Genomic DNA, 57,671 nt, shown 5'->3' with positions numbered 1-57,671 from the left:
GTAAAAAGGGTTTGAATTATGACATAAAAAATACCATTTGGCATAATTTATTATCTAGTATTGTATCGCATTTCCAGGACAATGATTTCTGCCTTCTGATGCAAATTAAGGTATTGCTATAAACTAAAATATACCGATTGGTATAAAAATATGAGCGAATTTAAAAAGAAATTATTAATAGTTACCGTAATTGCCGCTGCGATTATGGAGCTGATAGACACCTCGATAGTGAATGTTGCCCTTAATTACATGAGCGGCAACTTAGGGTCGACACTCGAGGATACGGCATGGGTGATTACCTCTTACGCCATAGCCAACGTGATCATTATCCCGATGACCAGCTTTTTGACCAATGTACTTGGGCGACGCATCTATTACATTGGGTCAATTATCCTGTTTGTATTCTGTTCCTTTATGTGCGGGCAGGCAAGCAATATCTGGGTACTGGTATTTTTCCGTTTCCTGCAGGGATTGGGCGGTGGTGCTTTACTTTCTGTATCGGCAGCAGTTGTTTACGAAATGTTCCCTAAAGAAAAAATTGCTACAGCCAGTGCATTATTCGGCCTGGGCGTATTTATCGGTCCAACTATAGGCCCTACGCTGGGTGGCTTTATCACTGAAAACTACTCATGGCCATGGATATTTTATATCAACATACCAATCGGTATAGCTGCTGTTATTTCTTGTTATTTCCTGTTGCCCGAAGCTCCTAATAAAGTTGCTAATGGCAACGGCAATGGAAAACCTAAGATCGACTGGCTGGGTATTATTCTTTTAACTATCGGCATCGGCAGCCTGCAAACTGTTCTGGAACGCGGTCAAACCGACGATTGGTTCTCGGCTACTTACATCCTGGTACTTTCAATAACAGCCGCCATCGCCCTTACTGCTTTTGTATTGTGGGAGCTTAATGTATCCAATCCTGTCGTTAACCTTAGAGTGTTAAAGAGCAAACAACTTCTTATTGCCGCTATATTAACATTTGTTACAGGCCTGGGCTTGTATACCACTATCTATCTGACACCAGTGTTTTCACAGCGCCTATTAGGTTTCACGCCTACACAAACCGGTTTGTTGTTGTTGCCAGGTTCCATTGCAGCGCTGGTAGCCCTGATGCTGACAGGTAAGTTATTGCAAAAAGGAGTGTCACCGACAATAATAGTGGCCGTTGGATACTTGTTGTTTATTTACTTTAACTGGGGAATGGGGCACATGAGCCTGGATACCTCAGCACAGAACATCAGTTTAATGCTGATCACCCGCGCATTAGGCATCGCCTTGCTTACTGTACCCTTAAGTTCGCTGGCAGTATCATCGCTGAAAGCAGCCGACGTCCCGCAGGGAACGGCTCTCAACAATATGATGCGCCAGCTGGGAGGCTCATTCGGTATCAGTGTTGTCAATACTTATTCAGCGCGACGCACAGAACTGCATAGAACAGATATGCTGGCCAATATTAACGACATCAACCCACAGGTACATGAGAGGGTGGTACATTATACCAGTTATTTCCTGGATAGAGGAAAAACCCTTTTCGACGCTCAGCATTTAGCTGTGAAAGCGATCGACGTTGCCGTAGTAAAACAATCTACTTTGCTCAGTTACCTCGATTCTTACTTATTGATAGGATTATTGTTCGCCGTAACGCTGCCTTTGTTATTATTCGTAATCGGCCGCAAAAAAGGTAAAACCGCTAATGTGATCGTATCGGATCATTGATGGGGAGTTGATTAAGTTAAGTGGTTGATTATGTTGAATAGTTGATTAGTTATCCTATCCAAATTAAACCACTTAACCAACTACTTAACTACTTAACCATTTAACCACTTAACTCAAAAATAAAATGAAAACAACAAACAACACTATACTGATAACCGGAGGAAGTGCCGGTATCGGGTTCGAAATGGCTAAACTATTTTCGGAAGCAGGCAACCAGGTGATCATCACCGGTCGCAATAAGGAACGTATGGATAAAGCCATCGCCAAACTAAAAAACACAACTGATATTGTAAGCGACGTAACTAATGCTGAAGATGTAGACAGGCTGGTTGCCCAGCTACAAAAAGATTATCCTAGTCTGAATGTGGTGATCAACAACGCAGGCAACGCCTATATTTACAACATGGTTGAGCCGGGCATCAAAGCATTCGAAAAAGCAAGTGAAGAAATGCTGACCAACTACCTGTCTGTCATTCGTTTGAACGAGAAGCTGCTTCCATTGCTTCAACAACAGTCGGAAGCTGCTATCGTAAATGTTTCTTCAATAGTAGCCTTTGCCGGCCGGGCCAGTACCCTGCCAACATATGCTGCAAGTAAAGCTGCCCTGCACTCTTACACCAATAGCCTCCGCATATTGCTTGAAGATGGTTCGGTAAAAGTATTTGAATTGATGCCTCCGCTGGTAGCCACAGATTTTTCGGCATCAATTGGCGGTTTGCAGAATGGTATTCCGGCAAAACAAGTTGCCGACGATCTGTTTACGGCTATGCAGAACGATGAATTTGAAATACATGTAGGTCAAACTGCCGACATTCATGATAATTTCTTCCCTTTAGCTGCCAAAGCAGTTTTAGCGATGAATGGTAAGTTGTAATTAGTGATTGACAATTCGCTCAGAATGAGCTATATCTGCCGGAGAGAGTTTGAAGACGGAGTAGGATAGTTTACAGTTATTAGTTTGCAGTGTGCGGTCAAAAAAACAATATGTCATCCTGAACTTGTTTCAGGAACCCACAAGATAGGTCGGCAGTATGCTGGCTACTTTTCTGATGGGTTGCCGAACTAAATTCGGCATGACGATTTAGAGGTTGCTAACTGCCAACTCATAACTGTAAACTGATTACTTCCCGATCGTAAAAAACATCGCCACAGCGGCTGCTCCCATGGCAATAAAAGTGATCCAAAGTAATGAGTTAGATAATGCACGACTTTTATGCTCGCCCATGATCTTATCATTTTTAGCGATTCGAAGAATAAGGTAAAGTAAAGGCACCGCAGCTACGCCATTCAATACTGCAGCATAAACCAACGCTTTCACCGGGTCGATTCCGACAAAGTTGATAAGAAGTCCGATGATAGTTGCTACGGTGATGACCCCATAAAAACCACGTGCCTGTTTGGGTTTATAATCCAGACTGGCTCTCCAGTTAAATGCTTCGGATACAGCGTAGGCGGCCGAGCCAGACAATATGGGTACGGCAAGAAAGCCTAAGCCAATGATACCTATAGAAAAAATAAGCTTTGACAGGAATCCCGCGTTAGGAAAGGAGTGAACCAGCGGCTCCAACGCTTTTGCGGCGTCGGCTGCGGTTTTTACATCCTTTACACCGCTTTGGTGCAATACCGTAGCGCCCACAAGCAGGATACACCATGTGGTGATTTCGGATATGATCATGCCGGCGTTATTATCCAGCCTCATGCGATGCAGGATTGACCGGGTAACCACAGGCGCACCGTCATGATTGGGATGTTTTTCGTTATGCTCTTCCACTTCCTGCGATGCTTCCCAAAAAAACATATAAGGCGAAATTGTGGTACCCAAAACACCAGTAATGATAAACAGGAATCCAAAACTAAACTCAATATGTGGCACAACAGTAGCCTTAAGTACTGTGCCCCACGGCTGATGAACGATAAATGCGGTAATGGGATAAGCGAGCAGCGCCAGCGCAAGCCACTTAAGTATTTTGGAGTAGGTTCTATATTTAGTGAATATCTCAAGAATAAGAATGATAGCCGTCATCGCCAGTGTAAGGATCACAAAATGAACGTGTATCAATAATCCTGCGGCTTCAGCCATGGCGCCAATATCCGCACCGATATTGATCGTGTTGGCTATCACAACCAGGCTTACCACAATATACAACACCGGTTTGCTGTAATTCTCTTTTACCACGGCGGCAATGCCTTTGCCGGTTACAAGGCCAATCCTGGCGCAGGCTTCCTGCACGGCCATCATGAAAGGCAACATGTATAGTGCCGTCCATAGCTGGCCATAACCAAATTGTGCCCCGGTTTGGGAGTAAGTAGCAATTCCTGACGGATCATCATCGGCGGCACCGGTGGTGAGCCCTGGTCCCAGGAGTGTTAAAAATCTTAAAAATCTGTTTTTTCTGAGTTTGGTAAAGGTGTTTGATGGCATGTTGAGGGCTAATAAATAAATGCTATTATCCGGATCAGAATCTATATAAAAATACGATGTTTTTTGCTTCGGCAGGTAATTATGTTATTCTACAGGCAACCCGCAGCTTTGTTTCAAGGTAATGATAAAAGAGCATCACGCATGTTACCCCAAATTATAGAAGCTGAGCAAAAGCTGAACGACCTATTGCCTGAAAAAAGACTTGAAAGCAGTCCGCCCATTGCCTTAATAAATGCTGCAAAATTATGGTCGGATCAAGTCTGGGAATATGCACTGCATTTAGGGCCGATGCCTTTAACAGATGATCACCTTATACAGGCAAAGCTACTTGCACAAAACCCAGTGTACATTTGCGGGGTGCATCGCAGCGGGACCACGCTGGTGAAAGATATATTGGAAGGACATCCTGATCTGGTAGTATTACCATCGGAAGGTACATGGTACACTAACCTGGAATATAAGCTGAGTTTATTATCTAAAGACGCACAGATTGATTTTTTAGGGAAAGAATGGCTGCGCAGGCTGGCGAATCCTATTAATCAACCTCCTTACTGGTTAGCCGGACGAAGTTCTGCTGATGGCTCACCCTATGTCGATTTTGCCCGGTACCTGATGAACTGGTGGGTGAAAGTGAAAAGAGATAACGACCAATGGCCGCATATCGCCATAGTACTTGCCTGGGCTTCGTGTACTGACAAATTGGGCGCAAGATACTGGGTTGATAAAACACCGGTGAATGAGCGCTATCTTTCACGGATATGGAATTCGATACCACAAGCTAAAGTTATTCATGTTGTCCGTCATCCAATAGCTACGCTTAATTCCCGAAAAAAAATGGAGCCTTCGATAAGTTTCAGGCATGCGCTCCGCGATCTTAAGGTTTCTTTTAGCGTTGCTGCCAAACAATCTGCTTTAAGCCATTCGCATTATATGCGGATTCATTATGAGGAACTTTGTGAGAACCCGGAATTGATTGCAAGAGAAATGGCATCATTCCTCGGCATCCCAATGTCGGTAGCATTAAATCAACCTACTGTAGCAGGGATACCTGCACAGGCTAATAGCTCCTTTATTAAAGAACCGGAAGCAGGAAAAGTTATCAGCGCTGCGGAACACCATCAGGCGGATGTATTAAGCAAAGCCGAAAAGGATGCAATAGCTGCTTATATTGGCAGGTTATCAGCTAAATTGAAATATCCTTTGCACCGCATCGGCTTTCTGCGTGGATTTTATTTAAGAATCCGATACAGGTTATTTTGAGCCTTAATCACCATTGAAAATATTGGCATATGTAAGATTAAGAATTCTGAAAATTCATTAATTCTGAAAACGGCAAGGCCTTCTTGAACACCTTTGAAAATAAACAATATGTGAAAAATTCTGGTTCAGACTATTATTCAAACTTCTTGTCGTCAGTCAATCCTTTCCAATTATCCGAACGGAATGCAGCAACCGGGAAACCTTCTCTGCTGAACAGGTTTGCATCGATAGGAGAGTCGGTCCAGGCATAGCGTACGGCAATAGGCTGTTTCACCTGATCGCACCATACTTTTACTTTGTTGCCGTCAACAATTGTAGCCTGGGCATAGTAAAACTTATGATCGGCACCTGCCAATTCAAAGCCTTTTACATAGCCATATTTATCTTTTACAATTAATCCATCATTAGCATAATTGAACTTAACTTCAGCATAACCATCTTTGAAATCAGCAGAGTTGTACTGCGGACTTTCATAAAAGCCCATTTTACCATAAGTGAGCGTTAATGCTTTTGCTGCTAACCTAAAACCTACATCTGCTTTATCCTTTGGGTGTACATCATAAGGATTGCCGATATCAGTAGTGATCGCCATGCCTGTTTTGGGAAGTTTGAGGGTCATAGTTTGAGCTTCCCGTAATTCGGCCCATTCGCTGCCTTTGTCGCTTCCCTGGAAACCACCAAAGGAAGATAATTGTACAAAATAAAATGGAAATTCCCGCTTCCACTCATCGCGCCAGTTTGTAATCATCAGCGGGAACGAAGTTCGATATTGAAAAGCACGTCCCACGTTGGCTTCACCCTGGTACCATAAGGCTCCCGCAATGGCATAAGGTATCAATGGGTGGATCATCGCATTGTACAGCACATAGCCGGTATTATTAGGCAAATAGTTGAAATGGTACGGCTTGTTCAGATCAGGCATATTATGCCAGTTGTTATCGGCCAGATTTACTGTGGTATCCGAAAAACTAACATAAATGTCATTACCCTGCCCCATAAGCCCTATACCAAACCAGGATGGATTTTTTTGTGGTGATTTCAGGTTAATGAGCAGCACGTTGTCGCCGCCTTTCCATGTCCCGGCAGGGAGATCAAGTTGAAAATTAGAGGGTAGCGGGCCATTATTGATCAGTTTGCCATTGATGTAAATGTTCATGTCTGCATCCGACTGACCTAAGCGCAAGGTAGATTTGCGGTTGGCATACATGTCTTCCAGTTTGATATCCCGTTCCATATACCCCTGTCCTCGATAAGAGTAAAGCTTGGTTTGCCATTCCCATGCGCCAGGAACATATCCTTTTAACCATGAATCAAAGAATGTGGGCGGTTCAGCAGCTAATTGTTCGGCTGTTAAATTGGCAACATCGGGTTTGTAATAGGCATCCCGAAGTTGTTTGTCAAGTCTTTTATTCAGGCCATCCCAATCAGTTGGTAAATTCTTTGTTGCATCGGCCATTTCAAGGGACTTCAGCAATGCCTCTTTATTTATCCAGCTTTCTACCTGTGTTCCGCCCCAACTGCTATTGATCAGTCCAACAGTCACATGCAACTCCTGTGAAATCTTTTTAGCGAAGAAGTAACCTACTGCGGTAAAATCGCCAATGGTATTGGTATCTGCTTTCATCCATTGTCCGCCGGAAATATCCTTTTCAGGCTCGAGGCTCATTTTGTTAGGCACTTTAAAATGACGGATGTTCTGTTGAGCAGCAGTCTTCAGTTCAGACCGATAGCCAAGTGCATTTCTCAATGCAAATTCCATATTGGATTGCCCTGAGCATAGCCATACCTCACCGATCATTACATCGCTATAAGTTACCTTTGATTTGCCCGAGGTGATCGTCATCACATAAGGGCCGCCTGCTTCCATCGGTTTAAAAGCGACCTTCCAGTTTCCCTGGGCGTCAGCTTTCGTGCTTGCTTTTTGTCCATTCAGGCTCACGCTTACTTTGGCATCTTTGCCAGACCAGCCCCAAACCGGTATATCCTGGTTGCGCTGCAAAACCATGTGATCGCCAAAAATGTGGGCGATACTTAACTGGGCCTGACTTTGTAAAAAGAGAAAAGAAAGAATTAAAGCAATACAAAAAGTTCTCATATGATTTATTGGATAGTAATGCCAATATAGGACTCAATGCTTTAAATGTAAAGAGGCATGATATTTTTGAACAAGTATGTTACATAATAGGAGGAATACTCTCAGTGAACTTTGTGACTTTCTCAGCGTTCTCAGTGGTTTAATATTTTACCACAGAGGGCACAAAGAAAAAGCCAGTCAGAGATTGTCGATCTTTTTCTGAATAGTTTGCTTGTCTGTTTGAGTGCGGGATAAAGCCAAGGCATTTTGAAAATGTTGCCGGGCTATATCGTTATCGATTTCAGTATAAAGCTCGCCCAGTAGGGTGTAGTAAAAATGATTATTGGTAAGCTTTAACTTTTCAGCCTCAATGATAGCCGCTTCTTTTCCGGCAGTTTTTGAAAGTGCGTAAGTTCTATTAAGTGCAGCTATGGATGAGTATTCTATTTGAAGCAATTGGTTATAAAGTTGCAATACGCTTTCCCATTTCTCGGGCGTATCGGCTTTTTGTGTACCCCAGTAGGCAATAGCTGCCTGTATGTGGTACTTAGATAAAGTATTACCAGTAGTAGCACAGTTAAGGAAGTACGCCCCTTTGCTGATCAGTTCTGAATCCCAAAGATTAGTATCCTGGTCATCATAAAGCACCAACTCGCCGTTTTGATCGATACGTGCATCAAAGCGCGACGCCTGGAAACACATCAGGGCCAATAATGCATTCACCTCCGGTTTGCCGGTTAGCTTGTTTTCAACCAGCATGGTACAGAGACGCATGGCCTCATCACATAGGTCTTTGCGAATGATGGTATCCTGGCTGCTTGAATAATAGCCTTCATTAAAAAGCAGGTATAGGGTAGTAAGCACTGTAGCGAGCCGCTCGTCTATTTCAGCCGGTCCGGGAAATTCGATCTTTACATTTTCTTCCCGCAACTTTTCTTTGGCCCGAAACAGGCGTTTATTGATGGTCTCTTTGTTGGATAAAAATGCATCGGCAATTTCCTCGATACCGAAGCCGCAAAGTATACGGAGCGATAAACCAATCTGCGCCTCTGGTGGAATAGAGGGCTGACAAATAGCAAACATCATCTGCAACTGGCTGTCGTTTATGTTTTGTGGCGACAGGTCGATTTCGGTTTCATAAGCTTCGTCAGAAGACCTTTTCAGTTCATTGCTTACCTTGCTTTCGAATACCAAATCCCGCTGTAAATAATTTTTAGCTTTGTTTTTAGCTACAAAGTATAACCATGCAACCGGGTTATAAGGGATGCCTTTATAGGGCCAGGTTTGCGAAGCAGCGAGAAAAGTATCAGCAGTAATATCCTCGGCAGTTTCTATCTGGTCGAAGCCAAAGCGCTTACACAGAACGGAGACAATCTTCCTGTACTCCGTTCTGAATAAGTGCGGTATCAATTCCTGCTGTTTCATGGCAAAAGCGATTAACGACCGCCTTCGTTTTTATGTATCCTGCGTACCTCCATCGTATTACCTTCGCCTTGTAAAACAGGGCAGCCTTTGGCAAATTCCGCAGCCTCTTCGGCAGATTCAGCTCTAACCGTAATAAATCCCCCAATCGTTTCTTTTATCTCTCCAAAAGGGCCGTCTGTTACCATTTTGTTGTGATGAACTACTTTGGCGTCAGCGAATAATAAGCCTGTCCCGCCTACGAATTTGTTTTGCGCAGCAATACCGCCGATCCAGTCCATAGTTTGTTTCATCCAGATCTGCATTTGTTCAGGAGAAGCTATTTTGCTGCCATCCTCGTGTCTCATAATTAATGCGTACTCGTCCATTTTTTTAAAATTAAAGGGTTAATGAATATATGAATTATACACCCATAACAAGTCGTGTTTTACAAATTGGACAAGGCGGGAGAAAAACTTTTTAAAAAAATATTAATAGGTAAGCGGTGATTTGCTGGTGTGCCGGAAGCGTACAATCCGTATTTGATCTTTTAAGATGCGATAAGAAATCCGGTAATGATATTTCTCAAAAGCCCGCCAGCTGCCGTCATTATTTTTCTTGAATTTATCTAATGGATGTTTTTCCAGGTTTTTGGCGAAATCGATAGTCAGATCGATTAAAGTATCTCTGACCATTTGTGCATTTTCTAACGAATCCAAAGCTATATAGGTGAATGCTATCTTTAGCTCAGCTTTGGCGCTCTTACTACATACAACTACCATTTATTTGCTTCAGCTTTCAAATCTTTTGCTGTGGTAAATTCGCCAGCTTCAATTTCAGCATTACTTTTTTCAAGGTCTTTATTATATTGAGCAATGGTTTGTGGCTTTTCTGTCGTATGAAACCCAATCTGCATCAATCTTAGCGAATTAAGTAACCACTCCCGTTTAGAAGGGTCTTTAATCTTATCAAAATCAATTATAAGTTCCATAGCATCACTTTTTATTAATACGAATTTACAAATTTATTTCGGCTTATTTGCCATCGCGTAATCCATTGCTTGCTGAAAGGTGGTAATCCAAATATCCTTTTGGTTTGCTTTCAGATAAGCCAGCAATTCCCGGTGTGCCTCGGCCGAAGTAGTAATATAATCCCCTCCGACACCATGGAACATAATAACACCCATTCCGCCACTTTCCTCTACTTTTTTTACAAAAGCGATGAGTTTATCGGCAGTGGTGTGGTCTTCCAATCCATACGATGGCACCAGTAAGGGATCAAGGTGTTTAAGATCGGTGATCACAGCATTTGCATCGCCGCCAATACGTGCGTATTTGATGATGCCGTGTTTACGTAGCGAGTCGACATAGTCTTTTCCACCAACATGCGTTTCTGTGCAGGGATAAGCATACGTGCGAGGCCCTTTTCCATCAACAGCAAATAAATAGTTGTTCATCACTTCAATTTCATGAAGAATACGATATATAGTGTAATGTTCTGAAGCCATCGGGTTGTCATCAGTACTGAGACAGGGATGAAACACGGTATGGTTAGCCAGTTCGTGACCTTTTTTACTAGCCTTTCGCCATTGAGGTATCGTTTCACTATTTAAATCACCGGTAAGAAAAAAGGTGCCTTTTAAATGAACCGAATCCAATTGCGGTATAGCAACATTTAATTGCGAATGAAGCGCATCATCATAGGTAAGTACAATCACAGCTTTTTTATGATCGGGCCAGGTGATTTTGTCCTGTGCGTTGACGGTAAAATAGCTTAGTAAAAGAAGTAACAGGGTCAGTTTTTTCATAAGATGAAGTATAATTGGTAGCTAAATCTAAAAAAGAAAATTTATAAACTACCACCTGTCCCTTGTAGAATGTGCGGGTTAACCTGATGCGGGTTAAATATTGTTATGTATCTCGATATTGGCGAATACCGATGTGCCTTTGAGGGTGAGCACTTTTTCAGAATTTCTCAGGCCGTATTTATTCTCGCGGTAATCATCTATAGTAGCGAAGAGTTGTGATATATCTACCTCGACATGCCAGTCTGACGGTACGGTCAACGTAATTTCTCCAAAAAGCTGTGAGATATTTAAAACGGCCATTCCGGTCAGGTCTGCGTTGCTAAGGTCAAGTTCCGTGCTTGCAAACATGTTATTGATCTTGCCGCCTTTAAAATCTTTCGAGATCATCGGTTTATCTATACTGCTGAAAACAGAGTTGATATTGATCTGATTATCAGTGTCGGGGAGGATGGTTGATTGCAAGTTCATGGCCGTAAGAATTAAATGTAGATCAAAACTAAGGTGCGATGTATCCTGACAAAAGTTAAATCTTGTTAAATGTTCGGTGAAGTCGGTGAACAGCGGGTTTTAATCGGTGAAAAATCATCTGCTAACGCTTTTACCGGTATAAAATCCAATGTTAATTATTAAAACTAGTAGTTAAATAATTTGTTAAAAAGTTAACAATCAATCTTGAAAAACATATTATGAAAACGCGGAATTACATTTGGGCATTTGCACTTGGCGCACTTTCACTGGGTGCATGCAAAAGCAAAGACAGCAAAGGCGCAGCTGATAGCGCCAACCAGGCAAAGGACACTACACAAACAAGTGTGAGCGACTCGGGTAAGGCAGCTACGCCTGCAATTAAGGTGGATGAGAACGATGCTAAATTCGCTACAGAGGCAGCAAACGGCGGTATGGCAGAAGTGGTGCTCGGCAAACTGGCGGCAGATAAGGCCGCAAACAAAAAAGTAAAGGATTTTGGAACCATGATGGTGACAGACCATTCTAAGGCTAACGATGAGTTAAAGGCACTGGCTCAGAAATTGAATATTACTCTCCCTGATTCAATAAGCTCCGACGAAAGCAAGACGAGGGATGACCTGGCAAAAAAATCGGGCGCCGACTTTGACAAGGATTATGTAAAAGACATGGTGGATGATCACAAAAAGGACGTAAAAGCTTTTGAAGACGCTACCAAAAACCTGAAGGATGCCGATCTGAAAGCATTTGCGGAAAAAACTCTGCCAACGCTAAGAATGCACCTCGAAGCGATAGAAAAAATCAAAAAAGAAATGAAATAATTTGGTTATGCTGCTTATATAAGACGATGCCTTCGGAGGATTCCTTTGAAGGCATTTTTTTATAAAAACTTGTGTGCCGAGCAAAGTTAAAAAGTGTTAAAAAAAAAGGGTTTCATCGACACTTAATGCTTTTTCATCTATTCTCCAGAATTGGAATGTAATATTGTTGTTATTATTAAGTTAATAGATTTTGTTATTAGTTAACTGGTTGGCAATATGGCAGTAAGTTCCGCTTTTAAGAAAAGTTGTAAGCTGATGGGTAACCATTTTGAGCTGACTGTAGTTGCCAATGATGAAAAGTGGGCGCATGAAAGAATTGATACCGGCGTGAGCGAAATACAGCGTATAGAACGCCTGCTTACCACTTTTAGCGACGACAGCGAAACCAATCTTATTAATCAGAATGCAGGGATTAGCCCGGTAGTGGTAAGTGCTGAAACTTTTAACTTGATTGAACGCTCACTGCGGATTTCCCAGGTTACCCAGGGTGCTTTTGATATTACATACGGATCAATTGATAAACGGCTGTGGAATTTTGATCAGCATATGACTTCCCTGCCCGACAAAGAGACGGCAAAAAATATGGTGCGCCTGATCAATTACCGAAATGTGACCCTCGATCGTGAAAAAAGTACTGTGTTTTTGAAAGAAAAGGGAATGCGAATAGGTTTTGGTGGGATTGGAAAGGGCTATGCTGCCGAGCGTGCAAAACTGGTAATGAAACAACAGGGCGTTGAAAGTGGCGTGGTCAATGCCTCGGGCGACTTGACAGCCTGGGGATTGCAACCAAACGGCAAACCCTGGACTGTTGGTATAGCAAACCCTGACGCAAAACACGAGGTGTTTTCTTATATGTCCATCACCGATATGGCAGTGGCCACATCAGGTAATTATGAAAAGTATGTGATGATAGATGGTAAGAAATATTCGCATACGATCAACCCGCGCACGGGTTTGCCTGTAACGGGTATTAAGAGTGTTACCATCATTACTACCAATGCCGAAATAGCCGATGCAATGGCTACCCCGGTAATGATCATGGGCATCAGGACCGGGCTGGACATGATAGATCAGATAAAAAATATAGAAGCAGTGATCATTGATGATCAGGATAGAATGTATACGTCAAAGAATATCAATATAAAATAATACCCCTAAAAGCTATGATTAAAAAAACGCTGAAGATTGTAGGTGGGCTGGTCGCCGTGGTGAGTATATCATCATGTGTTCACCTCAAGGAGTACCAAAAAAGCCGGATTAACGATGCCGAGATGGCATTAGGTAACCGGAAGGTAGAGAAAAATGAACTGAATTTTCAATCGTATAGGGAAGCTGCATCAGGTGCCAATGCCGGTAAAACCGGTGGCGGTTGCGGATGCAATTGATAAGCCTTTCTTAAAAAAGCGTAATTTGTAATGAGAAAGGTATATTTATCAATAGTAGGTTTTTCCCTGCTTTGCAGGTTAAATGTTTCTGCACAAACTAAACAGGATAGTTTGCCGAAGTCAACCAATATCAGCTTATTCAAACCGATTGGACAACCGGAGCCTTCGGAATATAAACCGCGTGGATTGCATATAGATGAGATCAACCTGGTTTCGAGCTATTATTGGCAAAATGGTGACCATAGCGCTGTAACCGGTGGTATAGGTACCGAAAAAGTAACGGACATCTCAAACGGCATCGACCTGAAAATGGTATGGGGCGATCCTAACGGTAGGCAAAATTCAATAACCGCAGGGTTTGGTATCGATCATCATACATCGGCCTCGGCGGCATATGTAAACCTTAGCGGCGCATCGAGAACAGGTGGCACAAGGATTTATCCTTCGCTTGACTGGACAACCGAAAATGTAAAAAAAGGCAGCAGCTTTGGCATCGGAGCTTATTATTCTGGTGAGTATAACTATCAGTCATTAGGTGCAGATATCCATTTCTCACAAAAAACTGCTGATAAAAATGGTGAGTTCACGGCCAAATTCCAGGGGTATTTTGACCAGGTGAAAATGATCTACCCGTCAGAGTTTATCCCGCAGTCGACCACAACAAATTCAGGAGGAACGACGATTATTACCACAGCCAGCGGAACACAGACGGTATTGAGTAATGGTGAAGTGATTTCAGATAGGAAAAAGAACATTCCTAGTAGTCCGCGAAATACGTATTCAGCATCCTTCGGCTATTCACAGATCATTAATTCACGCATGCAGGTGATGTTTTTGGTAGATGGGGTTGCGCAGAACGGTTACCTGGGACTACCGTTCCACAGGGTATATTTTAATACAGGAAAGGATACGATAGAACACTTACCGTTGAACCGGTTTAAGCTGCCTGTGGGAGTGAGGTTGAATTATTTCCTTGGCGATAACATCATTTTGCGCTCATATTATAGGTATTATATGGATAGCTGGGGCGTCAAATCGAACACAGCAGGATTGGAGACGGCAATTAAAATCACACCTTTTTTCTCCATCTCACCGTTTTACAGGTATTATGACCAAACAGCAGCAAAATATTTTGCACCCTATGGTGTGCATAGCCCAACGGATGAGTATTATACCAGTAATTATGAGTATGCCCAATTCCATGCTAATTTTTATGGGGTAGGATTCAGGGTTGCGCCACCTAAAGGTTTATTTGGCTGGCAAAACCTGCATGACCTGGAATTGCGGTACGGGCATTATTCGCAAAGTACCGATCTGGTGTCAAATGTGGTATCGCTTAGCCTTAGTTTTAAATAAAGTGAGTACAATAATTTTCTAATAAAAAGAGTTAATAGAATTGAATATGAAGTTGTTAGTAATATACCTCGGGATGCTGCTCTTGCCGGGAGTGACCTGGACGGGTGATTTTAATGCAGCAAAAACAGAAGCTGCCCAAAAGCATAAACTGATATTGATCAATTTTTCAGGCTCCGATTGGTGCGGCCCATGCATCCGCTTGCGTAAAGAAATACTGGAATCGGGAACTTTTGAAAATTACGCCTCGGATCACCTGGTTTTAGTAAGGGCTGATTTCCCACGCCAGAAAAAGAACCAGTTGAGCAAAGAGCAGACTAAATTGAACGAAGCCCTTGCCGATAAATACAATGCTGATGGCAAATTCCCATTCACCTTATTGGTAGATGAAAATGGTAAGGTGCTAAAAAGCTGGGACGGTTTTCCGAATGAAAGCCCGGATCAGTTTGTATCGGATATAAATTCGGTAAACGGTAAATAAAAATCAAAAGCCCTCTGTAATTTATACAGAGGGCTTTTTGTTAGAGATGGGTTAGAATGATTGAGGTGATTAATCATTGATTAGCGCCGCCATTTACTAGCAGGTGCTGGCCATTAACGAATGAAGAAAGATCGCTGGCGAAGAATTCAGCTACATTGGCTACATCTTCTACTTCTGCCAGGCGGCCCATCGGACTGCTTGCCAATAATGATTTTCTTAAATCGGGATATGCATCAGGATCAGCAAATATACCGGAGTGGTCAACTGCAAATGGAATGATAGAGTTTACAGTTACGCCGCGGTGGCCAATTTCCTGCGAAAGTATGTTTACCAAATATCGCGGAGTGGTTTTGCTGCCACCATATACTGCCATTCCGGGTACAGGGAAGGAGGTGGTGCTTGATGCGATATAAATGATCCTGCCATTATCCTGAACATGTTTTGCAGCCTGCTGCATGGTGAAGTAAGTGCCTTTAGTGTTGATGGTGAACACACGGTCGAATTGCTCTTCAGTGAATGCAGTAACCGGAGTTTCAACCATTTCGATACCGGCATTGGCTACCACGATATCGATTTTGCCGAATGCTGCCAACCCTTCGTTAAACAGGCGTTCAATTTCAGCTACTTTGCTTACGTCAGCTTGTACCAGGATGGCTTTTACGCCCATGGCAGTTACATTTGACAATACTTCTTCGGCAGATGCTTTGTCTCTTGAATAGTTCAAAACCAGGTTTGCACCTAATGCGGCATATCTTTCGGCAATTGCTTTACCTAATCCGCGACCTGAACCAGTGATTAATGCTACTTTATTTTCTAACGTTTTCATGATTTTTTTTTTGATTACACAGATTTTATTGATGATTACACAGATTTATTTTTACACTTCCGACTTCCGACTTCCGACTTCCGACTTCCGACTTCGCCTTAGGCGACAGCGCCGTTCAAGCCAACGTTCTGACCAGAGATCCATTTAGCAGCATCGCTTGCCAGGAATACAACTACATTGGCAATGTCCTGTGGTTCGCCAAGTCTGTTGAAGGCAGATAATGAAGCCAGGCGGTCTATTACTTCCTGTGGTTTGCCGGTGGTGAAAAGTTCAGTATTGGTTGGGCCCGGAGAGATAGAGTTTACATTGATCCCTTTAGCGCCAACTTCTTTTGCGAAAACGCGGGTCAGTTGTTCAACCGCTCCTTTGGTTGCCACATAAGTAGCATAAGTAGGAAACATCAGACGAGTGGTAGTTGATGACAGGTTGATCACGCTGCCACCGTTGGCCAGTTTGGTTGCTGCTTCGCGGAGAGTATTGAATGTGCCCTTTACGTTGATGTCGAACTGGTGGGTGAAGTCTTCATCAGTAGTGTCTTTGATCAGCTTGGTGATCATGATACCGGCATTGTTCACCAGGATATCTACTTTTCCAAATGCTGCGATGGCTTCGTCGAACAGATGTGCAACATCTTCTGATTTGCTCACATCGCCCTGAACGGCTATGGCTTTACCGCCTGCTGCAACAATGGCTGCTACAGTTTCATCGGCAGCAGCTTTGCCGCCTGCATAATTTACAACTACGGCAGCGCCGTTTTTTGCTAATTCAGAAGCTATTGCTGCTCCTATTCCTCTTGAGGCACCGGTTACCAGTGCAACTTTGTTTTCTAATGTTTTCATTTTTTGTTTATGTTTATTGACAAGACAAAGTTGTGGAGAAAACGACCCCTGGAATTGCGAAATCCTAAGCATGACTTGCATAATCCTAAGAACCGCCGGATAAAGAATGAAAGAAGGTAACATTAAGATATTCAATACCCTGTATGACCAGTACCGCAACCTGGGTTTACCCACCGATCTGATTGATGAGAAAACCGACTTTACCGTTTTTAATCTGAAAGATGTAGGCGATGGAAGACCATTCGGCTCATCGGCAGCGCGTCTGAATTTCTTTGTATTTATCTTTTGCAAAGATGGAAACGCCCAGTATACCATCGATGATCAGACCTTTGAAACCACACCAGGTACCATTTATTTTACCAATCCGGGGCATATCCGCTCGTATCAATGGACAAACATCAATGAGGTGTACCTGATCACCCTAAATGAATCCTTCCTGAAAACGAATGTTCACGCTGATATTTTTGATGAGTTCCCTTTTTTGCTAGCAGAAACATTCCCGGCAAGGGTGGTAAGCCCCGAAATATTTGCTGAGTTTGAACGCATCTACCTGCAGATATATAAAGAATATACCGGCCATTCGCCTTACCGAAGCAGGCTGATCGCTAATCTTTTCGTGGTGTTATTATTAAAGATCAAGGAATATTTCTGGCTGGATTATAACCCGATCTATGAAGGTAACCGCAGCTCACAGATTGTCAAGAAGTTTAAGCAACTGCTGGAAAGGCACTACCGCGATATCAGTTCCGGCAAAGCCGACCAGGTATACCGCATTCAGGAATATGCCGACGCGCAAAGTCTCCACCCCAACTACCTGAGCAATGTGATCAAAACCAAAACCGGCAAGGCCATCGGCACCTGGATAGCTGAGAAAACTATAGCCGAAGCAAAATCTTTACTACAGCATTCCGATCTGTCGATTAAAGAAATTGCCTATCGCTTAGGCTTTACTGAAATGGCGCATTTCAGCAATTATTTTAAAAAACATACGGGGGTATCACCGGCGGTGTTTAAGAAAGAATATGTGTAAGGGTTTTTATAATTTTAGCCTGTGGTCGGATACCTGTTCGGAAGATGAATTCTTTACCACAAACATCGCGTGGGGTGTCATGCTGAGGCACTCGAAGTATGGTGGATAAGGCCTTTGCACCATGCATAAACGCTAATGCATAGTTCAAGATGCCCCACGCACATGCTTCGAGTGCCTCAGCATGACACCCTCTTGATCCTCAGAATACCTGTGTAAGGCGGGAGGCTACTTACCGGTTTTCTTAGGCTGATAAAGCTGGTTCTTAAAGATGATCAATCCAAACTTAGCACGCTTTAATTTTTGATCGAGATCTTTCGGCTCCGGTCCGGGGCTTTGAGCGAAGTTTCCTGCTATGATATCCATATCGCCATCGCCATCAATGTCAGCTTTCTCAAGCGCCAGTGATTTTACAGGTATATCGCTTTTCAGGATGTATGACTTGAATTTGAAATTGTTCTGGTCGATATTCTCGAGGTAAATAAAGGATTCATCGGTAAGTTTATCAAAATCCGGGAAAAAGGAGGTTGCCACAAAATCAATATCGCCGTCTTTATCAAAGTCCTCAGCCAAAACTTTTGTAACACCATAAATAGGGTAGAAGAACTTCTCCTTAAACACACCATTGCCCTGGTTGATGTTCAGCCGGATGCCATGGTATGGTTTTAGAATATCCGAGTAATCGGCATTATCGCCATGTACAGTTACGATATCGGTCAGCCCGTCGTGGTTGTAATCAACCAGCACCATGTCGGTGGTTCCGTAGTTTGGCGGGAAACGTAAAACCCTTTTCTCTTTGAATTTAAATTTATCCTTTTGATAGAAGATATATACGCTTTCGTCGCCCTGGGCAAACATGGCCACGATGTCTTTTTTACCATCGCCATCCATGTCTTTTATATAACATTTAAGCGAGCCGGGCTGGTTCAATAAAATCTGCTCCTTGTATTTGCCGGATTTGTCTTTTTTGAACAGGGACAGCGTGCCAATCTTATTTCCGAAATTGCACATCACTATTTCCGGAACACCATCGCCATCCAGGTCTTCAATTTGGGCATTTACAGGGCGGTGAAGTGAAGTCAATACAGCCGATACCGATGTATCATTGTACTTACTGTATGATCCCAGGCTAAGTTCGGTAGGATATAGTTTTCCGATTTCGGTAAAGTAGGTTGCTCCTTTGTAGAAATTGAAATCAACCACCGGGCTTGCCGATTTGATAGTTTTGGTAACTCCTGTTGGATATTTCCAGTTATATACACTATTGTAATAATCACCTATCCATAGCGTATTGGTGTTATTGTCATAGCCCAAACCGGTAATAAGGGACGGGCGCCCCGAAGCATCAATCTGAACATCTTCCCGTACGAACTGCGTCAGGGGGCTGTTTCGCGTCAGGCGTTTTTCATCCAATGGAATGCTGTCGGGGGCATTCTCCAGAATATATTTAACGATCTTGCTCCAGTCCTCATCACTCATGTAGGGTTTATCAGGGATGATGTGATTTTTGTTTACGATCTCTCTTTCTTCAGGTGATAATCCCCTTAGCGGGTCATAGCCGGGATAGATGATGCCCATCCGGCTGGCCATCACGGGTAAAACATGGTCCCGCCATACTACTTTGGTAAGGCTGGCCGGGTCCGGCTTCATGTGGCAAATGGAACAATAAGCTCCGAATAAGGTTTTGCCATCCTCATCTTTGGTTTTCTTAGTTGCAGGTGCTTTTGTTGTGAACGAGTTAAGGCTTACCGCTATAGTCAATGCAGCAACAAATACCAGGCTTAAATACCTGTATTTCATATAAAAATATCTTAATTATTGATGTCTCAATAAATAGACTTCGGCCTGTCAGCAGGTGCAGTACCAAAGTCACTTGGCTTATTCGTCATCGTGATCACTAATTCCCCGCCTTTTGCCAGCTGCGCATGTAACAGGTAATTGTAGGTATATGTTGTGTTATTTAGTGTAACATTGTTGATATACTTATTGGTGCTGCTGTTGTTCTTCACAATAATATGGAAATTCTTACCTCCGGGCAGCTTTATCACAGCATCATTTATAACAGGACTGCCAAAAACATACATGCCGTTAGCCGGGTTAACCTGGTAAATCCCTAATGCTGATAATACATACCACGCCGACATCTGGCCCACATCCTCGTTCCCAATAATACCATCAGGTTTGGTAGTATAAAAATCAGTTAATATTTGGCGTACTTTCTCTTGTGTTTTCCATGGTTGACCGGCGAAGGTGTATAAGTAAGCGATATGATGGCTTGGTTCGTTGCCATGTGCGTACTGACCTATCAGTCCTGAAATATCCGGCGAAGCTTCTTTACCAAGATCGCCTTTAACGATAAATAATGAGTCCAGCTTTTTGATAAAACCCGCTTCTCCGCCTTGCAACTTTATCAGTCCCTCCACATCTTCAGGTACCAGCCAGGTATATTGCCATGCGTTGCCTTCGGTATAATCATCCTTTTCATGGCGCGATACAAACGGGCTGAACGGCGTGCGCCATTCCGTTGCTGATACCTTTCCGCGCATAAAGCCGGTTTGTTTATCAAAATAATTCTGATAGTATTTTGCCCTTTTGCTGAAGTAGGTGTAATCTTCCTGTTTGCCCATTTTTAAAGCCATGCGGGCAATGCACCAATCATTAATGGCGTACTCCAGCCCCATAGCTACCGATTCAACAGTACTGTCAGCAGGGATAAAGCCTTGCCTTTTTACATATTTCAATCCCCTGATGTCTTGCATCTGGGTAATCTTCACAGCCTCGTAAGCCAGGTTGGCATCAAAGCCTTTAAACCCTTTGAGGTAAGCATCAACTATTACAGGTACAGCGCTGTTGCCCACCATGGTATTGGTTTCATTAGCCATCAGGTGCCATACCGGCAAACGACCCTGCTGTTTATAGATGGTCAGCATGGTATTGATGATATTCTTTTCGCGCTCAGGCTGAATAATAGTATACAGGGGGTTAGCAGCGCGATAAGTATCCCATAAGGAAAATGTAGTAAGATTAGTAAACGACTTATCATTATGCACTTTCTTATCGGTGCCCCAATAATCGCCGTTCACATCGTTAAATGTTGAAGGGGCGATCATGGTATGATACATGGCCGTATAGAACTTTTTGTATTGGGAAAGCGAGTCAGCTTTGATCTGTATTTTGGATAGCTCAGCGTTCCAGGCGTTATGCGCGGCAGAAACTACTTTGGCAAAGTTCCAGTCAGGTATTTCTGTGTTGATGTTGAGTAATGCATTTGCAGAACTTACCGGTGATATGCCCACTTTTACAAATACTTTTTCTCCGGCTTTAGTGGCAAAGGTGATAATGCCTTTTACGTTTTTACCTTTCAGCATTACTCCATTCTTTAGTTCGGTAGTATCGTAAACAGCAAATTGCTCAATCGGCTTGGATATTACAGCGGCGAAGTAAATACGCTGATCCCTTGCCCATCCTCTTGAAAAGCGGTAACCTTCAATAGTATATTTATTTACCTGCTTAATGTAGGTCTCCGTTGCAATATCTGCTATACCTTCCTGCAGATCGATCATAATGTGCGATTCTTTGGAAGCAGGGTAGGTGTATTCATGAAAGCCAACACGGTTAGACGCTGTAAGCTTGACGTTGATGCCGTAGCGTTTGAGTTTTACTGCGTAATAACCCGGTTTTACTACTTCATCCTTGCGGTCAAATAAAGAGAAATATCCATCCTGCGGATCTTTTAATGAACCTTTCATGGAATGGATAGTGCCGGTTGTCGGCATAAATAAAAAGTCGCCCAGGTCGCCAATGCCTGTTCCGCTTAAGTGCGTATGCTGAAAACCGATGATGGTTGAATCCGAAATATGATAACCTGAGCACCAATCCCAACCTTTTGACAAGTTGGTCGGTCCCAATTGAACGGCTCCAAACGGAACATTAGCGCCAACAAACACATGGCCGTGAAAGCCTGTGCCAATATATGGGTCAACATAACGGGTATAATCGGTTGAAGTTTTTGATGCAGTATGTTTGGCCTGGGCAAAAACCTGGCATGAAAAAATTACGCAGAAAGCAGTAGCGAAGTATTTAAGCATTGGTAATGAATATTGCCGGGATTGATCCCGGCTTGTTATTTAGTGTATATATATTATATTAATATTGAATTTTAAACGCAGCAGCGTGATTTAACCCGCTATTGGTTTGTAAGTTTTGCGGGATAATTACATTAATGCTGTCACCGTACTGCGCCCATTTTAACTTTTTATCAACGCCAAGCAGGCTGATCTTTTTTACCTTGCCATCAACCTTTAAATGAAAATTAGCTTTTGCAGGCAATGTCACTGAGCCCTTATCAGCCAGGACGAAAGCATAAATTGTATTTGAGTTCTTCAGCTTGGTATAAAAAGTGTTGCCTTCAGAATAAGGGGCTACCGAGGTAGTATTATATATGCCCTCGCCGTTTATTTTCATCCAGGCGCCAATTTGCTCCAATCTTTCATAAGCTACCGGATCCCAGTCACCGTCAGGGCCTGGGCCGATGTTCATTAATAAATTACCACCACGGGAAACGATCTTTACTAATAGGGATACTATCTGGTCGGCGGATTTATAATGATCGCCCGGAACATAGCTCCAGGAGTTGCCCATGGTGATGCAGCTTTCCCATGGATGGTCCAAAGGTTCATTAGGTACCTGCTGTTCAGGCGTGGTATAGTTTTCATATTTACCTGCAACTGTGCGGTCAACCACAATCAAACCCGGTTGCTTTTCGCGGGCCATGGCTGCGATTTTCGGCATATCGATGTCCTGGTCATAAGTGATGCCCCGTTGCCAGTCAACGCTTTTATCAATGGTACTTTTTGGCCTTACCCAGCCGCCATCCAGCCATAAAATATCCATTCGGCCGTAATCACTCATTAATTCACCGATCTGGTTATAGGTAAAGTCTTTGAATTTCTGCCAGCGTTCAGGATATTTCGCCGGATCGTAGTTTACATTGCGGTCCTTTGGCGGAAAGTATGGCCACCAGTAATATTCAGTATGCCAGTCCGGCTTAGAAAAGTAAGCGCCAATCATAAAGTTCTCTTTCCTGAAAGCATTGAATATCTCTTTAGCAACATTGGCTCTTGGGTTGGAAGAGAAAGGTGTTTTTGTGCTGGTTATTTTATAATCGGTCTGTTTGGTATCAAACATGCAAAAGCCGTCGTGATGTTTTGTGGTAAATATCACATATTTCATCCCTGCGTTTTTTGCAGCCTGCACCCATTTTTCAGGATTGAATTTGGTTGGGTTGAAAGTGGTCTGCAAATTTTCATAAGCTGTTTTATAGGTATTGTAGCTTGCGCTGTAAGGTCCGCGACGCTGTGTCCAGCCTTCATCTTCCGGGCATATGCTCCAGCTTTCAACTACGCCCCACTGGCTGTAAGTACCCCAGTGCATAAATAGGCCAAATTTTAAATCCTGCCAATTGGCCAGTTTATCTTTCACCAGCGGATCATCAGGAGGTATATAGCTTTTTGACATCTGATGTTCCTGCGCAAAAAGGCGACTTAGTGTAATAAACAGGGTGACCAATAGGGTAGGATATCTTTTCATTTTTTGGTAATTTAGTATTTGAAATTAGCTTAAATCAGTGAACTTCTGATAGCAATGACAATAAACATTAATAATTTGCTCACATTGTTTAATTTTTTAAGAAGTTTACCTACTTATTAAAAAAATATTAATTTTTACTATGAATTTCTAAGTTTAATCGTATTATTGTGATAGTAACTTAACTGTAAGACCAATTTGAAACAAAGAACCGATACTACAGGTTTATGGCAGCAAATATGTTTCAACGATGACCTAAGGTCATTCGAAGCACTCTTCTATGGTCTAAACAACCGGCTGATAAAGTTCTGTATTTTATATGTACATCAGAAGGAAGCCGCAGAGGAGATAGTGTCTGACGTCTTCGTAAAGTGCTGGGAAGGAAGGAAGGGTTTAACCGAAATTGTTAACCCCGAAACTTATTTATTCGTCTGTGTTAAGAATCAATCTTTAAACTACGTTAAAAAGTATTCGAACATTCACCTGGTTCAGATCGAATCATCTGATAAGGTTGAGTTCGTAAATACATACGATCCTGAAAAGGAGATGGAGCGTAAAGAATTGCATTTTCTGCTCGACCAGGCCATCGCAAAATTACCTCAACAAGCCTGCATCGTATTTAAGCTGATAAAAGAAGACGGGATGAAATATAAAGAAGTAGCAGAGATATTAAATATTTCACCGCGTACTGTACAAACCCAATTGTTCAGGGCCATCAAAAAGCTGAGCACAATTTTATCAGAACACCAGTTATCATCTAAATCTATTGCTAACCCTTCGGCAACCACGCCATTAATGGGTTTGTTATAGTCTTTTCTTTGCTGTCACTCATTTACCTCATGATGCTGTAATTTTTGTACATTTAGTTATCTTAGATATACAGTGGCCACCAACGCTGCAACTTTGAAAAGTATAACTTATGGATTTCAAACAACTTTACCAACAACTGATAGATCGCATCCTAACCGGAACAGGTAAAAGTACCTTACAGCAGCGGCAACAGGCATTTAACAATTCAGGATTGCCGCAACCATTGAATTCCTTAATTGAAAAGGTAGCACATGAGGCATACAAAATCACAGATCGCGATATCGCTGCTGCAAAGGAAGCAGGTGTAACAGAAGATCAGTTATTTGAATTGATCATCTGCGGGGCGGTTGGGCAGGCGTCCCGGCAATATGAAAGTGGGTTGTCGGCACTGGCTGAAGTTGTAAGGGAGGGAGGTCGGCATGCGTCTTGAAATTTTAAATACCGGCTATAAATTTGGCACTAAGCTACTATTTGGCGTCATTAAATTGTTTTCAGGCTATCCCTTGCCTGATGCAGCCAAACTAGTCTTTTATCGTCCCGATTTTTATGGTAATCCAGCCAAGCAATTTACACAGCGCGCAATGCGGGGCCCATCTTCATGGTCCGTCGGCGACAGGGAGCTGATGGCTGCTTACGTGTCCCGCATTAATGAATGTAGTTTTTGTATAAAAGCGCATTCAGCGGTATCTGCCGGTGCTTATCATGATCGTGCAAAAGTAGACGATGTATTAAATGATATAGAAAATGCGCAAATAGTGCCTGGGCTGCGTGCAACACTCGTCATGCTGGGTAAACTTACTCGTGAGCATAAAATAAATGCTGATGATATCCGGACAGTTATTGCCGCTGGTGTTAATGCCGAACAGATAGAGGATGCGCTGGCTATTTGCTTTGCATTTAATATTACAAACCGCCTGGCTGATGCCTTTGGGTTCAATGTGCCATCTGATGATGCTTTTGAAGCCGGTGCCAAATATCTTTTAAAAAGAGGTTATGCATGATTGATTAGGTTGATTTGGGCTTTAGTGCTATTAAATTCGCTCTTTCCACAAATCCATCCCCGCTCCACCCATTATCCACCCGGCAAAATTCGTTTCCTGTTCATTGTATTTCAAAACTTTACCGGAAATTTAGGAAACATGAAAAAGTTATTATTTCTTTTACTGGCTTTCGGGGCGATGCAGGCGAGGGCCCAGGTAGTTAAAGGTTCAATCGATCTGAAGGATAGCACCTTTACCCGGAGTATCCCTTTTGAAGTGGCAGCCGGAACCCAATCGGTTAAGTATTTTGTAAAAGTGTACGTGTCCGTAGGTGCGGTTACGGTATCCTTAACTGATCCTAACGACAAAAAGGTCACAGGATTTACAATAGGTACCAGTAAACCAGGCGGTGGTCATGAGGCATCCAAGGGCGAAATGGGCGACGATGTAAAGCCCAAAGTATTTGGCACCTGGAAGTTCAACATTAAGGCCGAGAATGCTACAGGAAAAATCAGTTATCAAGTTGAAGAGATAAAACCTTGAGACGCTACAAACTATTTCTGGTATTGTTGCTGATTGTTCCGGCGTACGGTTATTGCCAGCAAGCAAGGCTATCCGGCAGGGTAAGCCTCGATACCAACTGGGCACGTAAGTTTTATATAAGCCGCATGCCCGGTTTCGACTGTATGTTCACGGCTTCAAGAGCCCTGATCATAGCAGAAGGCGATATAGATATAGCCGGGAACTTTTCAGTCAATTTCCCTGCAATTAAGGATGAGGCCTTATATCGCCTGCATTTTATCCGGAAAGGTGACCCCGCCTCAACACTCATCATCGGCAGCCGGGATGTAAACCATGTGTTCTTTATTGCAAAGCAGGGTGATCAAATCAATTTTGAGAAGAAATCAGGCTTGCCCATCCATCAATCGGATATTAGCGGGAGTATGGCTAATTCTGAACTAAATGCTTTGCTTAAGCTGGCAGATGACGATACAGCAGGCAATAATTCGTTTATTTCCATAGCTGACAGATCAACTTCGCAACTGGTGGGTTTGCTGGCTATTAGTCACGCTTCAGGACTTAATGACGGGCAAAAAGAGAAAGTGCGCAATATCCTTGCCCGTTATGATCAGCATAATGCTTACGGTACCCATATTTTTCAGGAATACAAGACGGCAGATTATTGGAAGCTATACCTGATGGGTGGGATTTTGCTTGTTGCACTATTGTCTCTATACGGATACCGTTTTTATAAAAGACAAGCCATCTTAAAACTTTGGCGTGAATTGAGTCAGCGGGAAATGGATATAGTCGGTCTTATTTTATCAGGCAAATCCAACAAAGAAGTAGCATTGGCACTCAGCATCGAATTGAGTACTGTTAAAACGCATGTGAATAACATTTACGCAAAGCTCGGGGTAAACAACCGGAAGGATCTTGATCGGTATAAAGACATAATTGATAAGCCTGAAAAAAATTGACAGTTTCAATCAATTTGGTACGCGCCTGACACTGATGCCGGGCGCGTTACTTTTATTTCTTTGATTGAATTAAACCAAATGTGAAGTTTAATTCTGTATCGGCGCCCTTTAAAAGATCATCAATTTTAGGAGTTACCTCATAGTCGGGAAAAACGCCACGCCCTTTAGTAAAAGAAACGGCTCTCGTTGTTTTTAATAGACCTACTCCGACCCTTATTTTGGTATTGGGTAAAACTAAGTTGGCTCCATAAAATGCAGTGGCGCCCTCCATTGCTCCGCCGCTTTCCTCGCCAATAAATACACCCCGTCCATTTCCTTTCAAAAAGCTTGCAACTACTGATGCCATAGAGCCTGATGCGCCATTAATCAGCACATACAGATTCCACTGGTAATGATTGCTATCCGGTTGCTGTTCTCCGCCAGGCAGCGGCATATATGCTTTTTTAAACTGGTACAGCCCGGTATTTGTCCGATTGACCAGTGAATCAGCAAAAAACAAATCTTGTTTGTCGTCTTCCAGATAATCCATGACGGGAGGATATCTTACAAATTTGAGTTCGGCAGATTCATAAAGTTTATAGGGCTTTATTAACAGATAAGTCAGCAGTTTTTCGCCCGTTCCATCTCCGCCTTCGTTATTTCTCAGATCCAGGATCAAGTTTTTAGTATGTTTTACATTTAATTCTCTAAAAATGCTATCGTATAATTTATAAAAGTCTTGTTTAAAACGCTTTCGGTGCCACCCTAGAAAGGATGAGATGCGCAAATAAGCAATATCCTTTTTAATGTATTTAAATTCTAATGGCGCCACCAATTTATTTCTGCTATAGAAAAAGTTCTTGTACGATCTAAAATCAAGACCAGCAACCGTTGCTATTTTCTTTGTCGATTTATCGTCTTTATCTATAAATTCTATCCTATAAGAAGCTGTATCTTCTATAAAAATCGGGTAATTCAAATCGAAAAGATTGTCTTCTTCGGTCATACTATAATCTTCCAAATGACGAATATTAAAGGTTTGCTGGTATCCATCAGAAGGGATGGTGGGCAATAGAAGGTTTAAAATCTCTTCAACCGATCTCCCATTTATAGAAAGGATCTCCGACCCGATAGGAATAGGACCATTTGTTTGCGCGGTTTTGAGCACATAAAATCTCCGGTCAATAATTTTTAACGAAAAGGGGAGATAATGATGCGTGTTTTGGAGTGAATGATAATAGGCTTTCGATGGCTGCGGGATCAGGTGCTCATCGTTAATTCTTGCACAAGTTAAGTCGATGAGTTTGTAAAATTCAATTTCAGACTCAGGATGATCTAATGATTTGAAATTATCATCCAAATATTTGGTCATAATCAAGCTGTCGGTAAATCGATAAAGACTTGGGTAAATTGTCTCCAAAGTTTTTCTGAAGATGGAATAATCTTCCTGTAATTGTTTCGGGGTGTATTTTAATGGTTCAGGATGCCCGGTTTCGTTTTGGCAATTGCCGCAAAAAGCCTTTTGCAGCAGGAGGAGCGTCAGCGTAATTTTTTTGAGTGTATTCATGATGTGTGGTTGTTTTTAAGCAAAAGAGTTGCATGCCAGACTTGTGGTGATAATTGAGGCTTGTTAAAATTTAAAGCGTTTTAGGGTTTATTCCCTTTTATAGATATGGACGTTGCCGGTAGTGATTTTGATCAACATCTCCGGCCCGCCGCCCCCGGCTTTGCCATAAAGCCAGTCTGCCGGATCACCCGTCACGGGAAAAGCACTGTACACCTTTCCATGATCAGACTTAATCTTCAAATTGGCTTTCAAGTTTGCCGGGAATGTGATATCAATAGCACCGCTTATGGTACTAAAGGCCATCGGTACTCCCGGATCAATCTTATTAAAAGATACGGTGATCCGCCCACTAAGTGTACCGGCAATGATTGAACCGGAGATATTCAAAGCGCTGATACCACCGCTTTTGTTCTGCAACTCCAGGTTACCGGTTACATCGTCGACTATAATGGTACCGCCGTTGACTGAGCTCAGTTTGAAAATGCCCGCTGTTTTTGGCACTTTGATGTCTAATTTAATTGCTTTCCTGTTTGGCCCTTCTACGGTTACTTCGTTATTTTTTTCATGAGTGGTGACATCAAGGCTTTCTTTGCCATTACTTTCGTCTTTTCCTACATTAACAACGACATCTTTACCCTCATAACCGGTTACTTTAATCGCGGCCCTGCTGATGTTGACATTCAGTGTAAACGGTTTGCCGGACTCGCTTAAATGTACAACAAGCTGCCTGCCGTCCTGCGCCATAAGCCGGAAACAACTCAAAATTGAGATCAGTGCTAAAAGCGCTACCTTCATATTGATCAAATCAGTTTAGTTATCGTTTCTTTAACCTTGTCACGTACATTTTCGTCCAACCCCTTTTGTTTCAACAATTGCTTAAAGGCGCTGATGGAACCCTTTACCTGCAATTTCAGCATCACATCTGCGATAGCTAACTGGATGATCGGTGAATCCTGCTTAGTGATGCTTTGTATCAGTCCTGTTCTCACCTCTGGATTATTGGCCAGACGGGCCAATGCTTCCAATGTGCTGAGCCGGACATTATCATTCGGGTCATTGTTCAGGGTAGCCAGCAAAGCGACGATCACGTTATGATCTACCCGTTTCATTTCGCCTGTATAATTGACCGCCTTAAGTCTTTCCGAAGCTAAGGGGTTGTCCAGCATGGCCAGCATCATTGTTTGCTTCAACTCATGCACCTGGGCATGCAGTTCCTGCACCTCTTTTTCCTGCTCACTGTTCCGGCTGAACCAGTAAACCATGCAATCGAAGATTAGCAGGATCATCAAGCAATAAGCCAGCGGAAAACGTGGCTGTGAAGCCCAGGATCGCTTCAACCGGCTCCAAAAATCATTGGTTGCAGCGGGTTGTTTTTCTGCTGCTTTAAAATCATCCAGCATTCCACGAAAGTTTACTGCCATCTGAGCGGACGGTGTCGGATCGGGCAGGCCGCTGATGTTATCCAAAACCAGTGCGGTTGCTGCCAATGCCTCCCTGCAAATGTCACAACTGTTCAAGTGTTGTTCCAGTTCCTCTTTTTCGGCATTACCCAATCGGCCCATGTGCCAATCCGGTAACCATTGCTTATAGTCTTCGCATTTCATTACTCATTCCCGCTTTTGATCCCTTTTTTAATAAATATCTTTTTTAGTTCCTCTACCGCCCGGAATACCCTGATCCTGGCCGCACCCTCCGTGATGCCCATGATCATACTGATCTCCGAATATTTTAATTCCTTCATACGGTTTAGTATCAGGATTTCCCGATCATCCGAGCTCAATAACTCCATTGCTTTATATAATTGCTGGTGCGATTGCGTTTTTTCCAACTCTTCATCTGCCAAAGCACCGCCCGAAATCCTTTCTTCGTGCGCACTGATCGGATCATACTTGCCGTCCGAGCCAAATTTCTGATCCTTTAGCACATTCCGTGCTATATGATACATCCACCCGCTAAAATTGCTTCCTTCTGCAAATGAGTTCCTGTATTTCAGCATCCGGTAAAACACTGTCTGTACCATATCCTCGCTGGCCTCGCGCCGCTGCGTCAGGTGAAATAAAAATGCAAACAAAGCTCTGTGGTGCCGCTCGAAGAGCAAACCCATCCTTTCCACATCGCCGGCTTTTACCAGCAGCATTAATACCTCATCCGAAAGTATATCCAAGCAGGTTATTTATTTGTTTTTTGCTTTACAGCACTGAAGACCGGGAACAAAAAATTCTGTTACAGGAAATTTAAAAATTTTTAAAAGTGGAATGATGCGTCATCAAAGAGATATCTCAAAAAAAATTAAAATATTTTTTTCGGGCTTGTAGGCAATTTGTGAAAAAACGTTGTCCTTGCTTTTAACCGACAATTTCACAAGCCTGATGGTCAACGATAGATTTATTCAGTTACTTACTAAAAAGCTTTCAGATGAGATAGATGAAAGCGAATTAGCTGAATTGAATTATATGCTGATCAATGATGAGGAATGTCTTCAGCAATATAATTTCTTCAAAACTTACTGGGCACAGGACGAGGAAAAGTCATCCAATGAAGAACAGTTGTTTCAGCGCATAAAAAACAGAATTACAATTCCTGAAGATTTTGATGACACGGATTCAAGGAAAAGCTGGATCAGGAGATTCCCATTTTTCTGGCGTAGTCTTGCCGCAGTGCTGATATTAGGGATATCCGTATTTGCCTATTATGGTTATGCGCATCATCCGTCCGGAATAAATAATGAGGGTAATATTGCCATCACTAAAACCCCAAGCCGTACAAAGTCAAAAATCTACCTGAGCGACGGTTCGGTTGTCACTTTAAATTCTGAAACTGTATTACGCTACCCTGCTTCTTTTTCTGGTCCCACCAGGGAAGTTTATCTTAATGGCGAGGCATTTTTTAATGTGACCAAAGACCACACGCACCCTTTCATAGTGCATGCGGGTAAAATGAACATCAAAGTACTCGGTACTTCTTTTAATGTGAAGTCGTATGCAAATGATAAGAATATGGAAACAACCCTGATAAGGGGTGCCATCGAAGTAACACTGTCTGACCGCCCATCCGACAGGATCATACTGAAACCAAATGAGAAATTAGTTTTGAATAATAAAACTTTTGATAAACCTCGCGCTAATACTCTGCCCGCTGCCGAGGAAAACAGTACCAATTACGCACTTACAAACCTAACACACCTCCGATCAAACGACACAACAATAGTTGAAACTTCATGGGTAAACAACGAGCTTGTTTTCAAGGATGAAGCTTTCAGCGACCTGGCCAACCAAATGGAAAGATGGTATGGCATAAAAATTAAATTTAAGAATTCAGACACAAAAGCTTACCATTTTACGGGAGTCTTCGTGAAAGAAAATATCATCGAGGCACTAAATGCGCTGAAGATGATAGAACCATTTAATTACAAGTATAATAACGAAACGGTATCCATTTATTAACCCTAATTAACAACTAAAAATGCTTATGGATTGAAAAAAACTTACTCACCAACCAAAAAAAACGGGAATCACCGCTAAAAGTAACTCCCGAAAAAAGATGAACATCCGTTAATTAATTCAATGCTACTTTCTCTGGAACAGAATTTAGCAATTGTATCATTCACCTTTAATAAGTAAAAATATGAAATATTTTAGACACCTTCGGGGTGTAAGAAATAGATATCGGCTAATCAAGTCCATATTGATAATGAAGTTAATCATACTATTTTTGGCAATTTTCAATCTGCAGGCATTAGCTAATGTTTATTCGCAGCAAAAAGTTAGCATCAATTTAAAATCGGCTGACTTTAAGAAAGTTATTACGGCCATTCAAAAGCAAACCAATTACCACTTTGTATTTAGTGAACGTAAAATCCCGGCAAAAAACGTTTCAATCAACGTTCAAAACGAAAATGTTACAACAGTGCTGGATCAGTTACTGGCTAACACCGATTTTACCTACACTCAATTAGATAACAACCTGATCGTAATTACAGGTAAAAACGACGTTGTCGTAAACAAGGTAGTTACCGGTAAGGTAGTGGATGAAAAAGGTCTGCCTTTGCCTGGTGTATCTATCAAGGTAAAAGGTGCGGGCACAGGTACTGTTTCTGACATGAATGGTGGTTTCTCCATCAATGTGGCGGATGATGCTGTGCTGGTAGTTTCATTTATCGGATATGAAACACAGGAAATACCTGTAGCTGGTAAATCGTCTATCAACATTACTATGCAAAGCTCAAGCAAAAGCCTAAACGAGGTTGTTGTTACCGCTTTGGGTATCAAAAAAGACGAAAGGAAACTGGGTTATTCAGTGACTACTGTAGGTGGCGATGATTTTAGCAAAGTAAAGGAAACAAACGTAGCCTCTTCATTAGAAGGACGCGTAGCCGGTTTGCAGATAAGCAATACCAGCGGTGGTCCAGGATCATCTGTACGTATCCAATTACGTGGTGTTACCTCACAAGGCAGCCAATCTAGCTCTCCTTTGTTCGTTATTAATGGTGTGCCTATGGACAACTCACAAAGAGGTGCTTCCAGCGAATGGGGCGGTGCAGATTATGGTGACGGTATTTCAAACCTTAACCCGGATGATATCGAATCGATGACTGTACTAAAAGGTCAGTCAGCATCGGCGCTATACGGTTCCCGTGCAGCAAACGGTGTTATCCTGATCACAACCAAAGCAGGAAAAAAGAACTCTGCTTTTGGTGTTGAGTACACTACCAACTATCAGATGGACCACGTTCAAGATAATCTTGATTTTCAACAGGTATATGGACAAGGTATAAACGGTGCTAAACCTGTGAATGCAAATGATGCAATGAACTCAGGTAGTTTAGCCTGGGGCGCTAAGTTAGACGGATCGCAGGTTATACAGTTTGATGGCAAAATGTATCCGTACTCTGCCGTCCCTAATAATATTTTGTCATTCTATAATACAGGCCATACTTATACTAATACAGTAGCATTTACCGGCGGTAACGAAACAGGTTCATACCGTTTGTCATTGTCTGATATCAACAATGCTTCCATTGTTCCTAATAGTGGTCTGGACAGGAAGAGCTTTAATTTGACCGCAAATGAGCAGGTTACCAAGAAGCTGGAAATTAATATAGCTGCACAATACATTATTGATGCGGAAAAGAATAAACCAAGCTTAAGTGACGGTCCTGGTGACCCTAACAACGTATTATTCCTGGCTCCAAACGAAGATCAGAAGATTTTGGCTCCTGGCTACGGTGCAAATGGATTGGAAACACAGTTTACCAATGATAACTATGTAACCAACCCTTATTTTGCTGCATATAAATTTGTAAGTAATACAGATCGTAACAGGTTAATTACTTCGTTATCAGCTAAGTATAATTTCACCGATTGGTTGTATGCCCAGGCCCGTTTAGGTTATGATTATATAAATGATCAAAGAATAGACATTACACCTACCGGAACGGGATATAATGCAGCCGGTACAATGGATCAAATCAATGACCAGAGAAAAGAACAAAATACTGACGTATTGATTGGCGCAAAACACAGCCTGATAAAAGATTTACTGGGTTTGGATTTATCAGTGGGTGGTAACATCCGCAAAAGCGACTATGAAGGTACCCGTATTGATGGTAATGGCAGTAATTTTATCGTTCCTTATTTTTATAGTTTAACAAACTTATCGTCGATGCATGGCCGTCCATTAACCGGCAACTCAGACGGTGCAGGACCATTGCAAACAAATTCTGCATACTATACTGCTGATTTTTCTATCAAGGATTTTCTTGTGCTGAGTACAACCGGCCGCTACGATACCTATAGCACTTTACCAAGCAATAACCGCGGTATATTCTCTCCTTCGGTTTCAGGTAGTTTCATCTTTACTGATCTTTACCATATGAATGGTGTTGATTTTGGTAAGATCCGCCTGTCTTATGCGCAAACAAGTGGTGATGCAGGTGGTGTTTATCGCGACGCGGTTTACTATAGCATTAATAGTCCTATTAATGGAGTTCCTGCAGCTGGTTTCAGTTCTACATTACCTAACTTGTTTCTAAAACCTTATACTTTAGATGAATTCGAAGCAGGTGCTGAGATGAAATTCTGGGGTGACAGGTTTGGGTTCGACGCTGCATTCTTCTCTCGCAGAACACATAACGAGATTGCGCTGGGAACACTGGACTGGTCAACTGGTTATAACGGCCGTTATGTGCCTACCGGTTCAACTCAAAACAGAGGTATTGAAATTGAACTGCACGGCACTCCGGTTAAGACCAGTGATTTTAGCTGGACCCCATCATTTAACTTTACTTATGTAAAGAATAAGATAATCTCTACAGATGCTAATAACACCAATACAGTATTAGGAACAGACCGACCACTGAATGGTGCTAACCTGGCATTTGTTGTAGGTTTACCGGGCCCTCAGATCATGGCGAGCGACTACCTGCGCAATTCAGCTGGTCAGATCATATACGATGCAAGTGGCTTGCCGCAACAAGGTCCTCAAAAACCAATGGGTAGCACAGTGCCAAAAGTATATGGCGGTTTTAATAACAGCTTCAACTTTAAAGGATTCAACCTGTCATTCCTCATCGACTACCGTTATGGTAATAAGATATTGTCATCAACAGCTTATTACAGCATATTCCGTGGCGAAAACATGATGACACTTGCTGGCCGCGAAACCGGGGTAACCGGACAAGGCGTAACTGCTTCTGGAGCACCTAATACTGCAGTAGTTCCGGCTCAGACTTACTATCAGGCGCTCGCTAAAAATGTATCAGCTCTGGATGTGTTAGATGGAAGTTTCATCAAATTGCGCCAGGTAAGCTTCGGATACAATATACCTAGAACGCTTTTGTCGGGCACACCATTCAGCGGTATCAATGTTTCGCTGATCGGCCGTAACCTTTGGACAATTATGAAACGCAGTGATAACATTGACCCTGAATCCGGTTTTTCACCAAACGTAGGTTACGCTGGGATCGAAGGAACCAGTTTGCCTGCAACCAGGACTTATGGGTTTAGTGTAAACTTTAAATTTAAAAATTAACAGACATGAAAAAAAGACTTATATATAGCTCCCTGTTAGTTGGTGCTCTTTTTGCGGGCTGTACCAAGAATTTTGATAAAATAAATACAGACCCGAATCAGACTACCGGACCGTTACTAAACCCCAACTTTTTGGTATCGCAGGCCCAGGTGCAGTTCGGTAATTCTGGTTATGATCAGCTTTTATTCCAAAGCTGCTGGGTACAGGGATTAGCAAGTACCGAAGGCTATTACTCCAACGGCGATAAATATGTAATTGGCGGTAGCTTTGGTAGTTATTTACCAGAAACCTGGAACCAATGCTACCAGGCCGGTACTTTGATTTATGAAATGAAAAACCTGATCAAAGGCAATGATGCTTACAAAAACCTGGATAATTGCGGCACTATTTTGCTGGTAATGTTTCAGCAGCGTGTAACCGATGCGTATGGCGATTGTCCATATTCTCAGGCATATCAGGCGAAGACAGGTGTATTTGCACCTCAGTTTGATAAAACGCAAGCAATTTATAGCAGTATGCTGAGCCAGTTGGAAACAGCTGTAACTAACCTTGATTTAACAAAAGGTGGGCCAACGTCAGACCTTTTCTACGGCGGCAATGTAGCCCAATGGAAAAAATTAGGGTACTCTTTAATGTTAAGGTGTGCAATGCGTTTAACTAAAGCCGACCCAGCTACCGCTCAGAAATATGCTGAGATGGCTTATGCCGGTGGCGCCATGTCAAGCGTAGATGACGATGCTAAAGCAACTACTGACGCTACTAATGGTAATCCTAATTCTGATGCACAAACGCTGAAAAACAACGTTCCTGACTGGCAACAAGTACGTTGGTCTAATACGTTGATCAGCTTTATGCAGTCAAACAACGACCCTAGAATTCCCGCTGTTGCAGAAATTTCATCAGGAACCGGTTTAACTGCCAATGGTGTTTACGCCCCTGGTAACAATACTGCTTCTTTGCAAGTTGGTATGCCAAATGGCTACGATTTAGATGGCGGCGCGACCGACATATCACATGCACCCGGTTACCCTGGCGCTACGCCTGCTGATCCGGCAACAAGTGGTGACGCGCCAGCTGCGCTGGGTAAATATTCAAGGCCAAGATTTGCTGTTTACGTAGATCTTAACCGTAACAACATGCTGATAACTTATGGTGAGACCGAATTGCTATTTGCTGAGGCCGCTGCAAGGGGATGGAACACAGGTACAGCTGCTACACATTATGCCAATGCATTAGCAGCCGACATGCAAGAGCTTGCCCAGTTGAACGCCACTCCGCAGGCAGTGGTTGATCCGGCAGCAATTGCAACCTATGTGGCCGCACACCCGCTTTCAGCAACACAGGCTACAGCTTTGCAGCAGATCAATATGGAGTATTTTGTTGAAACTTGTACCAGCTTTAATTTTAACGAAGCATGGAACAACTGGAAACGTTCGGGCTATCCCGCTCTCGCTCCGGTAGTTTATCCAGGTCAGTTTACTAATGGAAGTATTCCAAGAAGAATTGAATATCCGCAATCTTTGGTTGGTACAAATTCTGCAGGCTATGCTGCAGCAATTGCCGACCAGGGTCCGGACAAATTTGAAACCCGCGTTTGGTGGGATAAATAAAACTCATTTTTATAACGAACAAAGAGACAGTAAATGTCTCTTTGTTCGTTTATTAGTATTGTAAAAACTAAATTCAAAAAGTTTTTTACAGTCTCCATATTACCCTTTTTTGATTCAGGAATGCGCGGATTCGAAACTTTTACCCCCGGTTACTTTAAAATAATTTTAACCGTTTTTGTCATCAGTATTACTTCCTATACTGCATTTGCCCAGCAACCATTATTTAAGCTCTTATCATCCAAAGAAACCAACGTCAAGTTCAGGAATGATATTAATGAATCGGAGTCGCAGAATGTGCTGGCTTACGAATATTTCTATAATGGCGGCGGTGTTGCAGTAGGGGATATCAACAATGATGGTTTGCCCGATCTGTTTTTCACCAGTAACATGGGCGAAAACAAGCTGTACCTGAACCTGGGTCACATGAAGTTTAAGGATATCACCAAAGAAGCTTCTCCGGAATTGGCCGGACGGCCAAATGGCTGGAAAACCGGTGTGACCATGGCTGACGTTAATGGCGACGGTTTGATTGATATCTATATCTGCTATTCCGGTAAAATTGACGGGGATATCCGCAGAAACCAATTATTTATCAACCAGGGAAATAACAAGTTTAAAGAAGAGGCTAAAGAATACGGATTAGATGATCCGGGATATAGCACACAAGCGGTTTTCTTTGATTATGACAATGACGGCGATCTGGACATGTTCCTGCTGAATCATAGTGTCAAGAAAATCGATAACATGGAATTTGCCAAATATCAGAACGTAACTGATGAATTGGCAAGCAATAAACTTTTCCGTAATGACAACGGGCATTTTACGGATGTTTCAAAAACAGCAGGCATTATTCAAAATCCGCTGACTTTTGGATTAGGTGTGGCCATTGCCGATATCAATAAAGACGGCTGGCCCGATATTTACGTTACTAACGATTACAACGAGCCCGATTATGTTTATATCAATAATCATAACGGCACATTTACCGAAAAATCGGAACAATTATTCAGGCATCTTTCCCACTTTTCGATGGGGGTAGATATTGCCGACTTTAATAATGACGGCCTGCCGGATGTAATGACTTTAGACATGCTCCCGGAAGATAATCACCGTCAGAAATCACTACAACTAGAAGAAAACTACGAATCCTTTGAGCTGATGCAAAATCAAGGGTTGTATAAACAATATATGCGCAATATGCTGCAGGTCAATAATGGCGACGGTACTTTTAGCGAGATTGCGCAACTCGCAGGAGTATCCAATACCGACTGGAGCTGGTGCCCATTAATGGCCGACTTTGATAACGATGGGTATAAGGACATTTTTGTAAGTAACGGTTATTTGAGGGATTACACCAACAAAGACTTTATGCGTTACTGGGGCGATTATAAAATTAAAAAAGCCATGGCCCGTGAACCATTTTTGTTGATGGACCTGATAAAGGCCATGCCGTCAACCAAGGTTCCTAATTATATCTTCCGCAATAACCATGACCTGACTTTCGCGAACAAACAAAAGGAATGGGGATTAGATGAGGCGACAGTATCAAGCGGCGCGGTGTATGTCGACCTGGATAATGATGGTGATTTGGACCTGGTTATTAATAACATCAATGAACCAGCTTTCATCTATCAAAACATGAGCCGCGAGAATGATAATACCAATTATCTCGCTGTCAAAGTAAAAGGTACAGGCAAGAATACTCAGGCTATTGGATCGAAAGTATTTGTATATGCTGCAGGCCATGTGCAGTATCAGGAGGTTTACCCAACACGTGGTTATTTGTCATGCATGTCTACAACTTTAAATTTCGGTTTGGGTGATAATAAGACCGTGGATTCAGTACGTGTGATTTGGCCTGATCAGACATCCAAGGTATTAACTTCAGTTAAGGGCAACCAATTATTGACTGTTGATTATCCGGGCACATCAAAACCTTATGCTGAAGTTGCTAAACCGGTTAATCCGATATTTAAACACAGTGATCCGATCATCGATTACAAACCAGAGGTAGTAACCCTGAATGATTTCAAGCGCCAGTTGCTGATGATGTTTATGTATTCGAAAACAGCGCCGGTTATAGCTAAGGCTGATGTAAATCATGATGGTTTGGAGGATCTGTTCATCAGCGGAGATCAGGATAATGTGGGTAAGGTATACTTGCAACAACCGGGTGGCAAATACATCATTTCAAAGCTTGATAGAGGAAGCGATGCCAACATGGGCACAACCGCTGCTGCGGTTTTCTTTGATGCCAATGGCGATGGCTTCCCTGATCTGTATGTTGCCAAAGGTGGATACGCCCTTTACGAACCTCATACACTTGACCTGCAGGATGAATTGTATTTAAATAATGGCAAAGGCAACTTTGTGCTAGCGCCTGGTGCTTTGCACATCCTTAATGCAAACAGTAAATCAGTTGTTCGACCATGCGATTTTGATGGTGATGGCGATATCGATCTTTTTGTAGGAGGTAGGGTAATACCTGGTCAATATCCGGCCACTCCAGAAAGTTTTCTGTTGATAAATGATGGTAAAGGTAAGTTCACCGAAACCAAAATACCTTTTGACAAAATAGGCATGGTAACTGACGCGCAATGGATCGATCTGAATAAAGACGGCCGCAAAGACCTGGTGATATGCGGTGAATTTATGCCGATTTCGGTATGGATCAATACTCCTGAAGGGTTTAAAGATAAAACGTCAGACTACTTTGATGCGCCTCAAAATGGATTTTGGTTCTCATTGACATTTGCCGATGTAAACGGAGATGGCGAGCCTGATCTGATAGCGGGTAATCTTGGCCTGAATTCACAAATTCACACATCAGTAAAAGAACCGGCCGAAATGTATGCGCTTGACGTTGATAATAATGGTTCCATCGACCCATTCCTGAATTTCTATGTACAAGGAAAGAGCTACTCATTTGTAAGCCGTGATGAATTGAATGAACAGATATACCCGATGCGCCGGAAATTCAGCTCTTATGCTGCTTATGCAGATGCAACGATGGCCGATATTTTAAGTCCGGCAGACCTGGCAAAAGCTCAGCATTTGACTGTTAATGAAACCAAGACCATGCTTTACATCAACCAGCATGGAAAGTTTAAAGCTGCGCCGTTGCCAATTCAAGCACAATTTTCAGTCGTGAGCCAGATATTGACAGGCGATTTTGATCATGATGGAGCTACAGATATCTTGCTGCTAGGCAACCACTCAGACAACAGGCTCAAGCTGGGCAGCTTTGATGCTAATTATGGCTGCTTGCTGAAAGGCGACGGAAAAGGCGGCTTTAAATATGTCGATCAGTCTGCATCAGGCCTTTCAATTATCGGTGACGTAAAGTCAGCTATTGAAACAAAAATTAATAATATTCCCTATTTGATTATCGGTTTAAGCGACAGCCCCCTACAATTTTACAAAGAATGAAAATCTGCTACAAATACTTACTGATTTTATTGTGCACTTTAATAACCTTACCAGGTTCCGCTCAAAAGAACACGGATGCTTACCCTGATTATTTACAACCAGATCATGCGATATTTGCAGTAACGATGGTAATGATACACGATGTTACCAGTCCACCGGTGGCAGCACGTTATTATGCTTACTGCATGCTCGGAGCGTACAACATAGTTAAAGCTCACAATAAGAACATACCGGCATTGCGAAGTTTGATAAATAACTACACACCAGACAGGGGATTGGACACGGCAAACTTAAAATATGATTACCGGATAGCTGCCTATTACAGCATAATGGAGACCGCCAGGCAATTGCTTCCTTCAGGATTTATGCTTAAAGACGACGAAGACAATTTTGTAGAACTTTTAAAAAAAACCGGGATTAAAAAAGATGTGATCGATAATTCAATAACAGCAGCAAAGTTAGCAACAGTTGACATTGTTAATTTTTCAAAGACGGATCACTATAATAAACTCAGTACACTTAGAAGATACACGCCACTAAAGGGTGATGCCTATTGGTACCCAACGCCTCCGGGGTACTTTGAAGCTGTTGAACCGAATTGGAAAACTATAAAAACTGTTTTAATTGACTCATCATCCCAATTCAAACCGGCAACACTTACACCATTTAGTAAGGATACAGCGTCAGCATTTTACAAACATGCAAAGGATGTTTATGAGGCATCCAAACATTTAACAACTGAGCAGATTAACAACGCACTTTTTTGGGACTGTAATCCATTTGCTATTACCACATCGGGCCATATGGCAATAGGCTTTAAAAAGATCAGTCCGGGAGGACACTGGATGAATATAGCCGGATTAGTGTGTAAACAAGCACATGTTAGCTTTGACCAAACCGTAGTTGTGTTGACACTTGAAGGCTGTACGCTGATGGACGCTTTTATCAGCAGTTGGGACGAGAAGTATCGCAGCAATCGTATTCGTCCGGAAACATACATTAACAGGTATATAGATATAAAATGGCAGCCTATTTTGCAAACGCCGCCTTTCCCGGAATATACCAGTGCGCACTCTGTTATCTCAACAGCATCTGCTCAATTATTAACTTATTTAATAGGTGATAATTTTGCTTACACAGATGTTACAGAAATCCCTTTTGGAAGCAGTGAAAGGTCATTCAAATCTTTTGCTGATGCGTCGGCCCAGGCAGCACTGTCACGATTTTATGGTGGTATACATTATATGGAGAGTGTAAATAGTGGTGTTACAGAAGGGGATAAGCTCGGAGAGTATGTAGTAGCTAAAATTAAAAAGGCAGGTATTTTGCCGGTTCAGCATAATTAAGAAATAGCTCAATAAATCGTAAGATATATCTAAACCTAAAAGGCGCATTTATTCACCGTATTGAGCATATTTTTACTTGGTATTATTTCAATGATGCCAAAATAGCTTAAGAAATGGCAGTTTTTGGAAAATAATTGACGGCCATTGATGAGTATAATTGTGAGATTGCTTTATTTTATTTAACGTATTGTCAATCAGTTAGATGATTAGAAAATATATATCTGCCTTATCGATTCTGCTGGTAAGTTTATCGTTCACTACCTCTTATACTTTTGCGCAGGAAAATTATGCGTTAATACCCTATCCAAAATCTTTGGAACCGGGGAAAGGCGACTTCTATATTACCAAGCAAACAGTTATCAGTTCTGCTTCACAGGAGAGGTTCAGCAGCGAAATAGGTCAGTTGAATGAACTGCTTGCCAAGTCATTAAAAAGCGACTTAAAGGTTTTAAAAACTACGCGTCAAACCAATGTTATCGATATCGTTTATGATCCTGATATAAAATCAACCGGCGAATACCGGTTAAAGATCGCGCCATCAAAAGTGACTATTGTGTCTGGAAGCAACACAGGTGTATTTTATGCCATTGAAACAATCAGGCAGTTATTGCCTGTGTCTATAGAGGAAGGAAGGGCGGCATCAAAATTGCAATTACCGGCATTAATGATCAGCGATCAGCCTGATTACTCATGGCGTGGGATGCATTTGGATGTATCCCGGCATTTCTTTTCGATAACTTACCTGAGGAAGTTTATCGACAGGATGGCGTTGTACAAAATGAACAAACTGCACTTGCATCTGACCGACGATCAGGGCTGGCGGATAGAAATAAAGAAATATCCAAAGCTGACAGAAAACGGTGCATGGCGCACATTTGATAAGAATGATACCGCTTGCATGAAGCGTGCTGCTGATAATCCTGATTTTGCTATTGATAAAGAGCATATCATCCAGCGCAACGGTAAAACACTCTATGGCGGCTTTTATACCCAGCAGCAAATGAAGGACCTGGTAAAGTATGCTACTGGTAAGCATGTTGATATCATTCCAGAAATAGATATGCCGGGGCACATGATGGCAGCTATAAACTCTTATCCTTTCCTTACCTGCAATGGCGAGAATAGCTGGGGAGAGTTATTTACCAAGCCCATTTGCCCTTGCAATGAAACTACTTTCGAGTTTGCTGAAAATGTATTCACCGAGATCATGGATATCTTCCCGTCTGAATATATTCACATAGGCGGAGACGAAGTTGACCGCAGTGATTGGGCTAAATCGGATGCCTGCAAGGAATTGATGAAGAAGGAAGGCATAAAAGATATCGCCGGACTAGAGAGTTATTTTATCAACCGCATGGAGAAGTTCTTCAACTCGAAAGGCCGCAAACTGATCGGTTGGGATGAGGTGTTGGAAGGCGGTATCAGTTCGACGGCAAATATCATGTACTGGCGCACCTGGGTGCCCGACGCTCCGGCAAAGGCAGCCCGCAACGGTAACCACGTAATCATGACACCGGGCAGTCCGCTGTATTTTGATTATCCAGCTGATAAGAATTCTATCTACAATGTTTATCATTTCAATCCCATTCCGGCAGGACTGACACCAGAGCAGGCGAAGCTCATTATAGGTGCGCAGGCCAATGTATGGTCGGAAAATATCCCGTCAGAAAAGCGCGCGGATTATATGACCATGCCACGTATGACTGCTTTAGCTGAAATGTTGTGGACAAATAAAAGCGAGGATTATGCATCTTATCAGAAAAGATTGGTAATGCAGTTTCCACGGATGGATGCTTTGAATATCAATTACCGCCTGCCTGACCTGGAGGGTATTATTGATAGCAAAGTATTTGTTGATAGTGACCATTTAAATGTGACGTCTCCGCTAAAAACATTAACTGTTCGGTATACTATTGATGGTTCATTGCCTCAAGCTACTTCACCAGTATTAAATAATTTGCTGGTTAGCCATACTGAAACAGTAAAGGTTGCCGCCTTTACACCAAGAGGTAAACGAGGCGATGTTTACGCAATAAAATATGAGCAACAAAGCCTGGCTACGCCGACGGCGCCAGACAAAACCGTTCCGGGGTTGAAGGTGGATTATTATAAAGGCTTCTTCAAAGGAACCACGAAAATCCCTGCAGGAAAACCAGATAGTGCCTACCTTGCTACAAGCATCGATGTGCCGAAGTCAGTTAATGCACCATCATTCGGTTTGAAATATCGTGGTTATATTGACATACTGGAACCCGGAATTTATACGTTTTACCTAACCTGTGATGACGGCGGGATATTGAAAATAGCTAACCGGGTGACGGTTGATAATGACGGTCTGCACTCTGCAATCGAGAAAACAGGGCAGGTGGCTTTGGGTAAAGGCTTACAGCCATTCGCGCTTGATTTTATTGAAGGCGGCGGTGGTTTTACCCTCAAATTGAAATACAGCTTTAACGGATCGGAACCGAAGGATATACCTGCATCCTGGTTCAGGAACTAGAAATAACCGCTATGCGGTAGAAGATAACAATGATTGCATTTGGTTGTGCAACATTCGTTGATTAGTTGATCGCAGCCGTTCCGGGAAACCGGAACGGTTTTTTTGATGATTTACGTTATAGAGTTATCCATGATAAAAACCTTGAGAAACATTATACCCGCATTTTTGATTGTCATAGCTTTAAGTGCCTATGCTCAGCAGACTGGTATCAGAAATAACTATCGCGATACAACCGGTTTACCGCATCTGAAAATTGAGCGGAGCATGATCTTCTCCCCTGAAAAGGAATGGCTGTACAATCATCACCCTGCGATTACTGCATTTAAAGGTAAACTGATTGCCATCTGGTCGGACGGTATGATTGATGAGGATTCGCCAGGACAGCGGGTTGTATTTTCGGTATCAAATGATTTCAAAAAGTGGTCGGTGCCGCAGGAACTGGCATCGCCATCCAAGGGCTCAAAAGGCATATTGAATGTGCTGACCGCTGCCGGATTTTATCAGTTTAATGACACGCTGGTAGCTTATTATGGCGAATATGAGAAAGATCGTACCAACACCCATTTATGTGCAAAAACAAGTACTGATGGCCTGCACTGGAATGCACCAATAGATATGCATGTCCCTGTTAATCCAAACCATGGCCCAGCTATAGTGCAGGGAGGCAGATTGATCATCAGCGGTAATTTCACCTTCCCTTACACTGATGATCATACCGGGCTTTCAGGCTGGAAGATGAGTAGTTTTTACCCGGATTCACTTTATAAACAAGATAACCCGGCGACATTCTATAGTCCTGCAGAGAAAACTGGTCTACCGCCATTATGTGAAGGATCGTTTTTTCAGACGGATGATAAAATAATCCATATGCTGCTGCGCGTAACCGGCAAAGGCTGGAAAGGTAAGCTTTGGCTGACAGAAAGCAAGGATAACGGAGAAAGCTGGTCGCAGCCCATTGAGACGAACTTCACCGATAATGACAGTAAATTCCATTTCGGCAGATTACCCGACAAAAGGTTTTATTACGTAGGTATCCCGGATACGCTCCATCATTACGACCGCAATCCGTTGGTATTGGCGCTTTCTGACGACGGAAAATACTTCAATAAACAATTCATCATTGCAGATGATCTTTATATCTTAAAAAAGAAAGGCTTATGGAAAGGCGGCCAATATGGCTACCCGGTGACCATGGTTTACAAAGGTTATATGTATGTGATCATCTCCCGGCAAAAAGAATCCATCGAGGCGATCCGGTTCAATTTGTCTCAGGTGAAATAACAGGTTGATCTTTTTGCTGTTTGGACTATTTGTCAGGAAAAAATGACTTTTTTTAATTGTTGTGCTCTGATATTCAGTCGATTGTTTACATTCAATCGACAAATTTCGGAGCGTTTTAATGTATCTTTGTATGTTAAAGTTTTGTAGCGATTCCTTTCATTTGACCGCATCAGCTTTTTAGCTATTCCGCTTTTATAAGCAAAATCACTACGCGCATTTTAAGGCACACAATCTTTAGCAATCACTAAGAAAGGTATTTTGATAAATGAGACAACTTAAAATAAGTCAGTCGATCACGAACCGTGAGTCTGCGTCATTGCAACAGTATTTATCGGATATTGCAAAGATCCCGATGGTGACGCCGCAAGAGGAAGTGGTCTTAACACAAAAAATTAAACAAGGCGATCAGGCAGCCTTAGAACGCCTGACAAGTGCAAACTTACGCTTTGTAGTTTCGGTTGCGAAACAATACGAAAGTTCGGGGCTTACCCTTGGAGACCTGATTAATGAAGGAAACCTTGGATTGATCAAGGCTGCCAAACGTTTTGATGAAACGAAAGGCTTCAAATTTATTTCCTATGCTGTTTGGTGGATCCGTCAATCCATTCTCCAGGCTATTACAGACCATGCAAGAATGGTGCGCCTGCCGGCAAATAAGGTTGGCGACTTAAGCAAAATAAGCAAGGCTTCGTCTGAGCTGGAGCAACATCTGGAAAGGGCGGCAACGGTAGAAGAAATTGCCGAAATTTTAGAAGTAACCGTTGAAAAGGTTGCGGGAACACTTGCAAGTGCAAGCAGGCATTTATCTGTTGATGCGCCATTCAGTAGCGAGGAGGAAAACACGCTCTTAGATGTGCTGCAAAACCCCGAAGCAGGTACTGATAAAGGGGTGATGGATGATTCACTAAGAACCGAGATATCGCGCAGTTTGAAGATGCTCGAAACCAGGGACAGGGAAATTGTTGAGCTGTTTTTTGGTTTAAGCGGATCGCAGCCATTAAGTCTTGAAGAGATTGGCGAAAAATTCAACCTGACCAGGGAACGGGTAAGGCAGATAAAGGATAAAGCTTTAGCCAGGCTTAGGCATAGCGACAGAGCTTACCGGGAATTGAAGAGTTATTTGTAATTCTTGATTGCATAAATTGACTAAGAGCCTTTAGCGAAAGCTGAAGGCTTTCTTTTTGTAAGATCAGCGAAGGATCAGCTATTATTATTCACTTAGCTTGTTCGTGGTAAATGCCGATCATAAGGAGCCATGCTCCCGAAATGAGGAATGCGAATAAAACAATGATTGAGACAGCTGCTATGTACAGCCCTGTATTATATCCGAGGATAAAGAAAATTGCACTTAAAACTTCGGCGAGATAGCAAATGGTGCCACCTGCAAGGCGTGGCACGTTCAATCCAATAAAACTCATGCCTGCCCTGATAGCTATAACATAGCCTCTGATGAAGATGACTGTTGCGATGATCCAAAGAACAAGCCACTCAAAGCCGAGCACTTCGAGATGTTGATTCGCAATAAGCGCGAGGCCGCTTGCCATAAATATTGCTGTGAAGCCCGACAGCATATTAATTGCCCGGTTTTTATGTGTTGTATTTCGGATAATGATCTGGTGATTGATGGACATTGCAACGAAAATAAGACCTGCAAGTGCAGCTGCGCCGCTACCCACCATTACGTAAAAGTTATTCCATTGCTCTGACATAAATATTTTCGTGGGGAATACTATTCATCCACCGTTCCGGAAGGCAGCGGCTGGTGATTGACGACGCGAAGCACTTTGTCTACCATCAGTTCAATATCAAACGGCTTGCGGATATAATCGTTGGCTTCGCACTCCTTCGCAATAAGTTCAATATCATTGGCTGTAGACAATATGATTACGGGGATAGCTGCCAACTCAGGAATATTTTTCATCTTTCTGCATAAACGGTGACCCGGCTGGCTGTTGACAAATTCATCCAGCAGGATCACATGAGCCCGGAAGCTCAGAAGGTCCCAAAGCTCCTGGGGTTCGGGAATGCTTAGCGTCTCGAAACCCTGCTCCTGTAAGATATAATCAACGATTAAGCGGATGTCCTGATCGTTTTCAATGATGAGTACGCGTTTATTCATGAATGACCTATTGATAATGCTAAAGATAATGTTTTTCAAATTAAAACATAATCTGAGGACGTTGAGATATGCCCGAACCGGCATGGCAGACCGAATATTTTAATAATCAACACTTTATTAAAACATAAACACTTAAAAAACGGTTTGCTTAAAAAGCAAGCCTACAAATTACAGGAAAGTGCGGCGCCCGTCGGCTTAAGTATGCAATAGCTAACCAATTCCTATTTTATAAACCTTAAAAAAACAGTTATGAAAAAGAACGTCTTCTCAATTAACTTGTGGTTGATCATGTTGTGCATTGGCCTGCTTTCATTAATAAACTCCTGTAAAAAGGACGCCAGGTCTAACAGTATTAATTTGAAAGGTAAGGCCAATATGCAGGCATTATCGGGAACCTCAGATTCGGCGCTTATTGCTTACAAAAACAGTGCGCACGAAATTATGGCAGGCTTTTACAGGGTACAAGGGCCGTGTTATGGACCCGGACTTAATGGTTCCGACTTTTCGCAAGTGCCCGACAGCCTTGATGTGCTCATCCTTTTTTGTTTCTCGCCAACATCACCAATAATCGGCAATGTGCCTGGCTGGATCAACACGCTGCATGCAAAGGGCACCAAAGTTATCATGACCGGCAATTTGAACCTGGTTGCAGGCGCCGGGCATAATACAGCCGGTTATAAGGCTACCGCAAAATATATTATGGACAGCCTGGTAAATAAATATAACCTGGACGGATATGACATTGACGTGGAGAGCAACCCAACCGGTCAGACCCTGAACGATATGGTGGGTGTTTATACCGCGCTATCTGCCTATCTCGGTCCTAAATCGGGTACGGGGAAACTGCTCACCTTTGATACCAACCAAAGCGGTACAAACAGCATGTTCCGGAAAGTGTATACCATGGTAAGTTATGTATGGCTGCAGGCATACGGCAGGAGCGCATCCACCCTGCAAGCTACCTGGACTACTTTCTCTCCTTATATAAGTTCAAGCAAATTTGTGCCCGGCTTTAGCTTCTATGAGGAAAATGGATACCCCAGTAACGTTTGGTATGATGTTACCTACCCGGTAAACGGCACCGGGCATGCATTCGACTTTGCAAGGTGGGAGCCATTAACCGGTAAAAAAGGCGGCGAATTTGGTTATGCAATAGACAGAGATGCACCGCTCACTTCGTCTACAGATAATACACTTTATGTGCCTGACTATATAGTAACCAATAAACTTATTAAGATCATGAACCCGTAGGCAACTACGTATATATTGAGTACCAAAAGCCGTTTCCTTGTAAGGAAATGGCTTTTGGCTTTAAGTGAGGCGCTTGAATCGGCGGAGATTTTTCATAGATAAGGTTTGATGACTTGCTGTACGTATTCCCAAACCAGCTTTTCATTCTCCGGTGTATAATATTTGGCGTTTGGTTCCACAATCTTTTTGTTCGAAAAATATTTGCCTGAAATATTATTTACTTCTGGTGAAATGGTAAGATAAATCGTTGTTTCTGCACCTTTTTCCGGCGTTATGCCGAATAATGCAACTGCGACTTTAAACAACAGGTTACCCCAAAAGCCTTTATCTATGGTCTGACCGAAGTCTGTCTTAATCATCCCGGGGTGCAGGGAATTGACTGTAATATTGGAAATGTTCCTGGCTTTCAGTTCAGCGGCAAGGTGTTGGGTGAGCCAGATTGCGAATAGCTTGGAGTTTCCATATGCATTGGCGAATGAATAGTTTTTCAATAGTTGAATATCGTTCATGTTGGGTTTACTGCCCATTGAATGTGCCGCCGATGAAACGTTCACGATCCTTGCAGCCGGACTTTTCGCCAATGTGTCTAATAGTAATTGTGTCAACAGCATGGGAGCGAAGACGTTGAGCGCCATTGTTTTCTCAAGGCCATCCTTTGTAGTCTCCCTTATTTTGCCGAACACCGCACCTGCGTTGTTGATCAGTACGTCCAACCGGTCATATCTTTTCTTAAAGTCTCCAACTGCGCGTTTGATGTCAGCCATCGATAGCAGGTCAGCTATCAGAATATCGATTTTATCGTTTCCTGTTTCAGCCTTGATTTCCTGGCGCATGGCTTCTGCCTTTGCCTGGTTCCTTCCATGAAGGATAATCGTATGTCCCTGCTTTGCCAGTTGTTTTGCAGTGATCTTACCAATACCGTCTGTACTTCCGGTAATTAAGATTATCTTACTTTCCATTCCTGTTCTTCTTAAAGTTGTTTTTGCAATAACCTAAATATAATTTGTTTGCATGGTGCAAATGTAATGAGTATGTTTGCAAACTATAAAGCATAGAGTATACTATATACTTTATAATATGACAAAAAATCGACAAATTATGTTGATTAACCAATTATCAAAACAAACCGGCGTTTCTATTCACACGCTTCGTTATTATGAAAATCTCGGATTGATCCATGGGGAAGCGGATGATAAGGTGAAAACGAACAACTATAAAAACTATAGCGACGAAGTTGCTGAGAAGGTGGAGATCATAAAGGAAGCTAAAGAGGTTGGTTTCACCTTACTGGAAATAAAGAAGATGCTTGAAAGTTGGTATGGAAGTTCCTCTCCGCGCGAAGAACAGTTGGCTCTTTTTTCGGCAAAAATTACTGAGATAGAAACGAAAATCCGCCAATTGAAAATGGTCAAAAAGCGTCTTGAAAAAGTAAAAGAGCAGCTTGAAAAGGGTGAGTGTGATTCAGATTGACAATAAAAGAGGTGACATTAATTCCCAATGCCTAATCCGCAATTGCTGAGGCGGGCTTCCTGTTCAACCTAAATAACACCAACATCACCACAACAGATAACGCTATAAACACCAAATAGCTGTAGCTCAGGTTAAGCTGATCTTTAGCGGGAATGGCAGCCACTACCAGGTAAGTCAACAACGAGAGGATGACATACACCATACCGCCGGTAAACCCGCCAGACATGGCCGCGTTTTTAGGGAAGCGGCCCAAACAATAGGTGAAATAATTATTGTAAGTAAACCCGGCGCCTACGTGTATCGCGAAGGCAAAAAATACCATCAGGTAAACATTGCTCACAAATTTTGCGGTGACGATCATTAAAGTAACCACTGCGAGCTGCAGCAAAATATTAACAAACAGCTTGCTAAAAAACGGCCGGTTGATGAGCGCTTTGCCAATAAATCCGCCTGCCATCCATGCCAGGCCCAGGATGAGCGAGCAATAGCCTGCAACAACCGGCGTAAATTTAAAGTGATGCTCGATGATGAACGGGCCGGTCATGTTATACATGATCACCATGGAATAAGCAAAGCTCAGCATCAGGATACCCAGACTGAACGTGGTTTCTTTGATCATTTCGGCATACACTGCAGCTATTTTCTTGATGTGGAACTGTGTGCGGTGACGGATAGTCTCGCCGCTATATAAAAGTTCCAGCACGGCTATAACCGATGCCATAGCCGCCAGGAAATAGAAGTTCGACTGCCAGCCGAAGGTGTTTTGAAAATAACCGCCTAAAAATGGCGCCACTATTGGCCCGGCAGACCAGATGATGGTGAACATGCTGAGGTAATGTTTTAACTGCGAGCCTTCATATACGTCTACAAAGTAGGCTCGCTTAGCGATGACGATCATGGCCACGGTAATGCCATGGATGATCCGCATGGCGTAGATCACATAAATATTGTGAGTGATGGCAATAACTATACTAGCCAGGATAAACACCAGCAAGGCTCCCATGCTGAACTTGTACCGTCCGTAGGAATCTAAAATACTCCCCAAAAACAGTTGAGAGGTGCCATAGCTGATCAGGAACAGCGTGAGGGTTAATTGTACCTGTATGCTGCTGATATGCATATCGGCACCCATATTGGGCAACGAAGGAATATAAATGTCTGTAGCGAACCCCGACAGCGGCAACAAGGCAAAGGCCAATAGGGTTGAAACCCGCTGATTTTTGAGTTGTGATGATGTTATGGCAGATGTTGGTAGCATGGTGCTGCAAAGGTAGCGATAGCTGAAATGGGGATTGTTTGCTGCAAGTAATAAAGAAAAGACGTTGATGTGACGGGAGGGCGAGCAGTGTTCATGCTGTTCACGAGCGTTCACCGTGTTCGTGAACGAACACGGTGAAAAAATTAAATTAAAAGAAAAATTTTAGAAACATTTCGTTAATTTCGGCATTAACCTAATAACCTAAAAATTATGAATATGCCTGATCAAACCAATCACCCGCTAAGTTTTAATAATGCAAATGAAATAACTGATAAGAGAGCTAAAAAAGAATGGGCTACTCCGGATATTTTGATTATGGAAAATAAAATTGAAAGCGGCTCAATACCTTGGTCATTTGAGGATGTTCCGCCGTTTAACACGTTTCAACATAGTTAATATCTGTTTTTGCGGGATTCCTCAAGACACTAACCAGCTTAGCTTAGCCGCGTATTTTGCATTCAATAAAAAAAGCCTCCGGACTTACGACCAGAGGCTTTTGACTTTTAAGATGTGGTATCAGCTGGAATCGAACCAGCGACACAAGGATTTTCAGTCCTTTGCTCTACCAACTGAGCTATGATACCATCCCGTTGGGGCTGCAAATGTAGTGTGTTTTTTTGTTTATGAAAACTTTTTTTGAAAAAAGATTAATCTCCTGTTAAAACCAACTTTACAACCTTCCAACATTTCAACTTTACAACAGTTGCTCCCCTTGGACATTTCAACTTAAAAATTAACTTTGGGAAAATTTACTATGCAAGCATAATGATTGGACAGGTCATTTTTATCATCATATTGGCGGCGGCAATTTATCTTTTCAGCAAAAATGTAGGTAAGATCAGGCGGAATATCCTGCTTGGCCATGATACCGACCGCTCGGATAATCCCGCCGAAAGATGGAAAACGATGGCCAAAATTGCCCTCGGTCAAACCAAAATGACTAAGCGCCCGCTTGCCGCGGTGATGCATTTCTTTATCTATGTGGGTTTTATCATTATCAATATCGAGGTACTGGAAATACTGATCGATGGTGTATTTGGCTCGCACCGGATATTTTCGGCTCCTTTGGGAGGCTTATATAACCTACTGATAGGCGGATTTGAGTTCCTGGCAATACTGGTGCTGATCGCCTGTTTTACTTTTCTTATCCGAAGAAATATTGGCCATTTAAAACGTTTTAATGGTGTAGAGATGACCTCCTGGCCAAAATCTGATGCAAACTATATCCTGATCATCGAGATTCTGTTGATGACTGCCTTCCTGACCATGAATGCTGCCGACCATAAATTACAACTGTTAAACTTTGGTCATTACATTAAAGCAGGCAGTTTTCCGGTAAGTAAGTTAATTGGTCCGCTATTGCCTGATACTGCCAATTCGCTTGAAATGATCGAACGTGGCTGCTGGTGGTTTCATATCATTGGGATATTAGCATTCCTGAATTATCTGCCTTATTCCAAGCACTTTCATATCCTGCTGGCTTTCCCGAATACTTATTACTCTAATTTGAATCCGAAAGCGAAGTTCACCAATATGGCTTCTGTGACCAATGAAGTAAAAGCTATGCTTGACCCTTCGTTTGTCCCAGAAAATACTGGCGAGATAGCCCGCTTTGGAGCCAAGGATGTGACCGACCTGACCTGGAAAAATCTGATGGAAGCTTACACCTGTACCGAATGTGGCAGGTGTACTTCGGTTTGCCCGGCTAATCAAACAGGTAAGCTGTTATCTCCACGCAAGATCATGATGGATACCAGGGATAGGATCACAGAGGTGGGTAATAAGCTGGATAAAAACGGAAAAGATTATAAAGACGATAAATCGCTGCTGGATAATTACATCACCCGAGAGGAACTTTGGGCCTGTACAACATGCAATGCCTGCGTAGAAGCCTGCCCGGTAAATATTAACCCGCTGGAAATCATTACAGAAATGCGCCGCTATATTGTGATGGAAGAATCGCAGGCACCTGCCAGCCTGAATAATATGTTCGGCAACGTAGAAAACAATGGCGCGCCGTGGAAGTATAGTCAGGCGGATAGGTTTAATTGGAAAGATTAGCAGTCATTAGTCATTGGTCATTAGTAAAATCGGTGATCAATGACCAATGACTACTGACCGATGACAATATATGGAAGAAGTAAAAGTATTGACCATGGCCGAAATGATGGCCCAGGGTAAGGAACCTGAAATATTGTTTTGGGTGGGATGTGCAGGCAGCTTTGATGAGCGGGCGCAGCGCATTACCCGTGATATATGCAAGATATTAAATCATGTGGGTATCAGCTTTGCGGTGTTGGGTACTGAAGAATCCTGTACAGGTGATCCGGCTAAACGGGCAGGCAACGAATTTCTTTTCCAGATGCAGGCTATGATGAATATCCAGGTGCTGAATGGTTATAATATCAAGAAGATCGTTACCGGCTGTCCGCATTGTTTTAATACCATTAAAAATGAATATCCCGGTTTGGGTGGCAATTATGAAGTGATTCACCATACCCAACTGATTCAGCAGTTAATAGACGAAGGCAAACTGAAAGCCGAAGGCGGCGAAAGCTTTAAGGGCAAACGCATCACTTACCATGATCCTTGCTATTTGGGCAGGGGTAATGATGTATATGAAGCTCCGCGCAAAGCTCTTGAGGTACTAGATGCTGACCTGGTTGAAATGAAACGCTGTCGTACAAATGGTCTGTGCTGTGGGGCAGGAGGGGCGCAGATGTTTAAAGAACCGGAGAAAGGGAACAAAGACATCAATATCGAACGCATGAGCGATGTGCTGGAAAGCAAGGCTACTGTAGTGGCCGCCGCTTGCCCGTTTTGCATGACCATGCTGCGCGATGGGGTAAAGCTCTCAGAAAAGGATAAGGAAATAGAAGTGCTGGATATAGCCGAGATCACTGCCAGGGCGAATGGGCTATAATTTCGTGTCCCTCAAAAAATCCAAAGCATCATTCAGGCTATCTAATTTTTCAGGCGTCATATCCTTTACCGGGATAGTTAAAGTAGTCGCCATAGAATCGATATTGCCTTTTGGATCGTCATAGGTTTGTACGATGATATCGTCCTTCAGGGTCTTAAATTCCAGTTCACCACTGGTGGTTTCTCCCAGGTAATTTACACTGTCCAGTTTGGTCAGATGGAAGGAAAAATATTCCTGTTTGCCATGTTGATAAGTTTTTCTGAAATGGATAAAATGCTGCGGCGTGACCTCGATTTCCCACTTTTTCAATTTGGTGTCTGTAGACGAGTCGAAGGTCTGCAAAAGGCATTTATTACTCCAGTCGAGCCACTCTTTTTCGCCCATTTTATAGGTAAAAGCGCAGCAAATCGCCATCGGAACCAGTATTACCAGAATTTTTGCTTTAGTAAGAATTGATTTTACCATGACAACATTTTGTATTACTAAAGTTAAGAAATTCGATATTTTTGTAAATGCGATTTTCTGAACAGTCAAGAGTGTGGATATACCAATCGGATAGGGAACTATACGATGATGAGGTAAAACAGTTACATGAAATTTTAAATAAATTTGCCTCCGAGTGGACTGCCCATAACCATCAATTGAAGGCCAAAGCCGAGATACGGTACAACCGCTTTTTGATCCTGATTGTCGACGAAAGCCAGGCAGGAGCCAGTGGCTGTTCGATCGATAAATCCGTCAACTTTATCAAAAGAATGGAACAGGAATTCGGCATCAATCTTTTAGACCGTTTCAACTTAGCTTACCGCGAAGGAGAAAAAGTGCTTTCTGCTCCGCGCGATGAATTTGAAGATTTGTTAAGATCAGGCAAGATCAATTCAAATACCATCGTCTATAACAACCTGGTGCAAAACCTGGAGCAGCTGGAAACCAAATGGGAAGTGCCGTTTAAAGAGAGCTGGCACAACCAGTTATTTGGTAACCTAATTACCACATAATTATTTAAATTTGTGTATGACAACTTTCACAGTACAGGTAAAGGATAATGATGCAGAACTTATTTTGAAGATTCTGCAAAAATTTGAAGCGAAAGTTACTTTGACGTCTGCTGATGAAGGATTGACACAAGAGATAGCTACTGCATTAAAAGAAATAAGGGATATTCAAATCGGTAAGTCTGAATCATTATCGTTAGAGCATATTTAGTTCGACATCAATCCCAATTAATCTATCTTATCAATACGTGTTGGCTTCTCATTTGGTGAGCCGACTAGGAAATACTTTTTACTGTTCTCTTCTTTGAAAAGTATATTCATTTTTTCGTTTTCATAGATAAAGAAGCCGTCTTTGGTAAATGGTACAACTTGTAAAGGGACATTGTCGCCTACCTTAAAGTAAAGGGCATTACCATCTAGATAAAACTTCAATTTGGTATTGGAATCACCGGCAACAGCATAAGTTCCTGCGTATTTATTAAGGTCACTTGCAGTCATATCAATTGGCTTGTGCTGAATACAATAGAAGAATTTTATGGCATTCTGCATTACCTGTGCCAAAGCTGCGCCGTGGGCTGCATTAGGCGTGATGCCAGTTAAAAGATCAAACTCTTTGAAGTTTTGCTTATCGATGTAGGCCTTAAATTCATTAATGTGTTTTACATTGTCATGCTCATAGGAGCCTACTCCTAAAAACACCTTTGTATTTAAATCCTTATGTGTTGCGAAATATTTCTTCGCCTCGATCATCAGATCATTCCCTTCATTTCCAGGAGCGCCAATACCGATCATATTAAATATTCCAGGGTGTTCAAAAAGAGTATAGATAGTAAACATGCCACCTAGTGAATAGCCATATAAGGTTTTATTGTCAGTCACGCGGTATTGTTTTTCGATGAATGGCATTACTTCTGTTTGAATAAACTCCAGGAATTTCGGTCCGCCTTTGCCCGGGTCAAGGTCTCTTGATCTTTTGTTTGGTCGATTGCCATAACCAATACCCACAATAAGCGGCTCGGTAGTGATATTGTAGTCTTGCCTGAGCATGTTGAAGCAGTTCATGGCGACGGTCATGTTCCAGTCGCCATCGGTCATGTAAAGTACCGGGTATTTGGTTTTTGTGGTATCGTATCCCGGTGGAAAATGGATATATATGGTAAAGTCGTCGCCAACGGTTTTTGAAGTAAATTCCCATTGAACGATCTCTTTTTCAACGTAGTGCCTTGCAGAGTCGCTCCTAACCTGGCTAAAGGTAACAGAGCAACTGATAAAAGTGACAAACAGAAAAGGTAAAAGCTTTTTCATAAGTGACGATTTGTATTTATCAGACGCATGACCAGTTAAAATAGTAACAGGTCAAATCAAATTTTAAAATAGCATTTGGTACTATATTAAAGAGAATTCCATTAATTTTATTCACCATGGGACAATTTGACGACCGTATAGACGCTTATATCGCCAAATCGGGTGATTTTGCCAAACCAATTTTAATCCATATCCGCGAAGTAGTTCATCGCGCCTCGCCTCTGATCAATGAAACCGTTAAATGGGGTATGCCCTTTTTTGATTATAAAGGTCCCATATGTATGATGGCTGCTTTTAAGCAACACTGTGCATTTGGATTTTGGAAAGCATCCAGATTGAACGATCCTGATCATTTGCTACAAGGCAGTGATGAAGAAGCCGCAGCAGGAAGCTTCGGGCGAATCAATACAATGGAAGACCTACCGTCAGATGAAGTGCTGATTGGCTTTATACATCAAATGATCGCCATAAATGAAAGCGGTGTAAAAGAGCCTAAGAAACCGTCTGCTCCAAAAGCAGAAATTCCTATGCCTGATGACTTTGATAAACTGCTCAGGGCGAATTTAGCTGCAATGGGCAATTACGAAAAATTCAGTCCGTCAAGCAAACGCGAATACCTGGAATGGTTTGTGGAAGCCAAATCCGAGGCTACCCGCGAAAAGCGCATGCAACAGGCTTTGGAATGGATAAGTGAAGGGAAGACTAGGCATTGGAAGTATAAGTAGTAGCGTATTTTTGTCATCCTATGTTTGTGGATAGGATAAAAACAATGTGAGTTAAGAGTAGATTTAGTGCAGAAGAAAAGGGTAAAGAAAAAGATTACGATTTGTCATTGGCTGTAGGAAGCCGTTCGGAATGCTAATCACTTTACC

General features: G+C 42.4%; 53 protein-coding genes and 1 tRNA gene. 30 read left to right on the top strand and 24 right to left on the bottom strand.

What is annotated here, in order from left to right; translation table 11 throughout:
- The first annotated feature begins 150 nt into the window (after positions 1–150).
- Positions 151–1,719 carry a DHA2 family efflux MFS transporter permease subunit gene (locus VIM89_RS20145; protein WP_488157986.1) on the top strand — a complete coding sequence of 523 codons (1,569 nt, stop codon included), beginning with the start codon at positions 151–153 and terminating at the stop codon, positions 1,717–1,719.
- A 124-nt stretch (positions 1,720–1,843) separates the two neighbouring features.
- On the top strand, positions 1,844–2,593 hold the full coding sequence (locus tag VIM89_RS20140; RefSeq protein WP_488157985.1) for an SDR family oxidoreductase: 750 nt from the start codon (positions 1,844–1,846) through the stop codon (positions 2,591–2,593).
- Between the two features lie 246 nt (positions 2,594–2,839).
- Here VIM89_RS20140 and VIM89_RS20135 read toward each other — a convergent pair whose 3' ends face one another.
- Positions 2,840–4,141: an Nramp family divalent metal transporter gene (locus VIM89_RS20135; protein WP_488157984.1), complete on the bottom strand. Its 1,302-nt coding sequence runs from the start codon at positions 4,139–4,141 to the stop codon at positions 2,840–2,842.
- 141 nt (positions 4,142–4,282) lie between these two features.
- On the opposite strand from VIM89_RS20135, the gene VIM89_RS20130 reads away from it, so the two are divergent.
- Positions 4,283–5,401: a sulfotransferase gene (locus tag VIM89_RS20130; protein ID WP_488157983.1), complete on the top strand. Its 1,119-nt coding sequence runs from the start codon at positions 4,283–4,285 to the stop codon at positions 5,399–5,401.
- Between the two features lie 133 nt (positions 5,402–5,534).
- Here VIM89_RS20130 and VIM89_RS20125 read toward each other — a convergent pair whose 3' ends face one another.
- The 7 genes from VIM89_RS20125 to VIM89_RS20095 all read right to left on the bottom strand — a co-directional run bounded on the left by VIM89_RS20125 (position 5,535) and on the right by VIM89_RS20095 (position 11,151).
- Positions 5,535–7,496 carry a sialate O-acetylesterase gene (locus VIM89_RS20125; RefSeq protein WP_488157982.1) on the bottom strand — a complete coding sequence of 654 codons (1,962 nt, stop codon included), beginning with the start codon at positions 7,494–7,496 and terminating at the stop codon, positions 5,535–5,537.
- Between the two features lie 177 nt (positions 7,497–7,673).
- Positions 7,674–8,900, bottom strand: a complete 1,227-nt coding sequence (locus VIM89_RS20120) for an RNA polymerase sigma factor (RefSeq protein WP_488157981.1) — start codon at positions 8,898–8,900, stop codon at positions 7,674–7,676.
- A gap of 11 nt (positions 8,901–8,911) precedes the next feature.
- Complete coding sequence (locus VIM89_RS20115; RefSeq protein ID WP_488157980.1) at positions 8,912–9,265, bottom strand: YciI family protein; 354 nt, start codon at positions 9,263–9,265, stop codon at positions 8,912–8,914.
- Between the two features lie 102 nt (positions 9,266–9,367).
- On the bottom strand, positions 9,368–9,658 hold the full coding sequence (locus tag VIM89_RS20110) for a type II toxin-antitoxin system RelE/ParE family toxin (RefSeq protein ID WP_488157979.1): 291 nt from the start codon (positions 9,656–9,658) through the stop codon (positions 9,368–9,370).
- Positions 9,652–9,867 (bottom strand): hypothetical protein, encoded by a 216-nt coding sequence (locus tag VIM89_RS20105; RefSeq protein WP_488157978.1) that lies wholly within the window; start codon positions 9,865–9,867, stop codon positions 9,652–9,654. The genes VIM89_RS20110 and VIM89_RS20105 overlap by 7 nt, the downstream gene beginning before the upstream one ends.
- A gap of 33 nt (positions 9,868–9,900) precedes the next feature.
- The gene (locus tag VIM89_RS20100; protein WP_488157977.1) at positions 9,901–10,683 is read right to left on the bottom strand and encodes a polysaccharide deacetylase family protein; all 783 of its coding nucleotides are present in this window, start codon (positions 10,681–10,683) and stop codon (positions 9,901–9,903) included.
- A gap of 93 nt (positions 10,684–10,776) precedes the next feature.
- Positions 10,777–11,151, bottom strand: coding sequence for a LiaF domain-containing protein (locus VIM89_RS20095; protein ID WP_488157976.1), 375 nt, complete (start codon positions 11,149–11,151; stop codon positions 10,777–10,779).
- Positions 11,152–11,369: 218 nt separating this feature from the next.
- Here VIM89_RS20095 and VIM89_RS20090 point away from each other — a divergent pair, with 218 nt between their 5' ends.
- The 5 genes from VIM89_RS20090 to VIM89_RS20070 all read left to right on the top strand — a co-directional run bounded on the left by VIM89_RS20090 (position 11,370) and on the right by VIM89_RS20070 (position 15,188).
- The gene (locus VIM89_RS20090) at positions 11,370–11,969 is read left to right on the top strand and encodes a DUF4142 domain-containing protein (protein WP_488157975.1); all 600 of its coding nucleotides are present in this window, start codon (positions 11,370–11,372) and stop codon (positions 11,967–11,969) included.
- Positions 11,970–12,185: 216 nt separating this feature from the next.
- Positions 12,186–13,118, top strand: a complete 933-nt coding sequence (locus VIM89_RS20085) for an FAD:protein FMN transferase (protein WP_488157974.1) — start codon at positions 12,186–12,188, stop codon at positions 13,116–13,118.
- 14 nt (positions 13,119–13,132) lie between these two features.
- A complete protein-coding gene (locus VIM89_RS20080) occupies positions 13,133–13,354 on the top strand; it encodes a DUF4266 domain-containing protein (protein ID WP_488157973.1) in 222 nt (73 codons plus the stop codon).
- Between the two features lie 30 nt (positions 13,355–13,384).
- Positions 13,385–14,710: a DUF3570 domain-containing protein gene (locus VIM89_RS20075; protein ID WP_488157972.1), complete on the top strand. Its 1,326-nt coding sequence runs from the start codon at positions 13,385–13,387 to the stop codon at positions 14,708–14,710.
- 46 nt (positions 14,711–14,756) lie between these two features.
- On the top strand, positions 14,757–15,188 hold the full coding sequence (locus tag VIM89_RS20070; RefSeq protein WP_488157971.1) for a thioredoxin family protein: 432 nt from the start codon (positions 14,757–14,759) through the stop codon (positions 15,186–15,188).
- Between the two features lie 73 nt (positions 15,189–15,261).
- Here VIM89_RS20070 and VIM89_RS20065 read toward each other — a convergent pair whose 3' ends face one another.
- Together VIM89_RS20065 and VIM89_RS20060 are read right to left on the bottom strand one after the other, a co-directional pair.
- Positions 15,262–16,014, bottom strand: coding sequence for an SDR family oxidoreductase (locus VIM89_RS20065; RefSeq protein WP_488157970.1), 753 nt, complete (start codon positions 16,012–16,014; stop codon positions 15,262–15,264).
- A 98-nt stretch (positions 16,015–16,112) separates the two neighbouring features.
- Positions 16,113–16,853, bottom strand: coding sequence for an SDR family oxidoreductase (locus VIM89_RS20060; protein ID WP_488157969.1), 741 nt, complete (start codon positions 16,851–16,853; stop codon positions 16,113–16,115).
- A 106-nt stretch (positions 16,854–16,959) separates the two neighbouring features.
- On the opposite strand from VIM89_RS20060, the gene VIM89_RS20055 reads away from it, so the two are divergent.
- Positions 16,960–17,883: a helix-turn-helix domain-containing protein gene (locus VIM89_RS20055; protein WP_488157968.1), complete on the top strand. Its 924-nt coding sequence runs from the start codon at positions 16,960–16,962 to the stop codon at positions 17,881–17,883.
- 225 nt (positions 17,884–18,108) lie between these two features.
- Here VIM89_RS20055 and VIM89_RS20050 read toward each other — a convergent pair whose 3' ends face one another.
- From VIM89_RS20050 to VIM89_RS20040, 3 genes are read right to left on the bottom strand one after another with little or no spacing between them, the layout of a single operon-like run.
- Positions 18,109–19,680, bottom strand: a complete 1,572-nt coding sequence (locus VIM89_RS20050; RefSeq protein WP_488157967.1) for an FG-GAP repeat domain-containing protein — start codon at positions 19,678–19,680, stop codon at positions 18,109–18,111.
- A 26-nt stretch (positions 19,681–19,706) separates the two neighbouring features.
- Positions 19,707–21,968: a GH92 family glycosyl hydrolase gene (locus tag VIM89_RS20045; protein ID WP_488157966.1), complete on the bottom strand. Its 2,262-nt coding sequence runs from the start codon at positions 21,966–21,968 to the stop codon at positions 19,707–19,709.
- Positions 21,969–22,026: 58 nt separating this feature from the next.
- A complete protein-coding gene (locus VIM89_RS20040; RefSeq protein WP_488157965.1) occupies positions 22,027–23,469 on the bottom strand; it encodes an alpha-L-fucosidase in 1,443 nt (480 codons plus the stop codon).
- A gap of 195 nt (positions 23,470–23,664) precedes the next feature.
- On the opposite strand from VIM89_RS20040, the gene VIM89_RS20035 reads away from it, so the two are divergent.
- The 5 genes from VIM89_RS20035 (at position 23,665) to VIM89_RS20015 (ending at position 26,737) form a co-directional block, all read left to right on the top strand.
- Complete coding sequence (locus tag VIM89_RS20035) at positions 23,665–24,276, top strand: RNA polymerase sigma-70 factor (protein WP_488157964.1); 612 nt, start codon at positions 23,665–23,667, stop codon at positions 24,274–24,276.
- Positions 24,277–24,385: 109 nt separating this feature from the next.
- Positions 24,386–24,706, top strand: coding sequence for a hypothetical protein (locus VIM89_RS20030; protein ID WP_488157963.1), 321 nt, complete (start codon positions 24,386–24,388; stop codon positions 24,704–24,706).
- Positions 24,696–25,277, top strand: a complete 582-nt coding sequence (locus VIM89_RS20025) for a carboxymuconolactone decarboxylase family protein (protein ID WP_488157962.1) — start codon at positions 24,696–24,698, stop codon at positions 25,275–25,277. Before VIM89_RS20030 ends, VIM89_RS20025 begins: the two co-directional genes overlap by 11 nt.
- A gap of 138 nt (positions 25,278–25,415) precedes the next feature.
- On the top strand, positions 25,416–25,799 hold the full coding sequence (locus VIM89_RS20020) for a hypothetical protein (RefSeq protein ID WP_488157961.1): 384 nt from the start codon (positions 25,416–25,418) through the stop codon (positions 25,797–25,799).
- The gene (locus tag VIM89_RS20015; protein WP_488157960.1) at positions 25,796–26,737 is read left to right on the top strand and encodes a response regulator transcription factor; all 942 of its coding nucleotides are present in this window, start codon (positions 25,796–25,798) and stop codon (positions 26,735–26,737) included. Before VIM89_RS20020 ends, VIM89_RS20015 begins: the two co-directional genes overlap by 4 nt.
- A 52-nt stretch (positions 26,738–26,789) precedes the next feature.
- Here VIM89_RS20015 and VIM89_RS20010 read toward each other — a convergent pair whose 3' ends face one another.
- The 4 genes from VIM89_RS20010 to VIM89_RS19995 all read right to left on the bottom strand — a co-directional run bounded on the left by VIM89_RS20010 (position 26,790) and on the right by VIM89_RS19995 (position 30,447).
- A complete protein-coding gene (locus tag VIM89_RS20010) occupies positions 26,790–28,283 on the bottom strand; it encodes a S41 family peptidase (RefSeq protein ID WP_488157959.1) in 1,494 nt (497 codons plus the stop codon).
- Positions 28,284–28,370: 87 nt separating this feature from the next.
- Positions 28,371–29,078: a DUF4097 family beta strand repeat-containing protein gene (locus VIM89_RS20005; protein ID WP_488157958.1), complete on the bottom strand. Its 708-nt coding sequence runs from the start codon at positions 29,076–29,078 to the stop codon at positions 28,371–28,373.
- Positions 29,079–29,083: 5 nt separating this feature from the next.
- Complete coding sequence (locus VIM89_RS20000; RefSeq protein ID WP_488157957.1) at positions 29,084–29,887, bottom strand: zf-HC2 domain-containing protein; 804 nt, start codon at positions 29,885–29,887, stop codon at positions 29,084–29,086.
- A complete protein-coding gene (locus VIM89_RS19995; protein ID WP_488157956.1) occupies positions 29,887–30,447 on the bottom strand; it encodes an RNA polymerase sigma factor in 561 nt (186 codons plus the stop codon). Before VIM89_RS19995 ends, VIM89_RS20000 begins: the two co-directional genes overlap by 1 nt.
- Before the next feature lie 205 nt (positions 30,448–30,652).
- Here VIM89_RS19995 and VIM89_RS19990 point away from each other — a divergent pair, with 205 nt between their 5' ends.
- The 8 genes from VIM89_RS19990 to VIM89_RS19955 all read left to right on the top strand — a co-directional run bounded on the left by VIM89_RS19990 (position 30,653) and on the right by VIM89_RS19955 (position 46,604).
- Positions 30,653–31,726 carry a FecR family protein gene (locus VIM89_RS19990; RefSeq protein ID WP_488157955.1) on the top strand — a complete coding sequence of 358 codons (1,074 nt, stop codon included), beginning with the start codon at positions 30,653–30,655 and terminating at the stop codon, positions 31,724–31,726.
- A gap of 247 nt (positions 31,727–31,973) precedes the next feature.
- Positions 31,974–35,312 carry a SusC/RagA family TonB-linked outer membrane protein gene (locus VIM89_RS19985; RefSeq protein WP_488157954.1) on the top strand — a complete coding sequence of 1,113 codons (3,339 nt, stop codon included), beginning with the start codon at positions 31,974–31,976 and terminating at the stop codon, positions 35,310–35,312.
- Between the two features lie 5 nt (positions 35,313–35,317).
- On the top strand, positions 35,318–36,922 hold the full coding sequence (locus tag VIM89_RS19980; RefSeq protein ID WP_488157953.1) for a SusD/RagB family nutrient-binding outer membrane lipoprotein: 1,605 nt from the start codon (positions 35,318–35,320) through the stop codon (positions 36,920–36,922).
- Between the two features lie 120 nt (positions 36,923–37,042).
- On the top strand, positions 37,043–40,351 hold the full coding sequence (locus VIM89_RS19975; RefSeq protein ID WP_488157952.1) for a VCBS repeat-containing protein: 3,309 nt from the start codon (positions 37,043–37,045) through the stop codon (positions 40,349–40,351).
- A complete protein-coding gene (locus VIM89_RS19970; protein ID WP_488157951.1) occupies positions 40,348–41,697 on the top strand; it encodes a vanadium-dependent haloperoxidase in 1,350 nt (449 codons plus the stop codon). Before VIM89_RS19975 ends, VIM89_RS19970 begins: the two co-directional genes overlap by 4 nt.
- A gap of 202 nt (positions 41,698–41,899) precedes the next feature.
- Positions 41,900–44,197, top strand: coding sequence for a family 20 glycosylhydrolase (locus tag VIM89_RS19965; RefSeq protein ID WP_488157950.1), 2,298 nt, complete (start codon positions 41,900–41,902; stop codon positions 44,195–44,197).
- A 129-nt stretch (positions 44,198–44,326) separates the two neighbouring features.
- Positions 44,327–45,478 (top strand): exo-alpha-sialidase, encoded by a 1,152-nt coding sequence (locus VIM89_RS19960; protein WP_488157949.1) that lies wholly within the window; start codon positions 44,327–44,329, stop codon positions 45,476–45,478.
- A 265-nt stretch (positions 45,479–45,743) separates the two neighbouring features.
- The gene (locus tag VIM89_RS19955) at positions 45,744–46,604 is read left to right on the top strand and encodes a sigma-70 family RNA polymerase sigma factor (RefSeq protein WP_488157948.1); all 861 of its coding nucleotides are present in this window, start codon (positions 45,744–45,746) and stop codon (positions 46,602–46,604) included.
- Positions 46,605–46,692: 88 nt separating this feature from the next.
- On the opposite strand, the gene VIM89_RS19950 is transcribed toward VIM89_RS19955, so the two are convergent.
- Positions 46,693–47,187: a hypothetical protein gene (locus VIM89_RS19950; protein WP_488157947.1), complete on the bottom strand. Its 495-nt coding sequence runs from the start codon at positions 47,185–47,187 to the stop codon at positions 46,693–46,695.
- Between the two features lie 20 nt (positions 47,188–47,207).
- Positions 47,208–47,597: a response regulator gene (locus VIM89_RS19945; RefSeq protein WP_488157946.1), complete on the bottom strand. Its 390-nt coding sequence runs from the start codon at positions 47,595–47,597 to the stop codon at positions 47,208–47,210.
- Positions 47,598–47,846: 249 nt separating this feature from the next.
- Between VIM89_RS19945 and VIM89_RS19940 the strand changes: the two genes are divergently transcribed.
- Complete coding sequence (locus VIM89_RS19940) at positions 47,847–48,848, top strand: EndoS/ChiA family endoglycosidase (RefSeq protein ID WP_488157945.1); 1,002 nt, start codon at positions 47,847–47,849, stop codon at positions 48,846–48,848.
- A gap of 92 nt (positions 48,849–48,940) precedes the next feature.
- Here VIM89_RS19940 and VIM89_RS19935 read toward each other — a convergent pair whose 3' ends face one another.
- Entirely contained in the window at positions 48,941–49,807 is an 867-nt protein-coding gene (locus VIM89_RS19935) for an SDR family NAD(P)-dependent oxidoreductase (RefSeq protein WP_488157944.1), read from the bottom strand.
- A gap of 118 nt (positions 49,808–49,925) precedes the next feature.
- Between VIM89_RS19935 and VIM89_RS19930 the strand changes: the two genes are divergently transcribed.
- Complete coding sequence (locus tag VIM89_RS19930; RefSeq protein ID WP_488157943.1) at positions 49,926–50,318, top strand: MerR family transcriptional regulator; 393 nt, start codon at positions 49,926–49,928, stop codon at positions 50,316–50,318.
- A gap of 31 nt (positions 50,319–50,349) precedes the next feature.
- Here VIM89_RS19930 and VIM89_RS19925 read toward each other — a convergent pair whose 3' ends face one another.
- Positions 50,350–51,576: an MFS transporter gene (locus VIM89_RS19925; protein WP_488157942.1), complete on the bottom strand. Its 1,227-nt coding sequence runs from the start codon at positions 51,574–51,576 to the stop codon at positions 50,350–50,352.
- A gap of 216 nt (positions 51,577–51,792) precedes the next feature.
- On the opposite strand from VIM89_RS19925, the gene VIM89_RS19920 reads away from it, so the two are divergent.
- Positions 51,793–51,972: a hypothetical protein gene (locus VIM89_RS19920; protein ID WP_488157941.1), complete on the top strand. Its 180-nt coding sequence runs from the start codon at positions 51,793–51,795 to the stop codon at positions 51,970–51,972.
- 115 nt (positions 51,973–52,087) lie between these two features.
- On the opposite strand, the gene VIM89_RS19915 is transcribed toward VIM89_RS19920, so the two are convergent.
- A tRNA-Phe gene (locus VIM89_RS19915) sits at positions 52,088–52,160 on the bottom strand.
- A 181-nt stretch (positions 52,161–52,341) separates the two neighbouring features.
- On the opposite strand from VIM89_RS19915, the gene VIM89_RS19910 reads away from it, so the two are divergent.
- Both VIM89_RS19910 and VIM89_RS19905 read left to right on the top strand, forming a co-directional pair.
- Positions 52,342–53,637: a 4Fe-4S dicluster domain-containing protein gene (locus VIM89_RS19910; RefSeq protein ID WP_488157940.1), complete on the top strand. Its 1,296-nt coding sequence runs from the start codon at positions 52,342–52,344 to the stop codon at positions 53,635–53,637.
- A gap of 70 nt (positions 53,638–53,707) precedes the next feature.
- Positions 53,708–54,499, top strand: a complete 792-nt coding sequence (locus tag VIM89_RS19905) for a (Fe-S)-binding protein (RefSeq protein ID WP_488157939.1) — start codon at positions 53,708–53,710, stop codon at positions 54,497–54,499.
- On the opposite strand, the gene VIM89_RS19900 is transcribed toward VIM89_RS19905, so the two are convergent.
- On the bottom strand, positions 54,494–54,964 hold the full coding sequence (locus VIM89_RS19900) for a hypothetical protein (RefSeq protein WP_488157938.1): 471 nt from the start codon (positions 54,962–54,964) through the stop codon (positions 54,494–54,496). The genes VIM89_RS19905 and VIM89_RS19900 overlap by 6 nt on opposite strands.
- Positions 54,965–55,011: 47 nt before the next feature.
- On the opposite strand from VIM89_RS19900, the gene VIM89_RS19895 reads away from it, so the two are divergent.
- Both VIM89_RS19895 and VIM89_RS19890 read left to right on the top strand, forming a co-directional pair.
- Positions 55,012–55,497, top strand: coding sequence for an ABC transporter ATPase (locus VIM89_RS19895; protein WP_488157937.1), 486 nt, complete (start codon positions 55,012–55,014; stop codon positions 55,495–55,497).
- 16 nt (positions 55,498–55,513) lie between these two features.
- Positions 55,514–55,705: a hypothetical protein gene (locus VIM89_RS19890; RefSeq protein WP_488157936.1), complete on the top strand. Its 192-nt coding sequence runs from the start codon at positions 55,514–55,516 to the stop codon at positions 55,703–55,705.
- A 17-nt stretch (positions 55,706–55,722) separates the two neighbouring features.
- On the opposite strand, the gene VIM89_RS19885 is transcribed toward VIM89_RS19890, so the two are convergent.
- The gene (locus VIM89_RS19885) at positions 55,723–56,799 is read right to left on the bottom strand and encodes an alpha/beta hydrolase (RefSeq protein ID WP_488157935.1); all 1,077 of its coding nucleotides are present in this window, start codon (positions 56,797–56,799) and stop codon (positions 55,723–55,725) included.
- Positions 56,800–56,915: 116 nt separating this feature from the next.
- Between VIM89_RS19885 and VIM89_RS19880 the strand changes: the two genes are divergently transcribed.
- The gene (locus VIM89_RS19880; protein WP_488157934.1) at positions 56,916–57,524 is read left to right on the top strand and encodes a YdeI/OmpD-associated family protein; all 609 of its coding nucleotides are present in this window, start codon (positions 56,916–56,918) and stop codon (positions 57,522–57,524) included.
- Positions 57,525–57,671 lie beyond the last annotated feature (147 nt).

The organism is Mucilaginibacter sp. (assembly GCF_036568825.1).
Lineage (GTDB): Bacteria > Bacteroidota > Bacteroidia > Sphingobacteriales > Sphingobacteriaceae > Mucilaginibacter.
This window is presented reverse-complemented; position numbering and strand designations above follow the sequence as displayed.

Coding starts and splice junctions, on each gene's coding strand:
- VIM89_RS19910 (WP_488157940.1), top strand. CDS start 52,342: ATGATTGGACAGGTCATTTTTATCATCATATTGGCGGCGGCAATTTAT.
- VIM89_RS19900 (WP_488157938.1), bottom strand. CDS start 54,964: ATGGTAAAATCAATTCTTACTAAAGCAAAAATTCTGGTAATACTGGTT.
- VIM89_RS20085 (WP_488157974.1), top strand. CDS start 12,186: ATGGCAGTAAGTTCCGCTTTTAAGAAAAGTTGTAAGCTGATGGGTAAC.
- VIM89_RS20025 (WP_488157962.1), top strand. CDS start 24,696: ATGCGTCTTGAAATTTTAAATACCGGCTATAAATTTGGCACTAAGCTA.
- VIM89_RS20140 (WP_488157985.1), top strand. CDS start 1,844: ATGAAAACAACAAACAACACTATACTGATAACCGGAGGAAGTGCCGGT.
- VIM89_RS20125 (WP_488157982.1), bottom strand. CDS start 7,496: ATGAGAACTTTTTGTATTGCTTTAATTCTTTCTTTTCTCTTTTTACAA.
- VIM89_RS20130 (WP_488157983.1), top strand. CDS start 4,283: ATGTTACCCCAAATTATAGAAGCTGAGCAAAAGCTGAACGACCTATTG.
- VIM89_RS20065 (WP_488157970.1), bottom strand. CDS start 16,014: ATGAAAACGTTAGAAAATAAAGTAGCATTAATCACTGGTTCAGGTCGC.
- VIM89_RS19885 (WP_488157935.1), bottom strand. CDS start 56,799: ATGAAAAAGCTTTTACCTTTTCTGTTTGTCACTTTTATCAGTTGCTCT.
- VIM89_RS20060 (WP_488157969.1), bottom strand. CDS start 16,853: ATGAAAACATTAGAAAACAAAGTTGCACTGGTAACCGGTGCCTCAAGA.
- VIM89_RS19990 (WP_488157955.1), top strand. CDS start 30,653: ATGGTCAACGATAGATTTATTCAGTTACTTACTAAAAAGCTTTCAGAT.
- VIM89_RS20040 (WP_488157965.1), bottom strand. CDS start 23,469: ATGAAAAGATATCCTACCCTATTGGTCACCCTGTTTATTACACTAAGT.
- VIM89_RS20020 (WP_488157961.1), top strand. CDS start 25,416: ATGAAAAAGTTATTATTTCTTTTACTGGCTTTCGGGGCGATGCAGGCG.
- VIM89_RS20120 (WP_488157981.1), bottom strand. CDS start 8,900: ATGAAACAGCAGGAATTGATACCGCACTTATTCAGAACGGAGTACAGG.
- VIM89_RS19905 (WP_488157939.1), top strand. CDS start 53,708: ATGGAAGAAGTAAAAGTATTGACCATGGCCGAAATGATGGCCCAGGGT.
- VIM89_RS19930 (WP_488157943.1), top strand. CDS start 49,926: ATGACAAAAAATCGACAAATTATGTTGATTAACCAATTATCAAAACAA.
- VIM89_RS19945 (WP_488157946.1), bottom strand. CDS start 47,597: ATGAATAAACGCGTACTCATCATTGAAAACGATCAGGACATCCGCTTA.
- VIM89_RS20005 (WP_488157958.1), bottom strand. CDS start 29,078: ATGAAGGTAGCGCTTTTAGCACTGATCTCAATTTTGAGTTGTTTCCGG.
- VIM89_RS20010 (WP_488157959.1), bottom strand. CDS start 28,283: ATGAATACACTCAAAAAAATTACGCTGACGCTCCTCCTGCTGCAAAAG.
- VIM89_RS19890 (WP_488157936.1), top strand. CDS start 55,514: ATGACAACTTTCACAGTACAGGTAAAGGATAATGATGCAGAACTTATT.
- VIM89_RS20095 (WP_488157976.1), bottom strand. CDS start 11,151: ATGAACTTGCAATCAACCATCCTCCCCGACACTGATAATCAGATCAAT.
- VIM89_RS19940 (WP_488157945.1), top strand. CDS start 47,847: ATGAAAAAGAACGTCTTCTCAATTAACTTGTGGTTGATCATGTTGTGC.
- VIM89_RS19960 (WP_488157949.1), top strand. CDS start 44,327: ATGATAAAAACCTTGAGAAACATTATACCCGCATTTTTGATTGTCATA.
- VIM89_RS20110 (WP_488157979.1), bottom strand. CDS start 9,658: ATGGTAGTTGTATGTAGTAAGAGCGCCAAAGCTGAGCTAAAGATAGCA.
- VIM89_RS20090 (WP_488157975.1), top strand. CDS start 11,370: ATGAAAACGCGGAATTACATTTGGGCATTTGCACTTGGCGCACTTTCA.
- VIM89_RS19925 (WP_488157942.1), bottom strand. CDS start 51,576: ATGCTACCAACATCTGCCATAACATCATCACAACTCAAAAATCAGCGG.
- VIM89_RS20135 (WP_488157984.1), bottom strand. CDS start 4,141: ATGCCATCAAACACCTTTACCAAACTCAGAAAAAACAGATTTTTAAGA.
- VIM89_RS19895 (WP_488157937.1), top strand. CDS start 55,012: ATGCGATTTTCTGAACAGTCAAGAGTGTGGATATACCAATCGGATAGG.
- VIM89_RS19970 (WP_488157951.1), top strand. CDS start 40,348: ATGAAAATCTGCTACAAATACTTACTGATTTTATTGTGCACTTTAATA.
- VIM89_RS19880 (WP_488157934.1), top strand. CDS start 56,916: ATGGGACAATTTGACGACCGTATAGACGCTTATATCGCCAAATCGGGT.
- VIM89_RS19920 (WP_488157941.1), top strand. CDS start 51,793: ATGCCTGATCAAACCAATCACCCGCTAAGTTTTAATAATGCAAATGAA.
- VIM89_RS20080 (WP_488157973.1), top strand. CDS start 13,133: ATGATTAAAAAAACGCTGAAGATTGTAGGTGGGCTGGTCGCCGTGGTG.
- VIM89_RS20115 (WP_488157980.1), bottom strand. CDS start 9,265: ATGGACGAGTACGCATTAATTATGAGACACGAGGATGGCAGCAAAATA.
- VIM89_RS20000 (WP_488157957.1), bottom strand. CDS start 29,887: ATGAAATGCGAAGACTATAAGCAATGGTTACCGGATTGGCACATGGGC.
- VIM89_RS20050 (WP_488157967.1), bottom strand. CDS start 19,680: ATGAAATACAGGTATTTAAGCCTGGTATTTGTTGCTGCATTGACTATA.
- VIM89_RS20045 (WP_488157966.1), bottom strand. CDS start 21,968: ATGCTTAAATACTTCGCTACTGCTTTCTGCGTAATTTTTTCATGCCAG.
- VIM89_RS20070 (WP_488157971.1), top strand. CDS start 14,757: ATGAAGTTGTTAGTAATATACCTCGGGATGCTGCTCTTGCCGGGAGTG.
- VIM89_RS20145 (WP_488157986.1), top strand. CDS start 151: ATGAGCGAATTTAAAAAGAAATTATTAATAGTTACCGTAATTGCCGCT.
- VIM89_RS19980 (WP_488157953.1), top strand. CDS start 35,318: ATGAAAAAAAGACTTATATATAGCTCCCTGTTAGTTGGTGCTCTTTTT.
- VIM89_RS19965 (WP_488157950.1), top strand. CDS start 41,900: ATGATTAGAAAATATATATCTGCCTTATCGATTCTGCTGGTAAGTTTA.
- VIM89_RS19985 (WP_488157954.1), top strand. CDS start 31,974: ATGAAGTTAATCATACTATTTTTGGCAATTTTCAATCTGCAGGCATTA.
- VIM89_RS20100 (WP_488157977.1), bottom strand. CDS start 10,683: ATGAAAAAACTGACCCTGTTACTTCTTTTACTAAGCTATTTTACCGTC.
- VIM89_RS19975 (WP_488157952.1), top strand. CDS start 37,043: ATGCGCGGATTCGAAACTTTTACCCCCGGTTACTTTAAAATAATTTTA.
- VIM89_RS20055 (WP_488157968.1), top strand. CDS start 16,960: ATGAAAGAAGGTAACATTAAGATATTCAATACCCTGTATGACCAGTAC.
- VIM89_RS19935 (WP_488157944.1), bottom strand. CDS start 49,807: ATGGAAAGTAAGATAATCTTAATTACCGGAAGTACAGACGGTATTGGT.
- VIM89_RS19950 (WP_488157947.1), bottom strand. CDS start 47,187: ATGTCAGAGCAATGGAATAACTTTTACGTAATGGTGGGTAGCGGCGCA.
- VIM89_RS20105 (WP_488157978.1), bottom strand. CDS start 9,867: ATGGAACTTATAATTGATTTTGATAAGATTAAAGACCCTTCTAAACGG.
- VIM89_RS19955 (WP_488157948.1), top strand. CDS start 45,744: ATGAGACAACTTAAAATAAGTCAGTCGATCACGAACCGTGAGTCTGCG.
- VIM89_RS20075 (WP_488157972.1), top strand. CDS start 13,385: ATGAGAAAGGTATATTTATCAATAGTAGGTTTTTCCCTGCTTTGCAGG.
- VIM89_RS20030 (WP_488157963.1), top strand. CDS start 24,386: ATGGATTTCAAACAACTTTACCAACAACTGATAGATCGCATCCTAACC.